Source organism: Methylobacterium sp. UNCCL125, assembly GCF_900116795.1.
Taxonomy (GTDB): domain Bacteria; phylum Pseudomonadota; class Alphaproteobacteria; order Rhizobiales; family Beijerinckiaceae; genus Methylobacterium; species Methylobacterium fujisawaense.
The window spans coordinates 1-57238 of the sequence record NZ_FPBW01000012.1; the positions used below are offsets into that span (position 1 = coordinate 1).

A 57238-nucleotide genomic window follows, 5' to 3' on the forward strand; every position below is an offset into this window, starting at 1 on the left:
CCAAGTCGGTGCAGTCCTGGATTGCGGCCGTTGGCGCAAGGACGGCCTACATCACCCCTGGTTCGCCGTGGGAGAACGGATATGTCGAGAGCTTCAACGCACAGATACGCAACGAGCTGCTGAATGGCGAGATTTTTTACACGCTCAAGGAGGCGCAGATCATGATCGAGGGCTGGCGACGGCACTACAATACGGTTCGGCCGCATGGCGCATTGGGCTACCGGCCGCCAGCGCCAGAGGTGTTCGTGCCAGCTATAGCCGCTAGGCCGGCTGCACCGGCCAAGCTCGCCGTGGTCCAGCGACCAACCCTGCACTAACTTTGACCTTGGACCACCTCGTGGGGGCCGATCACGACAGCGACGTTAGCCACACCAGTCATCACATCAGAGGGAACAGGGCCGGTAGCAGCAATAGTCGGCCAGATTTCTGCGCCAAGCGATGGTTCAAAGAATGCTGTCCGTAGCGCCTCGATCTCCCCAATTGCTACAGACGATAAGGCCCATTCTGAGAAGCGCCAAGCCTCAAGAACCTCTTCTATCGTCGTAGAAGGAAGTATTCTCAGCAACCGGGCAACGAGACGCGCGCCATCCTCACTATCTCTGAAATCAGGATGAAGCCTCAATAGTTTCAGAATGAAAACTGACGCTCTCGGTTGATTGGCCCAAGCAAGTTGCACAAGATACTCGCTGAGATCGGCCCACACTGAGCTCCGCTCGGGACGCACCAGATGCGCCTCTAAAAGCTCCAACCATTGATCGTATGCCGGCTCGACCCGCCTCAAAAGCGCAAGCGTACAAACACGTAGTATTGTGGAATTTTCTCCGCCCGAAACAAATCGCAACCGGCCACCTCCAAATAGAACTGTAGTCGGCAAGGGCTTATTAGACGAATCTTCATTCGCCGTATCTACCAACGTCGGCCCATGAGCCGCCTCATTCGGCGGCTCCAGCCAGGAAACAAGCATCGAGATCCAGTGATCTTCGAGACCCCGCACGCGATCAGCAATCTGATATAGCGTCCATACCGCGTCCCTGCGAAAACTATCGCCGTCAAAGCCGCGCTGTATGCTCGCGGAAAGCAGCTCAAGCAGCTCAGTAGGATCTACGGATTTCGTTTCAGACAGCGCTCGGAGTGCGGCACCTACTGGTACTTGGTGAGTTTCCGGAGAAAATTCTTGGAGCAATCGCTTCGCTCGTGTGGGCTGACGTTTGGCAAGTTCACCAAACGCCATCGAAGCTTCTCGACTACCCCCGATCAAAAACTTTGATGGGTCGGACTGCCACCGCTCTTTGCCGTCGGGAAGCTTCGCGAAAAGCTTAAGAAGCTGTCGGTCAGTGGCGCGTTCCATCATCTCAGTCGACATAGGCGATCGGACCCAGCCGCCACTTGAATGTGAGCGTTCGCGTTGATCCTCGGGGATTGCGCGCAGTTCCTCCTGAACCGTACGACGGGCACCGGACGAAAATCGAGAAATGTCGAGGCCGGCCAATAATCTAACGCGCAATTGGCGGTTTATGCGGCGCAACGCACGACGCTGCTGAACATCGGAGCCCTCAACCGGTGAATGCTCGTTCCACGCCATAATCAACGCTACAAGTCTATCGCCCCGCTCAGCATCGCAATGAGCTGAGATAGACCTTACCAATTCCATAGCTTCCGACTGACCGCCTCTTAACCGATCGCCAAGTTTGAGTCGCGACGTATCAGCTTCCAAAAATTCAATTGCGAGCCTCCAAGTAGTACTGGCGCTCGCGGTCATGGCTGATGCAAACAGCCGGTCGAGCAATTTATGTTGTGAGCCGACACATGAGAGGTGGAGAGTAAACTCATTTTTATCTACCTTGGCTAGCTCTTCGAGCCCCGCCCGAAGTCCTTCCACTAACGCCAAATCATATCTAGTTTCCTGTCGATTCGACGTCTGCAATTCGTGAAAATCCTCTTCGTCTAAATCGTCAGCGGCTTCCGGAGCCAAAGACGAAAAGCGCGGCAACAAAGAGGCAATATAAGGCCCCGGCGCTTGTCTTACGATGTCGGGGAAATCGTGCATTCCGTGCAGCTGGCCCAGTAACTTGGCCAACTGATACGAGAAAGATCCATCTTGCTTGATTTGCAATCTAGTCATAGCTGCAGCTAGGCCGCCTTCCTCTGGCAAGGCTCCGGCTGCCCTTGTTGATTGGGCGAGCCTAATTGACTCGGGAACTAGCGCGACCACCCTATCGAATATCAATCCAATGAGCTTGGCCGCGACGTCATGCCGGCCGGCCTTAACCTGTTGACGGATCGTCCAGACAGGAAGGGCATCTACACGAACCACTCGATTTACCCCCGCGCAAAACAAGTCAAATGCGCGATCATCCCAGTTCCCAAGATTTTCTAAGACATGAGGAATATATATTTCTTTACTTTGGTGCCCTCGCCAATGGCGATCCAGCAATGTCAAGACTTCCGCGGCGTGATTTGCGGCGGCCGCTGACAGCCACTGCCACACACTACGTGTTCGTGTGTCATCGTTGCTTGTCATTCTATCAGCAATGGAACTTCGTGCATGCTCAAACCATGCAGAATTTCCTGCAGTTAAGCGTAGTGCACGATCGGCGAGCGCGGCGTCGGTGCCAGCTATCACAGTCAAAACAATATGCCGCTCGCCGGCGATGGATGCATCGCCTCCAGCTGCCAAATCGAGTATCAGGTGTCTTAAATGTCGACGTAAATCAGATCTTGCCCAAAGCGCTCTGATGGAAGCGTCATACTCTGCTGGCGCAGCATCGCGAGCATAGCGTAAGATCGCTAGTGCCTGTGGTCGAGCCAGCAGATTTCTGCCTGCCTCTGTAACACGCGATATTAAGTCGCCGTGGGATAAGGCGAGGCGAGCATCGAGCGTTTCCGCCCAAGTTTGGTGTGCGAATCCTATAAGACCGGCCTCCTCACGGCGACGTAGTATGCCCTCAGCGCACAATCGATTAACTGCAGGCGAACTGCCGATGGGCAGGCTATCTGCAGCCGTCCATAGCGTGCCAGAGAATCGCAGTGATGTGACCAGATGATCAATCAGACGATCCAAATGAAGCGCCTGGTTCACTGCTACTAGTCTCTCAAACCGAAGCACTTGCGTACTTCGCCACGTCGTCATCGCGCTCCATGCAAACCCGTCGCGACGAGCCGCAACTATATCCCGAAGGGCCTGAGGAATCCGAATCACATCACTAAGCGCTGCAGGTATTTCTAACGGATTTATTCCGATCTCTGCTAGTAATGAATGAACCCTTTCCAGTTCAGGTAGCGCTAACTCGATTTTGACAGTAGAATTCTCAGGAAAATTAGCTCGAAATCCGCCATCAGCCGCAAATTCGAAGGGCCGCACCGATGCAACGACTCGAATTTCGGGCCATGTTCGAAGCCGGCGGGCCAAATTACCTAGCGCACGCAATCGACCGCCACTGCCATCGATCAGCGACGCGACAGCGTCGAGCTGATCAATCAAGACGTAGACAGGGCCATTGGTTGCCTGAGCGGCGATTTCTTTTACGATGTCGGTTCCTAGATCAAGCTCCGGCCCAAGGTCAGCAACTGTACTTACGGTTGCAGGCAAAGTATCCGCCTTAATACCCAATACTACTCCACCGCGATCTCGGAGACGATTACCAAGGGCAGCAAGAAGCGCAGATTTACCTGATCCAGGGGAGCCGAAAAGCAATATACTCTTTCCGGTGGGTGCCGTAGCCGGGGCTAAGAGCTGTTCTTCCAGATCATCAAGTTCGGGCCGGGTTATCACTTTACCGTTGATGTCGCCCGGCCACGATAGAAGTTCGCCAGATGCATCAGCAAGTTCGTCTGGGGTGCGGCTGGGCTCAGCAAATTGATTCGGCTTAGATTGTAAACTTCCTCCCTCCAATACCCTCGATATTGTTGCGTCAAAACGCGCGCCTTGCTCGGTGATAGCATTTACAATTACATTGCGGTCAGCATTCCCTTTCTCATCCGCAACGCGCTCGCTTGTCGACTGTGAAGCTCGGACGGATAGGACGAGAAATGTCACGGCATCATCAAACGGCCGCTCTGCTCGCTGTCGTGCATCCGAAGCAAGCACCGAATAACGCTGGATGGCTATTTTTTTGTCGTTCTGATCAAGTTCTAGATCTTGCCACTGTCGTATCGCGGCTCGACTGAAGGCATCCCGAGTGGCAGCGTCGCGTGCCCAACGTTGGAAGCGTTCCTCGCGAAATGCGGATGGAACGTCGGTTGCCCAAGCTTTAGCACCAGTGATAGTTCGGCCGACGACCCCGTCACCGCCTGCGAGCAGATCCAGTGCTTCCGTGAACTCGGGCATCCTTGACGGAAGTCCTTGTTCAGCTCCGCGGCGCGAAAGCACTCGTTTGACTATCGGGATCATCATCCGTCCTACGGATGATAGCCCAGACCTGAGCCATGCAGGAATGAAAGGATCCATGCGCCTGCCGCCTCAGAAATTGGACGTGTATCTGACTGCCACCGGCTAGCTTGCCTCGACCTTCAGCGCGCGCTCGAGTAGCCGGCGCACCGCCTCGGGACGGGAAGGTTTCGGGTCGGGCTGCTCAGCGATCGAGTTGTCGAGCGCAGCGAGCATGTTGGGCTGAAGGCGCACCACCACAGGTGTCCCGGGCGCGTCAGGGCGCCGCCGCCGTTCCTTCTTCGTGGTATCACGAGTTGACGCGCTCATAGCACTGGTGATACCACGAGTGCGGCCCGGAGGGAAGGTGGAAGCTCCCGCACCGGGCCTAACCTGTAACGTCCTCTGGAGACGTCCCATGGCTACCTGCCCGCATACACCACCGGCACGCGCCGGTGAATACGCTCGCTTGCCGATTCGCCTGCTTGACCTGGTTGGCGAGCTCGTCAGCGCCGCCCTCATCATCGCCGGGGGCGTGTTCGCCTACGGCTACATCCCTCTCGCGTGACGGAGGGGGCCGTGAGGAAGTCCAATACTGCGCAGGCCATCGAGCCGACCGCCGATCTCCGTCAGCGCGCTGCTCGAGCCCGGGACGCCGCTGGGCGCTTCATCCGGCGTCCGGATCCACCGCCGCCCGCGACCGACGAGGTAGACGCCGAGCTCCTGCAGCTCGGTGCTCAGCTGGGCGACGCGCTCGCCCGAGCCAGAGCCCTTCATGAGGCATCGCAGCAGCTGGGTGAGGCCCGGATCTCTGCGACGCCGAAGCGTCCGACATGCCTCTACTTCCGTGAGGACGATCGACGACTCTACCTCCGCCAGTATCTGACCGAGCCGGCTGCGCTCGACGGCATGGAGGTGTCCGCAGATGATGTCGCCTGGATGCGGCGGAAGCCATACGTCCGTGAAGTGAGGCGAGCGCCTCGACCGGACGATGGGCTGCCGGCGGACGCTCACACGATCGTCGAACACCATCCTTGGCCGGAGGCGCAGGCTCGCGCCGACGAGATCATCACCGCGTGGGACGCGTGGAAGGCCGAATGCGCGCGGGTCCGCGCCGCGTTCGAAAGTGACGAGGATGACAGGGAGGATCGCGCGGAAGCGGCAGAAGTCGAGGTCCAGGCGCTCGCTGATCGCATCGCTGAGATGCCAGCGTTCAGCGCCGAAGGCCTGCGTATAAAGCTACGCGCTGCCGGCCACTACGAGGACGAGCACGATAGCGACTATCCCGGCGGCCGGCTGCTGAACTCCCTGTTGCGCGATGCCGAGCGGGAGACGCCTACACCCGCCACCGCGTCGCATCCCGACGCTGTCCTAACCGCTCTCGGCGCCGAGTTCATGGCTGCCTGGGCAGCCGAAGATGCTGTCGACGACAACGAGGCCGAGTATCTCGCCTGCACTGGCCTCGCGGAGCGGATCGCACGGCTGCCGGCCAGCACGGTCGCCGGCCTCGGGATCAAGGCTCTCGTGCTGGCGCGGCTCGACAGCGAGGACTCCGGCCCGCGCCGGCCCGTCGCGGCACAGGGCCCGCTGGCGAGTCACTGGAACGTGCTCAGGCAGATCCAGCAGGGTGCAGCTCGGCTAGCTGTCGGCGAGACTCAGCCGGTTCGAGCGTGCGCTCCCGTTCGGCCAAACCTTTCATTGCTTCCTATGTCTCAGCTCGCCCGCCTCTATTCCGTGTTGGTCCGAGCCTGGGAGCTTCTGGCCTCCGCGGAAAATTCGCCGTGCTTCCTGGCTGCGGATGGCAGCGGCCGAACAGATGCGGGGGACCTGATCAACCGGGAGACCGATCGCCTTCAGCGCTTCAGTTCGGCCGTTGCAGCCGAGATCTCACGCCGGCAGCCCGACGATCGCGGCGATCAAGCCGAGCGGGCGAACACGCTCCTCACGCACATGGTGCTGACCGGCGGTGTCGAGGAGCATCCCGAAGTCTTCTCCGAAATCTGCGCCGCGTGGGGTTCCGCTCGATGAACAACGTCATCCCGTTCCGACGCCGTCAGCGGCCGATGATCCCTGACACCCGTGCCCGTATCGAGGGGGCGCTGGCTCTGGCCTTGGACGCGGTCGACCACCTCGTGGCCGCCCTCGACGAGATGGACGAGGATCCGGACCTTGAGGACGGCGGCGACGCAGAGCCGAGCCTCGGAGCACCTGAAGGGCACGTCTCCCAGATCGTGTGGCTGCGCGGAGGCGATCGAGACCTGCAGGGTGCCTAGGCGAAATTGCCGAATGCCCTGTGGATATCGGCCGCTCGCACATCGTTGCGAGCGGTTTGCCCTCGCTTGACACCAAAGATGCCCAGGGTGATGTTCTTACTATCACGTGAGGACAAAACTATGAGCGACGTTCTCGAGAAGGACCGCGTGGCAGATGCCGGGACCGCAAACCGGTATGGCTCAGCCATCGCGTGCGCCGCGGCTCGACTGGACCGCAAGACCTTCAACAATTGGCTCAGCCGCAAGCCGGCAGTGATCCTGCTGTCCGATGAGGAGCGTCGCGAGGCGGGGGAGCGCAAGCGGTTCAGCTTCGACGAGCGGCGCATTGTGCAGATCGCTTTGACCGCTGAATTGGTGGCGCTGGGCGTGCAGCCGCGCCGCGCCGCGATGTGTGCGGTCTGCTTCACGGATGCCGCCGAGGGCCAAGAAGCTCATCCGGCGTTCCCGCAGCGCCTTCCCGGCGAGCTCTTTGAGGGTGCCTACACCTTCCTGGTGGTGCCGCCCGGTGACGCGCCCGCGAAGGTGCTGCCGGTCACCGCCGACACGTCGGTGATTGAGCTGATGCACCCCGAGTACGGTGCGCCGTTCCACACCGCGATCGTGATCCGCATCAACGACGTAGTGGCGCGGGTGAAGGCCGCTATCGCCTCCGGCAGCAGCGAGGACTGACCTTGGCCCGGCGCGAGCATCAGGACCATGATCCGCTGCCGGTTTCTAGCGCCACCGGAATGCGGCGCTCGCGCCACTGCGCGCTCCCGCCGACGCTGTCTCCTCGCTTGATCAATCGAGAGGCGGCAGCTGCCTACGTGTGCATCTCGCCCACCAAGTTCGACGAGATGGTTCGAGACGGCCGGATGCCTCGCGCGCGGCGTATCGATGCCCGCAAGGTGTGGTGCGTCCGTGAGCTGGACGGCGCCGCAGACAACCTCCCCATCGACGGCCAGGATGCCGCCCAGGATTCAACCTGGGAGGATATCGATGCCCCGTAAGCTGCCGCCTTACGTCGAGTGCTGGCGCGACCGGCATGGCAAGGTCCGGGTCTACTTCCGGAAGGACAAGGGGCCGCGCCTACCCCTGGCCGGCCCCGTGGGCTCGGAAGCGTTCCTTACGGCCTACCAAGAGGCGTTGGCCGGGCGCATGCCGAAGGCGCCTCAGAAGCGCGCCGCAGTCGAGCCCGGCACGATCGAGGCGCTGGTCCAGTCCTACTACAAAAGCGGCGAGTACGCCGCCCTGCGCGCCACGACCAAGGTTGGTTATCGGCGCCGGATGGAGGCAATCCGGGTCCAGCACGGGCACCGCTCGGTCGCAGGCCTGAACCACGGCCGCATCGTGAAGGCGTTCCTGGACCCGCTGGCCGGCAAGCCCGGCGCGGCGCTCGACACGCTCAAGAAGCTCCGGATCTTGATCCGGCGCGCGATCGTCTTGGGCTGGCTCACCGCCGATCCGTCCGTCGCGATCCGGCGACCAAAGATCGGCGAGGTGCGCTCCTGGACCGACGATGAGATCGCCCAGTTCGAGGCGCACTGGCCCGTCGGCAGCAAGAGGCGGCTGGCCTTCGCCCTGCACCTCTATACCGGCCAGCGTCGTTCGGACGTGCACCGGATGACCTGGGCGGATGTGAAGGGCGATCGCATCCGGGTCGTCCAGCAGAAGACCGGGGCCAAGATCGACGTGCCGCTGCACGCGGATCTCCGCGCCATCCTGGCCGAGACGCCGCGGCAGCACGCGACGATCCTCAACACCGAGTACGGGCGCCCATTCACGGTGGACGGCTTCTCCGGGTTCATGCGCGACGCCATCACGGCCGCCGGCCTGCCGCTCGACGCGCAGCCGCATGGCCTTCGCAAGGCCGCCGGGCGACGCCTCGCCGAGGCCGGCTGCACCGCCCACGAGATCATGGCCGTGCTCGGCCACAACACCCTCGCCGAGGCTGAACGGTACACGCGCGAAGCGAACCGGTCGGGCCTTTCAACAGGCGCGATCACGAAGTTGGAGGGCTGGAACAGGAACAAGAACGCCCAAACCACCCCGTAGGGGTTTGGGGGAAATCACCGAAACAGGAGTTGTTCGAATGACTTACAGCACCGGCTGGCGCTCCCAAGGGGAATCGAACCCCTGTTTTCGCCGTGAGAGGGCGACGTCCTAGACCGCTAGACGATGGGAGCTTTCCGGCGGCGCGGGGGTGCTATAGCCACGACCTGGCGGCGGAGCAAGAGCCTTCGTCAGGAAATCCGCCTCGGCGGGTCAGATCGGGTGCGGACAAGGATCGTGGTGGACAACGGTGACGTCGAAAAGGCCGGGATCGTGGCCGAGGGAGGCGTGCGGCTCGATCGAGCGCTGGTCACGCTGTTCCCGGATCTGTCCCGGGCCCGATTGAAGGATCTGATCCGCGCAGGCCATGTGAAGCGGGACGGTCTCCCGGCGCGCGATCCGGCCGCCAAAGTTGCCGCCGGCGCGTCCATCATCCTAACCGTGCCGCCTCCGGCACCGGCCGAGCCGGTGGCCGAAGCCGCAGACCTGCCGATCGTCTACGAGGATGACGATCTGATCGTCATCGACAAGCCGGCCGGCCTGGTGGTCCACCCGGCGCCGGGCCACGAGAGCGGGACGCTGGTCAACGCCCTCATCGCCCATTGCGGGGCCAGCCTGTCCGGGATCGGCGGGGTGCGCCGCCCCGGCATCGTCCATCGCCTCGACAAGGACACGAGCGGCCTGATCGTCGTCGCCAAGAACGACGCGGCGCATCAGGGCCTCACCGCGCAATTCGCCGATCACGGCCGGACCGGGCCGCTGGAACGCGCCTACGCCGCATTGGTCTGGGGCCTGCCCCAGCCGCGGGCGGGCACGATCCGGGCCAGTCTCGCCCGGTCCCGGTTCCATCGGGAAAAGATCGCCGTCGTCTCCGACGACAGCGGCCGCCATGCGGTCACGCATTATGCCGTCGCCGAGACCTATCGCGAGGCCACCCTCGTGCGGTGTCGCCTGGAAACGGGTCGCACGCATCAGATCCGCGTGCATCTCGCCCATCGCGGACATCCCCTGCTCGGGGACACGGTCTACGGAGGTGCCTTCCGCACCAAGGCGGCCCGCCTGAGTCTGGAGGCGCGTGCCGCTCTAACGGCCCTGGGACGGCAGGCGCTCCACGCGGAACTGCTCGGCTTCAGTCACCCGCGCACGGGTGAAACGCTGCGCTTCGAGAGTGCGCTGCCGACCGACATGACTGCCCTGATCCAGGCACTCCGGGCCGACGCAGGCGACCCGGCGCGCCTGTAACCGCCCCTTGCGGCGTGCGAAAGAACACCCCGTACCGCGTCACATCGTGACATGGTACGATCAAAATCGCCGGTGGCGCGTTGTTGGCGACGTGGGTGTCATCGACCGTGACCGGCTCCCCGGCGACCTGCATGAGATGGGTGGCCGGCAGGGTCGGCTCAAGAGCGGCCCGAGTAGACGGCACTGTTGTCCGTCGCGTCCGCCCGGCAGGGGGACACAGGTTCAGGAGAAAGCCATGGCCGGTACGCTTCCCGTGCTCGCCAACGAAGGTGGCCTTTCGCGCTACCTCGACGAGATTCGCAAGTTTCCGATGCTGGAGCCGTCGGAGGAATTCACCCTCGCCAAGGCCTGGCGCGACGCCGGTGACCGCGAAGCGGCGCATCGCCTGGTGACGTCGCACCTGCGCCTCGTCGCCAAGATCGCCATGGGCTATCGCGGCTACGGCCTGCCGATCGGCGAGGTCGTGTCGGAAGGCAATGTCGGCCTGATGCAGGCGGTCAAGCGCTTCGATCCCGACAAGGGGTTCCGTCTCGCCACCTATGCCATGTGGTGGATCAAGGCAGCGATCCAGGAATACATCCTGCGGTCGTGGTCTCTGGTGAAGATGGGCACGACGGCCAACCAGAAGAAGCTGTTCTTCAACCTCCGCAAGGCGAAGGGACGGATCTCTGCCCTCGATGAGGGCGATCTGAAACCCGACCAGGTGTCGCAGATCGCCACGCGCCTCGGCGTGCCCGAGCAGGACGTGATCGACATGAACCGGCGTCTGTCCGGTGACACGTCGCTCAACGCGCCCCTGCGCGAGGAGGGCGAAGGCGAGTGGCAGGACTGGCTCGTGGACAACAGCCCGAGCCAGGAGACCGTGCTCGCACGCGAACAGGAGGGCCAGAACCGCCTTTCCGCGCTGAAGGATGCCCTCGGTGTCCTCAACGCCCGCGAGCGGCGCATCTTCGAGGCGCGACGTCTCGCCGAGGATCCGATCACGCTGGAAGATCTTTCGGGCGAGTTCGGCGTCTCCCGCGAACGCGTTCGTCAGATCGAGGTGCGGGCCTTCGAAAAGGTGCAGGAAGCGGTCAAGCGCAACATTGCCAGTCGCGAGCTGCCGCGGACCGGCATTGAAGCCCGCTGACAAGACGTCCCCGGCTTAACTGAGCGCCGGGGACCTCAAGGCTCATCACTGCCAGGCGTCGAAGGCGCTCTGCATGACCTGGGCGCCGGCGGTCCCTTTCTCGAAGGTCAGCACCGCCCGGCGACCGGAGGTGTAGCGCAGCGCGATGTCGAACCAGTTCCTATGAAGGAGCAGGTCGGTGTTGCGCTCCACGTCGTTCTGCAGCGACGACAGGCCGATCAGGAACAGGTTGTCGCGGACACGGACCGGCAGGCCCGAGACTGGCGAACCGCGGGCGCTCTGCTCATCCTTCGCTTGCAGCAATCCGACATCCTGAACCGTCCGCGCGGTGCCGCTGCTGCCGGTCTGGCTAAACGCAAGGCTCACCGTGTGGGAGGCCGGCAACGTCGTGTCGAGGTTGCGCTGGATGGTCATCACCAGCGTCAGCCCGGCCTCCGGAACGGTCACGGTCGCGACGACCGCGTTCTGAACCGGCTGCCCCTGCTCCCCGTTCACCGTCTCCAGGCGCCACGTCACCCGCCCCTGCGTGACGGTCGGCTGACTGCTTTCTGCGCCGGCCCCTTCCTCGACGAGTTCAGCCCTCTGGGCGACCGAGACGCCCGCCTCGGCGGGTGGCGCGTTGGTCCGAGACGGGGCAGCACCGTCCGCGCGCGCAGGCGCCTTCGACACCGGCGCCGCATCGCCACCAACCCGATCGCCGAACTTGGACTCGGCCTCGGACTGCTGAGAATCCGCAATCTCCGCACCGCTGGATGGCAGATTCTGTGGGCGGTCGCGCAGCAGGAAGGCCGCGACGGCGATCAAGCCGATCACGACCGCAAGGACGCTTCCGACAAAGACGTTGCGCAGCACGCGGGAGCGCCCTGCTCGGAGCGGCACCACCTCGATGCGCGGGCGCTGGCGGCCCGATCCGACGTCTGCGGCGACCTCGCCGGCGTCTTGCTCCTCGACCGAGGGGCGAGCCGAAGTCGCCGCCTCAGGAGGTAGCCCTTCGGGCGCAGCAGCGGCGGAGGCACCCGGGCGCCTCGAGGTGATCGGGATCGGTGCCTCGCGCGGTCCGGACTCGGATGCGGAATCGCTATCCCGACCCGGAACTGCGAACGGCGCCTTGGCGGCAGGAAGCACCGGATCGGGCTTCGACGCGACGCTCGGCTCAGGGGGAGACGGTTCGGGGATCTCCGGCTCCGGCTGCACCGCCGGCGCGACCGCGATGGGCTCGGAGACGACCGGTGCAGGCGCCTGCACCGGAGAGGCCTGAACCGCATCGTTGGCCGGCGCAGGCAGACCGCCATGGTCGACCTCGAGCCGTTCGATCGCGGCGTCGAGGGCGCGCCGCTCGAGATCGATGTCCGCCTCGGAGAGCGGCGGGTCGAGGGAGCGCAACTGGCTGATGAGCGCGTTGCGCGCGCGGTCGTAGACCGCCTTGCGCAGAGCGGGCGTTCGATCCGGTAGCGCATCGAGCGCGCGCGCCAGAAGCGGATAGTAATCGGCCATAATACCCTGGTCCGCCCCTTCGGCCGCCGTCCGGCAACGCCGGTCGAAGGCCGGGGACCGATGGCCGCTCCCGCCGGACAGGTCCGGTCGCGGCCGTCGGCCGGTTTGTCGTATTCCGCCGCACGGATCGGTGCCCGCACGCCGGTTGCGCCGCATACGGCGGATCATTCGCGAGAATGAAGGCCCGACCGCCAGCCCGTTCTAGATCAAGCCTGCGCGGACTGGATACAGGCAGCGCAGCCGGAATCACGCGTCGTCAACGGGATAGCGCGCGACGCGTCAGTCCTCGAACGGGTTGTGCATGAGGATCGTGTCGTCCCGCTCGGGGGAGGTGGACAGCAGGGCGACCGGCGCCCCGATCAACTCCTCGATCCGGCGGACATACTTGATCGCCTGCGCCGGCAGGTCCGCCCAGGATCGTGCGCCTGCGGTCGTCTCCGACCAGCCCGGGATCACCTCATAGACCGGTTCGACCCGCGCCTGAGCGGCTTGGCTCGCCGGCAGATGGTCGATCGGCTGCCCGTCCAGCATGTAGCCCGTGCAGACGCGGATCTCCTCGAAGCCGTCGAGGATGTCGAGCTTGGTCAGCGCGATCCCGTGAATGCCGGAGGTCCGGACCGTCTGGCGCACCAGCACGGCGTCGAACCAGCCGCAGCGGCGCTTGCGCCCGGTGTTGACGCCGAACTCGCGGCCGCGGCTGCCGATGGTCTCGCCGATCTCGTCGAACAGCTCGGTTGGGAACGGCCCCTCGCCGACCCGGGTCGTGTAGGCCTTGGCGATGCCCAGCACGTAGCCGATCGCACCCGGGCCGAGGCCCGAGCCCGTCGCCGCCTGCGCGGCCACGATGTTGGAGGACGTGACGAACGGATAGGTGCCGTGATCGACGTCGAGTAGCGCGCCCTGCGCGCCCTCGAACAGGATGCGCTTGCCGGCCCGCCGCTCCTCGTCGAGCAGCGCCCAGACGGTGTCGGCGAAAGGCAGGATCTTCGGCGCAATGGCCTTCAGCTCCGACAGCAGCGCCTCGGCATTGACCTCGTCGATCCCGAGGCCGCGCCGCAGGGCGTTGTGATGGGTCAGCACGCGCTCGATCTTGGCCGGCAAGGCGTCGGGATCGGCAAGATCGACGACCCGGATCGCCCGGCGCCCGACCTTGTCCTCGTAGGCCGGCCCGATACCGCGCTTGGTGGTGCCGATCTTCAAGCCGGCATTGGCGGTCTCGCGGAAATGATCCAGCTCCCGGTGGAGCGGCAGGATCAGCGTGGCGTTGTCGGCGATCCGCAGGGACGCGGGGGAGACCTCCACACCCTGGGCCTTGATCCGGTCGATCTCGTCCACGAGATGCCAGGGATCGACCACGACGCCGTTGCCGATGACCGAGAGCTTGCCGCCGCGGACCACGCCCGACGGCAGCAGCGCCAGCTTGTAGGTGACGCCGTCGATGACGAGCGTATGGCCGGCATTATGCCCGCCCTGAAACCGGACGACGATGTCGGCCTGCTCGGAGAGCCAGTCGACGATCTTGCCCTTGCCTTCGTCGCCCCACTGGGCGCCCACAACGACGACGTTGGCCATGCCTGCCTGCTTACCCGCGACGGAAACCGGGACGGCGCCGCCCACGGGTGCAGGCGGCGCACGTCGTGTGCCGTTTCCGCGATCCAGCCAGCGAAATCAAGCAAGACACCGCACGGGCGACCCGTTCTGCGGTCCGGCGATAGGCCCGGCGCGGCTACTTGGCCTCGGTTCCGGGCGTCCGGCCCGGGAGTTCGTGCGGCTTGATGACCGGCATGGTCCCGGACTGATCGGGCTTCACCACGGTCCCGGTCGTCCCGGAATCCGGTGGCTTGATGACCCCGTCGTTCTTCTGGAGCTTGTCGCTGAGCGACTGATCCTGCGGCGGCGCATCCGCATTCGGGCGCACGCGCTCGGGCGGCGTCGGAGACGGGCTGGGGGTCTGAGCAAAGGCGGGCACCGCCGCCAGGGTCGCCGCGAAGGCGGCGATCAGGATCTTCTTCGGCATGAGAGCCTCCCCGGTTCGGGATACGAATTCGGGGAGGAACAGTCGGAGACGGAATCCGTTCCTGCGGGCCTGGAAGGCCGGAGGGTCCACCTGTGGACGGTATCCGGGCAACCGATGGGCTTCAGCCCCGACGCGCGGCCTCGATGTACAGGTCCCGCAGGCGCCGGGTCAGCGGCCCCGGACGCCCCTCGCCGATGGCGCGGCCGTCGATCTCGATGACCGGCATCACGAAGGCCGAGGCGCTGGTGTAGAAGGCCTCCTGTGCCGCGTAGGCCTCCTCGACCGGAATCAGCCGCTCCTCGATCCGCAGATCCGCCTCCTGGGCGAGGCGCAGGACCGACGCCCGGGTGATGCCCGGCAGGAGCGCCGTGGAGAGCGGCCGGGTGACGAGCACGCGGTCGCGGCTGACGATGAACGCGGTCGAGGACGAGCCTTCGGTCACCGCGCCATCCTCGACCATCCACGCCTCGGCGACGCCGGCCTCGGCCGCCTGCTGCTTGGCGAGCACCTGCGCCAGCAGGGCCACCGATTTGATGTCCCGCCGCTTCCAGCGCAGATCCTCGACGGTGATCACCCGGGCGCCGCTCTCGACAAGCGGGTTGGCGAGCACGGTCTTGGCCTGCGTGAACATCATCACGGTGGGCTCGGTGCCGGCCTTCGGGAAGGCGAAGTCGCGCTCGGCCACGCCCCGGGTCACCTGCATGTAGACCAGCCCCTCGGTGACGCCGTTGCGGGCGACGAGTTCGGTCTGCAGGCGCTCCCAGCTTGCCGCATCGTGCGGATTGCGAATGCCGATCTCACCGAGGGAACGGTCGAGGCGGGCGAGATGCGCGGCGTTGTCGACGAGCTTGCCGTCGATGATCGCCGAGACCTCGTAGATGCCGTCCGCGAACAGGAAGCCGCGATCCATGATCGGCACGCGCGCCTCCTCGTAGGGGAGGAACTGGCCGTTGAGGTAGACGATGCGGGGAGCGGTCACGGAGAGCTGTCCTGTGTTCGTCGCGGGCCCAAGCAGGAATCGTGCGGGATGCTCAGCGGTCGCCGAACACCCGCCCGAAAATCGTGTCCACGTGCTTGAAGTGGTAGTCGAGATCGAAGCACGCCTCGATCTGTTCGGGCGCGAGCGCTGCGGCGACCTCCGGGTCCGCCTTGAGCAGGGCCAGGAAATCGCCCTCGCCGCGCCAGACCGGCATCGCGTTGCGCTGGACCAGCCGGTAGGAATCCTCGCGGGACACGCCGGCCTGGGTGAGCGCGAGAAGCACGCGCTGCGAGTGAATCAGGCCGCCGAGCCGGTCGAGGTTCTTCTGCATGTTGGCCGGGTAGACCAGCAGCTTCTCCATGACCCCGGTCATGCGGGCCAGAGCGAAGTCGAGGGTCACGGTGGCGTCGGGGCCGATCATCCGCTCGACGGAGGAGTGCGAGATGTCGCGCTCATGCCAGAGGGCGACGTTCTCCAGCGCCGGGGTGACGTAGCCGCGCACCATCCGGGCGAGGCCTGTGATGTTCTCGGTGAGGACCGGGTTGCGCTTGTGCGGCATGGCCGAGGAGCCCTTCTGCCCCTCGGAGAAGAACTCTTCCGCCTCCAGAACCTCGGTGCGCTGCAGGTGCCGGATCTCGATCGCCAGGCGCTCCAGGGACGAGGCGACGACGCCGAGGGTGGCAAAGAACATCGCGTGCCGGTCGCGCGGGATCACCTGGGTGGAGACCGGCTCGGCGGTCAGGCCCATCTTCTCGGCAACGTACTGCTCCACCCGCGGGTCGATATTGGCGAAGGTGCCGACCGCCCCGGAGATGGCGCAGGTGGCAACCTCCTCGCGGGCCGCGACGAGGCGGCGGCGGTTGCGCTCGAACTCGGCATAGGCCTGGGCCAGCTTCAGCCCGAAGGTGACCGGCTCGGCATGGATGCCGTGCGATCGGCCGATGGTGGGGGTCAGCTTGTGCTCGAAGGCCCGGGTCTTGAGGGCGGCGAGGAGCGAATCGACGTCGGCGATCAGGATGTCGGCGGCGCGCACCAACTGGACGTTGAGGCAGGTGTCGAGCACGTCCGACGAGGTCATGCCCTGGTGGACGAAGCGCGCCTCCGGACCGACGATCTCGGCGAGATGGGTGAGGAAGGCGATGACATCGTGCTTCGTCACCGCCTCGATCGCGTCGATGCGGGCGACGTCGAAGACCGCGTCCTTACCCTTGGCCCAGATCGTCTCGGCCGCCTCCTTCGGGACGACGCCGATCTCGGCGAGCGCCGTGGTGGCGTGGGCCTCGATCTCGAACCAGATCCGGAAGCGGCTCTCGGGCGACCAGATCGCCGTCATCGCGGGGCGGCTGTAGCGGGGGATCATGGGGGCCTCGGCACGGTCCGTATTGCGTGCGAGGCCGGTAGCATGCGCCGGCCCGGCCGCTCAATGCGCATCGGCCATGACGGGACGGCAACGGATGTGGACCGTCGGCAACAGCGGGATCAGTCGATCCGCACCCAGCCCTGGCCCATCAGGCGCTCCTGCGGGCGGAAACGGGACTTGTAGTCCATCTTCCGCGACCCCTCGACCCAATAGCCGAGATAGAGATACGGCAGGCCGAGCCGTTGGGCCCGGCGGATATGGTCGAGGATCATGAAGGTCCCGGGGGAGCGCGCGGCTTCGGCGGGATCGTAGAACGAGTACACCATCGACAGCCCGTCGGAGAGGACGTCCGTCAGGCAGAAGGCGAGCGGCGGCCCGGAGCCGCGGCCGGTGACCGCCGTGTCCGGCCCGTGCCGCCGGTACGACACCAGATGCGTGTCGACGTGGCTGTCCTCGACCATCATGGCGTAGTCGAGCACGGTCATGTCGACCATGCCGCCGTCGCCGTGGCGGGCGTCGAGGTAGCGGCGGAACAGGGCATACTGCTCCGAGGCGGGCCGGTTCGGCTCCGGCGTGCCGATCCAGTCGGCGCTCCGCGCCAGGATGCGTCTCTGGCTGGCGCTCGGCACGAATTCATCGACCACGACACGCACCGAGATGCAGGCGCGGCAGGTCTCGCAGGCGGGACGGTAGGCGATCGTCTGCGAGCGACGGAAGCCGCCCTGGGTCAGGATCTCGTTGAGGTCGCGGGCGCGCCGCCCGACCAAGTGGGTGAAGACCTTCCGCTCCTCCTGTCCCGGCAGGTACGGGCACGGCGAGGGGGCCGTGAGGTAGAATTGCGGTGTGTCGCGCGGATGGCTGGTCACGCTTCTCACAGGCCCTGCGCCGGGTTCGTCCTCTCGGCGCCGGCATGTCAATGTACAGGCGACCGGCCGAGGCTCAATGGCCCGACCGGTCGCACCGTCAGATTTTCATCGCCGGGTTCGACGCTCAGCGGGCGTGGACGACGGCGAGGCCGAGCAGCAGGTCGTGACCGAGACGCCGGTCCGACCGCATCAGGCCGAACGCGATGTCGACGCACCAGAGCAGGAAGGTCGAGATCGCCACGTAAAACAACAGCGCGTGGACCGCGGCCGTGATCACGTCGACCCGCGCGCCGCTCTCGGGTGCGATGGTGCGCAGGCCCATCAACCGCTGGCCGATCGTGCTCTGCTTCGACCCGCCCACCGTGATCGCGCTATAGATGATGCCGCTCGCCGGCAGCACCGCGAACAGGGTCCAGCCGAGGCCGAACGTGACCACGCCGATCACGGTGATCAGCAAAGTCAGCAGGGCCGTGAAGCCGAAGATGAACAGGATATCGAGGAGATAGGCGACCGTCCGGCCGCCGAGACTCGCCCGCACGAACGGAACCGGCAGCGACGCCGCATAGCCGGGTGTCGTGTCGAAGCGCTGCGCGTATCCGGGTTGGGGGTTCTGCATGATGTCGCGTCCTGCCAGCGAGGCTGCGGGCGAGAAGGTGGGTGCGCGCCGCTCAGGCCGCAAGAGGATGCGTTTGCCCGGCCTCGGCTTCGCGCGGCCGGAGGACTGCCTTACCGTCCGGCCGGGTCGCCGGCCGCGGCGTCCGGCGTGTCGAGATAGAATCGCCTCAGCATATAGAGCGCGGGCCCCGACAGGGTCGTCCCCTCGGTGGCGAGGGCCACGAGGGTCGTCCCGGCATCGAACCGGCAGGTCAGCCAGTGCGACCGGGTCCCGTCGGAATAATCGACCCGGACCGAATTCGCCGCCGGTCCCGGCGCCGCCCGCAGAAGCCGGATCCCAGGTTGCGGCGCCACGGCCGGCAACGCCCGCCGGCAGGTGGCGACGCGATCCCGGCGCAGGGTGTCCTGACAGGCGGCGAGCCCGCCGAGAAAGCCGGCGACGACCGCGGCCCCGAGGAGCCAGCGGTGCCCGCGTGTCACGGATGGCTGCGCAGGCGCTCCGCGACCCGCGGCGCATGGTAGGTGAGGACGCCGTCGGCTCCGGCCCGCTTGAAGGCGAGGAGCGCCTCGACCATCGCGCGGTCGCCGTCGAGCCAGCCGTTCCGGGCGGCCGCCTCGATCATCGCGTACTCGCCGGACACCTGGTAGGCGAAGGTCGGGACCTGGAACTCGTCGCGGACCCGGCGGATGATGTCGAGATAGGGCAGGCCCGGCTTGACCATCACCGAATCGGCGCCCTCGTCGAGGTCGAGGCGGACCTCGCGCAGGGCCTCGGACGAGTTGCCCGGATCCATCTGGTAGGTGCGCTTGTCGCCCACGAGGGCGGCCTTGGTGCCGATCGCGTCGCGGAACGGCCCGTAGAACGCACTGGCATACTTGGCCGCGTAGGCCATGATCTGCACGTCGAGGAACCCCGCCTTGTCGAGGCCGGCGCGGATCGCGCCCACGCGCCCGTCCATCATGTCGGAGGGGGCGATGATGTCGGTGCCGGCCTCGGCCTGGATCAGGCTCTGCTCGACGAGGACCGCGACGGTCTCGTCGTTGAGGACCGCGCCGTCCTTCATCAGGCCGTCATGGCCGTGGCTGGTGTAGGGATCGAGCGCCACGTCGGTCATGATCCCGACCTCGGGCACGGCCCGCTTCACGGCCCGCACCGCCCGGCAGACGAGATTGTTGGCGTTGAGCGCCTCCGAGCCGGTCGGGTCGCGCAGCGCCACATCCGTGTAGGGGAAGAACGAGATGGCCGGAATGCCGAGGCGCGCCGCGCGCTCCGCGTCGCGGACGACCTCGTCCACCGAGAGCCGCTCGACGCCGGGCATGGAGGCGATCGGCTCGCGCCGGCCCTCGCCCTCGATCACGAACATCGGCCAGATCAGATCGTCGACCGTCAGGGTATGCTCGCGGACCAGCCGGCGCGACCATTCCGATTTTCGGTTGCGGCGCGGGCGCTGGGTGATCTTGAGACCCTCCACGCGGGCGCCCTCGCGGGCGGCCTCCACGGCGAGAGGGCGCGGCTCTGGCAGGGTGTCTGACATGCGGCTTCGCTACCGTTCGCGCGGACCACGCCGCGGATCGCGCGGCGCCCCTGCGCCGGAGGCGTTCGACTACCACACCGGACCTGTGCGGTGAAACCCGACCGTTGACGCAGGAGGGCGGAACGGCTTCAACCCGGCGCGTTGCGTTCCCGAAGACCAGGATCCTGTTCCCTGTCCATGAGCCGGCCCATCATCTCCGCGAGTCACCGATAGTGCCCGGCTATTTTCCGATCCGGCGCAGGACGCCCCGGCCCGGGGGGATCCCCAGCGACCGGATCGAGCGCGTCCAGGGGCCGGCACCCGGCACGTGGGATACGGTGCTGATCTGGTTCATGCGGCTCACGGCCCTCGTCTGGCTGCTCAAGAGCGTCTTCGCCTGGGCGACCATCCTCGACGTCGTGCCGGGGGTCCGCCCCTTCGAGGCCGAGCCCTTCGGCCGCCAATCCGCCATCGTCTACTTCGCGGTGATCGATGCCGCCGCGGCGATCGGCCTGTGGCTGACGAGCGCCTGGGGCGGCGTCATCTGGCTGCTCGCCGTCACGTCGGCGATGACGCTGGCGGTTCTGACACCGCAACTCTTGCCGTTATCGGTGCCGCTGCTCGTATTCGGGGGCTGCGTCGTGACGTTGTACTTCCTGCTGTCCTGGCTGGCGGCGCAGGAAGCACGGTGAACGAACCGTTCTTATCTTCATTCAGTTTGTCTTTACCGCGAAGAGTAAATCGCGAATTCATCCTGTCGCTTAAATCGCCTTTCATTCCCGAGCCCTAGCTTAGCCATCATCAACGGCGCCGCATCGAACGGGTGCCGGATCATCGGATGGCGAGGCAGAGATGAAGACCCAGAACGCCCGAGTCGCGCAGATCGAAGCTCCCGAGGAAGGCTTGGGCGCGAAGGGCTCCTACCTGGAGGCGCTCCACCTCGTGGAACGGCTGCACCGCCGCCTGCTCGACGTGATCAAGGACGAGTTCGAGCGCCGCGGCCGCGAGGACGTCAACAGCGTCCAGGCGCTGCTGCTGTACAACATCGGCGACAAGGAACTGACCGCGAGCGAGCTGCGGACCAAGGGGTACTATCTCGGCTCCAACGTCTCCTACAACGTGAAGAAGCTGGTCGAGGCGGGCTACCTCCACCATGCCCGCTCGAAGACGGACCGGCGCTCCGTGCGGATCAGCCTGACCGACAAGGGCCGTCAGGTCCACGAGATCATCCAGGGGCTGTACGACAAGCATGCCCGGACGATCACGCCGATCGGTGGGATCTCCGAGGACGATTTCGCCCGCCTGAATCAGGCGCTCGGCCGCCTGGAGCGCTTCTGGACCGACCAGATCCGCTACCGCCTCTGAGGCTCAGAGGTTGAGGAGCCCGGCAACCCCGGCGATCACCGCATAGGCGAAGCCGGCATTGATGGCGACGCCGAACACGCCGATGACGAGGCCGCCCAGCACGACGAGACCGTCGCGCTCGACGAGGCCGAGCCCGACCAGGCAGACGGCGAGACCGAGCGGGATCTGCCCGACGATGGGCGCGGCCACGATCAGCGCCAGCGCCAGGGCCAGCAGGACGATCCCCATGCCGCGCATGCCGAGCGCGGTCTCGAATACGCTGACGCGGGGGCGCGACCAGCGCTCCAGGCGGCGCAGGATCGGCACCGCGCGGGTCACAGCGCGCCGGACATCCGTCAAGGCGATGGAGCGGCCCAGCAGCATCCGCGGCAGCCACGGTGCCGACATGCCGGCGGCGATCTGGATCGCCACGAGCAGCAGGAGCAGGCCGCAGATCAGTGGGATCGGCGGCGGCATCGGCAGGCAGTTCGGCAGCCCCAGCAGGACCACGAGCAGCGCGAAGGCGCGATCCCGTAGGACCGCGACGATGTCGCCCACGGTGAGGCGCTCGCCCTCCTGGCTCGCCAGCACGGTGAGGACGTCCGACGTTCGTGCACCGGAGGTCAAGGATCTGCCAACCTTCGCTAACCCGCGGGGGCTCTAGCCGAGAACATCTGGCACGCCAAGCACGGCGGATTCGCGACAGCGCGATGGCGGCCGGCAGGTGGCCGCGCACCGCGCCGCGCCCGGCAGCCCGGCCAAGCATTCCCAAAGTCACAGCGCACGCCGGCGGACATGCGGCACGCTTTTGCCGGGCTTCCGGATCATGGCGCCAACAAATCCGGGGATGCCATCGCGCCAATCGATGCAACACGGTTAATTTTATCCTAATCTGATCCTTCCAGGCCGGAGGATCGACCGTGCAAAGCTATCGCACAGCCCCGAAGATCCACACGCGAAGGCCAACGGCTCTGATTGTTCTGGCAGGCATCGTGAGTTTTTCTTCAACGGCACACGCCAGCGAGATCGACACGCTGCTGTTCGGCAGCCTCGACGCGGGCGGCGACACGTTCCTGACCCTCGGCGCGAAGGTCGGCCTTACTTCTCTCGCGCAGGAGGGTTTCGTCGCGCTGGCGACCGTCGGCGGCGGACGGCGCACGGAAAGCGGCGCGGACGGTCCCCGCGCACGGTACACCGTCGCCGCCGCCGCACTCGCCGGGCATCAATGGTTTTTCGACTGGGGCGTGGTCGCGGCCTATGCCGGCCTCGAGACCACGAGCGAGATGCTGATCGCAGGGCCGACGCGCGACGCCCTGCCGACCCGCTTCGGCCTGCGCCTGCACGGCGAGGTCTGGGCACGTCCGACCGCTGCGACGCTGCTTCAGGCGACCGCCGTCGCGGGATCGGCCCGGGACAGCCTCTGGGCGCGCCTCGCCTGGGGCTATCGCCTCTGGGAGACCTATCTCGGCCCAGAGGCGGCGCTCTACACCGACGCGACCGGCTACGCGAAGTGGAGCCTCGGCCTGCACGGGACCGACTTCGCCCTCGGCCGGTACAGCCTCCGCGCGTCGGTGGGCCTTCAGACCGAGTCGCGCCGGGCCCGGGCTTGTCCCTACGTGACGCTGTCGGTCTGGTCGCCCCTCTGATCGGCGCTCGGCCGGGCCTCGAGGGCATCGAGGAAGGCGGCCGCGTCGCGGCGGATCTCGGCGCGGCGCTCGTCGCCGAATCCGCGCAGGGTCCGGTACGGCATCGCCAAGCGCTGATTGCCGGCCAGCCGCTCCTCGTTCTCGATCAGGAAGTTCCAGTAGAGATAGTTGAACGGACAGGCCTCGGGCCCGGACTTGACCTTCACGTCGTAGGCGCAGGACGCGCAGTAATCGGACATCCGGTCGATATAGGCGCCCGAGGCCGCATAGGGCTTGGAGCCCATCACGCCGCCATCGGCCCACAGAACCATGCCGTGAACGTTGGGCAACTCGACCCATTCGTAGGCGTCGGCGAAGACGATCAGGTACCATTCCTCCACCTGCGCCGGGTCGAGGCCGGCGATGAGGGCGAAGTTGCCGGTCACCATCAGGCGCTGGATGTGGTGGGCGTAGGCGTGGGCGCGCGTCTCGGCGACCACCTGCGCGACGCAGTTCAGCGCTGTTTCCCCCGACCAGTAGAACCACGGCAGGTCGCGGCGCGCGCCGAGGGCATTGGTGTCCCGGTAGGCGGGCATCCGCGCCCAGTAGAGGCCGCGCACGTATTCCCGCCAGCCGAGGATCTGCCGGATGAAGCCCTCGACGCAGTGGAGCGGCGCCGCACCGTCGCGGTAGGCGCGCTCGGCCGCCCAGCAGACCTCCTCGGCGGTGAGCAGGCCGGCGTTGAGGGCGGGCGACAGGAGGGCGTGGTACAGGAACGGCGCGCCGGTCTTCATTGCGTCCTGATAGTCGCCGAAGGTCGGAAGGGCCTCGGCCAGGAAGTGCCGGAGCGCCGCGAGGGCGTCGGCCCGGGTCACCGGCCAGGAGAAGCCGGAGAGATCGCCGAAATGGTCGCCGAATTCCGCCTCGACGAGGGCGATGGCCTCGCGCGTCACGGAATCGGGCTGGAAGCCGATCCGGTCCGGCGGACGATGCCCCTTGGGCAGGCACTTGCGGTTCTCGGGATCGTAATTCCAGCGGCCGCCGGCGGGCTCGCCGCCATCCATCAGAAGGCCGGTCCGACGCCGCATGCCCCGGTAGAAGGTCTCCATCCGCAGGTGATGCCGGCCGTCTGCCCATTTCGCGAAATCCTCACGCGGACACAGGAAGCGGTTGTCGGCGCGGATCTCGAGCGGCATCGGCAGGCTCTCGCGCCAATCCTGCATCATTTCCCAGACGCGCCACTCGCCCGGTTCGGTGACGACGATCCGCTCCGGCCGATGCCGCGCGACGGCGCGCTCCAGTTCGCCGGTGAAACTACCGGTATTGCCCGCCTCGGTGAGGCGCACGTAGTCGACGGTGATCCCCTCCGCCTCCAACTCGGCCGCGAAGTGGCGCATGGCCGCGAACAGGAAGGCGATCTTCTGCTTGTGATGGCGGACATAGGTCGCCTCGTCCCGGACCTCGACCATCAGCACCACGTCGCATTCGGGGTCGAGGTCGACGAGGCTCGAGACCCGGCGCGTCAGCTGATCGCCGAGGACGAAGCGCAGCGTGCCGCGCGGTGCGGCGGCGCCGCGGCGTTTTCCAGCCATCGTCTCAGCCCTTGGTCCGGAGGGCGGAGCGGCCGCCATCCACGCCGATGACTTGGCCGGTGATCCAGGCCGCCTCCTCGGAGACCAGGAAGGCGGCCAGGGCGCCGACATCCTCCGGACGCCCGAGCCGTTGGAGGGCATGCATGGCCGCAATCCCCTGCGCGAGGGTCTCGTTGCCGGTGATCCCCGCAGCGAGCGGCGTGCGCGTCAGCGAGGGCGCCACGACGTTGATGCGGATCTGGGGCGCGAGTTCGGCCGCCAGGGACAGCGCCATGCCCTCGACGGCGCCTTTCGCCATGGCGACGGAGGCATGCGCGGCAAAACCCTGCGCCACCGCCACCGTCGAGAACAGGACGATCCCGGCCCCCGCCGCGCCGGCACCGGCCTTCAGCGCGCCCGCGGCGGCCTGCACCGCCGAGAAGGCGCCGAGCGCATTGATGGCGAAGTCGCCCTCGACATCGGCCCGCGTCAACCGATTCAGCGGCCGCAGATTTATGGTGCCGACCGCGTAGACCAGCCCCGCGAGGTCCGGGCCCGCCGCCTCGGTCACGGCGGACGCGAAGTCCGGATCGGTGACGTCGCCCGCGGTGATGCGCGTCTCCCCCAGATCCTCGGCGACCTTAGACAGGCGATCCGCGTCCCGGGCCGCGAGATGCAGGGCGTAGCCTCGGGCGCGGAGGGCACGCGCCGTGGCAAGACCGATGCCTCCGGTTCCGCCGTAGATGATCACCCGACGCACGCCGAACCCCTTGCTACCCGCATTGGCACGATCAAGGTAAGGCGAGGGACGCTCCCGGGCAGACGGCGGATCCGCGCCCTCCACGTGCACAAGGTCGCAGGCGGCAAGGATGAAGTTCGCGTTCGCCGGCATCGACTTCCTCGGCGGAGTCTTCGAGGGACTGCTGGATGCCGGCTGGACGCCGGTGAAGCTGTTCACCCGCCCCTGTGACGGGATCTACGACCACAACGAAGTCATCGTCGCCCGCGCCCGGGCGCTGCGGCTGCCGATCCAGCTGTCGCGGATCCGCGAACGGGATATCGAGGCGCTTCAGGCCGAGCACGGCCGGGATTGGGCGCTCGTGGTCGCGGGATATCCCTGGCTCATCAAGGGCTGGAAGGGCCGCGCCGCCTACGGCCTCAACATCCACCCCTCCCCGCTTCCGACGGGCCGCGGCCCCTACCCGCTGTTCCGCGCCGTCCTCGACCGCTACGAGAGCTGGGGCGTCACCGCCCATGTCCTTGCCGACGGCTTCGACACCGGCGACATCCTCGCGCAGGATATCTTCGGCTTAAGTTCGCACGAGAGCCACGAGACCCTGCTGGCCAAGTGCCAGATGGCGGCCCGCCGTCTCGCCGCGGGCCCGCTCGGCCGCGAATTGCCCGCACGATGGCGGAGATCCGAGCCGCAGGGCGACGGCTCCTACTGGCCCCGTGCCACCGATTTCGACCGGACGCTCGATTTCCGGCAGGACGTCGCGACGGTCCTGCGCCGGGTGCGGGCCTTCGGCACGGTTGAGACGATTGCGCGCCTGGGAGATGCCCGGGTGTTCGTGGCGGAGGCCCAGGGCTGGCCGGAACGCCACGCGCACACGCCCGGGACGGTGGTGCACCGCCACCGCCGCCACGTCGTGGTCGCGGCCCTCGACGGCTACGTTCAGCTGACCCGCTGGTCGCCGGTGCCCCTCGCAGAAGCCGGGCAGGTCGGCCGCTGACCGACGCCGACCGGGAACCGAAGCGCGAACCCTGATGTTTCCGGCGGCCCAGGACATTACGGAGTCCGACATGTCGACACGCGCCAGCCTCGCCGCAGCCCTCGGGTTTGCCGCGCTGTTCACCGGCTCCGCCTTCGCGCAGGCGGTGATCGTGACCCCCGACGAGTTCGGCCCCGACGACGACGTGGTGGTGCGCGACTACATCGTGCGCCGACCCGTGGGGCCCGGGCCGATCGTCGGATCGATCCCGCTGCGTCCCGGCAGCATCGTGCCGCCCGACGTGCGTCTGGCCCCCTTCACGGAGGCCCCGAATCCGCGCCTGCGGCGCTTCGGCTACTTCGTGGCGCCGGGCGACAAGATCGTGGTCGTCGACCCCGAGACCCGTGCGGTGGTGCGAATCCTCGATCGCTGACGCCCCGCGGCGCGCGGCTCACCAGTCGCTGAGCGCCGCGCGCTTCCAGCGATCGGGCGCGACGCAGCGGTACTCGTAGGCCTCGTCCCAGGCGTGGTCCCCCGGGATGCAGGGTGCGCGGCTGCTCGCGGGCGGCCGCGGCTGTGTCTCGCGGAAAGAGGCGGCCTCGATCTGCCCGGTGTCGCTGACGCGCAGGACCGGTCCGGCTCCCGTGCCGTAGACCAGATCGCGCCCGTCGAAGCCGAGGCTGCGGGAGAAGCCGCCGTCGCGGTTGCCGTCGAGCCCGATCGCCTGTCCGGCCGCGAGCAGCATCGGCACGCCGGTAAACCGCGCCGCGGCAGCGTCGATCCCGATGCCGTAGGTCCCCTCCCCCTGGAACGAGATCGCCCGGTCGGTGATGGATCCGGTGAGATTGCCCATGAGGATGCCGTAGCCGGTATGGGCCCCCGGCACGCCGCCGGTGGAGATCTGCAGACCGACCCGCTGGCGGTTCCGATCCGTCGTCGGCGATTGCGCCGAGACGTCGATCTCGGCGCCGATGCACGAGGCCACGGGGTCGGCCTCGTCGGTCATGTCGACGCAATTGAAGTTGCCGGCCCAGGACGGCCCCACCGGCCCCAACCCGTTCGGTTCCTTGAAGATCGTGCCATTGACGGCGACGTTCTGTGCCCCGGTGCTGGCGAGGGCGCGATTGTGCAGTTCGCCCGTGATCGTCCATTCGTAGCCGGCATTGTGCGGGCCGGTGGAGCCGAGCGCCCAGATCGCCTTGTAGGTGTGGGTGGCCTCACCCGACCCTTCGGGCACGTGCCGGTCGACCCGAAGGGTCGAGACCGGATCGAAGGCCTGCGGCCGGTTCCAGAGGAAGACGTGGCCGCCGTCCAGCCCCGGCACGCCGGTTCCCTGGACGCTCCGGGAAAGGGTCGGCAGCCAAGGCTGATCGGGGACAGGCGCGGCTGACGGCGGCCGTCCGGGTGCCTCGGCGGCGCCGGAAAGCGGCAGACCGGCCGCGATGCTGGCCAGCAGGACCAAGCCAGGGCGGATGCGCATGATCGTCTCCGATATCCGTACGGCACGGCCGCGCCCGGAACCGGACGGGCGGCCGCCCCTCGGTGCGAGATAGGCTCTGCCAAGCGTCGCGGCGACATCAGCCCCGATCGACCGGGCGGGTTGCGGATTCGGTGCCTGGATCCCGATGTGATCTGATGCAGGCCGGATTTCGCCACCGGTTCGGACCCATGAAAGCCCTTCGTTTCCTGCGAATTTGGCTCCTGATATCGATCCCGCTGGGCCTCTTGGTCGGCAGGTTCATCAAGGTCGGCAAGGGACCGCCATCGCCCGGAAAGGGCCCGCGGTGATTATGCGAACTCCCGCCGATAGACGCGCCACGTCTTGTCCTTCTGCCGGACGATCGGGGACCATCAATCATCTATTAGTAAATACCGCGCATTTTTACTGATATCGCGCCCATCAACGGATCCAGGCAGGAACCTCGGCCGTGTCCCGCACCGCACGCCCTTACAGCGCCCTGGCGGAGCGACGGGCGACCGAGCGGAAGCCCACCGCCCTGCTGGCCTTTGCTCAGCAACGGGACGGCGCGCGTTATCCGTGTCAGGTCAGAAACATCTCCGATCGCGGCGCGATGTTGGAGTTCCTCGGCCAGCAGGCGGCGCTGCTCGAGAACGCGTTCGATCTGGTGTTGACGAGTTCAGAAACGCGGCACGCGGTTCGCCTGATCTGGCGGACGGAGCAGACGGTCGGCGTGGCGTTCGGTCCGGATTCCGATTGAGGCACGCGCCGTCCCGGCTCAGGTCGCCAAGGTCGCCATGAGCATCAGTCCGAATGCCGGGAGCGTCAGCGCCAGGATGGCCAGGGCGTCGAGCGGTGCCGGCCGGCTCGCGGCGAGCCAGCGATGCTCGGCGAACTTCTCGGCTGCGAAACCGAAGAGAACCAAGCCGCAACCGATGAACGTGACAAGCGCGGACATGACCCGGCCCCTTTGCGGAACGCCGCACGGAAGCGTGCGCCTGCCCGGCAGTACCCGCCGCGGAGGCGTAAAGTTTCACCGCAGGTCCGCCGATCGCGAAAATGACCACCCGGGCGCCTACGGGTCCCTGCACTCCGGACACGACCGCAGGGCGGCACCGCGCCGGCATCTCCACCGTAGACCCGTGCCGAGCGCGTGCCCTCAGGGTCAGGGGGTTGCAATCCCGCGCAGATCCGTCGAGGCGGAAGCAAGCGGCATCGTTGAGGATTGTCGCAGGGAGCGGGGGGACTTCGACCTGTGAAGGCGAGCGGCAGCGGCGTGGCCGTGGGACATGAGGGCTGGTTGTACTGGGTCGGGCGCGCCGGCGAGGTGGAGGCCTTCTACGGCGACACCGCGACCTCGCGACGGATCCTCAGACGCTGGACCCGGCTGATCGGGCACCGGGCACGCCGCCTGGACGCCCTCGGAATCCGCCACGTGCATACCGTCGTCCCCGACAAGCTGGCGATCTATCCCGACCTGCTCGGCCGCCCCTTTCCGGGGCTCGACGACCCGCCGGGCGTCCGCCTCGCCCGATCGGTCGCCGCCGACAGCGGAGCTCCGATGGCGGATCTGCAGACGCCTCTCGTTGCCGCCCGGGGCGGCGAGCCGGTCTACCTGCGGACGGACACGCATTGGACTTATCGCGGCTATCTCATCGCCTATCGCGCCCTCTGCGAAGCCCTGAACGCACCGGTGGCGGACCATGTCTTTGCCGGCACCAGCACCCGCGAGACCTTCACCTTCGATCTCGGCGAGAAGCTCGTCCCTCCGGTCGACGAAGCGTATGTGGCTTACGATTTCCCGCGCCGTGCCGAACGGATCGACGCGAACGCGCTGGTCGAGGTTCGCGAGTCCGGACGCGCCGTGCGACCGCGCGGTCTGTTCGTCGGGTCGCGGGTCGTGCTGCAGAACAAAACGGCCCCTGATCAGCGGCGCGTGATCCTGTTCGGCGATTCCTACATCTACAGCCCGGGGGCGCGTCTCACCGCCATGCTGGCCGAGACCTTCCACGAGGTGCACGCGATCTGGTCGGCGAATATCGACTGGCGCTATGTCGAGGCGGTTCGGCCGGATGTCGTGATCTTCGAGATCGCGGAGCGTTTCCTGCGTCAGGTCCCCAACGACAGGATCCAGATCGATCGCTTCGCAGAGGCCCGAGCGCGCCGTGCCGTCCGCCCGACCCTCCGCGAACAGATTCGGCGCTGGCTGCGGTGAGACGATCACGCGGACGCCGTCGTCGGTTTCGGCCGCCCCTGACGATGGCGCCAAGCCCCGAAACCTTACATCATCGACTCGGCGAAAAAGGCCGGTCCATCGATGCGGCGGTGAAAAACGGCGAGAGCCCCGTCGCGGGGGCAACGGGGCTCTGCGTCAAAATCCGTGGCTGGGCTCAGTAGCCGGATCCGTAGTAACCCGGACCCCGGCTCAGGGCGCCCGCCGCAACGGCTCCGGCGGCCGCACCGGCGATGCCGAGACCGACCGCAGCCCCGGTCGAGATCCCGCGATGACGACGATAGCCGTAATCCCGGCGCGGGCCGTATCCACGATGATATCCGTGGCCGTATCCGTAGCCGTGATGCCGCCCGTAGCCATAGCCCTGCGCGTCCGCGCTGGTGGCACCGAGAGCTCCGATGGAGAGGCTCAGGGCGGAGATGAGTGCGAGCTTTCGCATCGATGAATCCTTCACGGTTACGTTGGGGGCCCAACCCAATACGCCGCAAAGAGGTTCCACCGCAGGTTCTGCGAGCGCCAGCGCAATCGGCAACGCACCGTCAATCTGAAAGGGAATGCCCGTCAACGACCGCGGGCGGTTCGCCGTTGCCGGTCAGCCGCGTCCGATGGGGATCACCAAGGGTGTGGTGAGCGCGCTGGGACTCGAACCCAGGACCTACAGATTAAAAGTCCGTTGCTCTACCAGCTGAGCTACGCGCTCGCGTCCCGGGCCGATCGCGGTGGCCCGTCGGGGACGGCGCGTCCGCAATAGGTGAGCGGGCCCGGGGGGTCAACATAAGGGACGTGGACAATCCTCAATCCGCCCTCAATCCGCGTCGCCGCGGCTCTGCTCCACGATGCCCCGGGCCTCAGCGAAGGCCGCGTCGGCATCGAGCTCCGTGGTGTCGAGCCGGATCGCGTCGTCGGCCATGCGCAGGGGTGCGGCGCTGCGGGATGCATCCCGGGCGTCGCGGGCCTCGATGTCGGCGAGGATCGTCGCGAAGGTCGCCGACTCGCCGCGGCCGACCAGTTCCCGATGGCGGCGGCGGGCGCGCTCCTCCGAGGACGCCGTGATGAACAGCTTCACCGAGGCCCCGGGGCAGACCACCGTGCCGATGTCGCGCCCGTCGAGCACCGCCCCCTGCGGATCGGCGGCAAAGCGGCGCTGCCAGGCGAGCAGGCCGGCCCGGACTTCCGGCACGGACGAGACGCGCGAGGCCGCCTCGCCCATGGCCCGGTCGCGCAGCCGCGGGTCGTCGAGCTTGCCGGCATCGAGGGCCTGGGCCGCCTGCGCCGCGGCCGCGGCATCCTCCAGCGACAGGCCTGCATCGAGCAGGGCCATAGCCACGGCCCTGTAGAGGAGCCCGGTGTCGAGATGCGGCAGGCCGTAATGATCGGCCAGACGCTTGGCGAGCGTGCCCTTGCCGGATGCGGCCGGTCCGTCGATCGCGATGACGAGCGGCATGCCGGTCACGCCTCGATCCGGCCGCCGAGGGCCTGCATGGTCGGAAGGAAGCTCGGGAAGCTCGTGGCGATCATCGCGCCGTCATCCACCGTGACCGGGTTCCGTGCGGCGAGCCCCATGACGAGGAACGCCATGGCGATGCGGTGGTCGAGATGCGTCGCGACCGTTCCGCCGCCCGGCGCGGCGGCGCCGTCGCCCTCCACCACGAGGTCGTCGCCCTCCACCGCGTGGCGGACGCCGTTGGCGGCCAGCCCCGCCGCCACGGCGGCGAGGCGGTCCGATTCCTTGACCCGCAGCTCGTGCAGGCCGTTCATCCGGGTCCGGCCCTCGGCGAAGCTCGCCGCCACCGCCAGCACCGGGTACTCGTCGATCATCGCGGGCGCCCGCTCGGCCGGGACGTCGACGCCGGTCAGGCGGCTCGCGCGCACGCGCAGGTCGGCCACGGTCTCGCCGCCCTCCTCCCGCTCCGCCACGCGCTCGATCTGCGCGCCCATCTCCAGGAGCGTCGTAATCAGCCCGATGCGCAGCGGGTTCATCATCACGCCTTCGATGACCACGTCGGAGCCGGGGACGATCAGCGCCGCCACCAGGGGGAAGGCCGCCGAAGACGGATCGGCCGGCACCACGACATCGGTGCCGCGCAGGGTCGGCTGGCCGGTCAGCGCGACCTTGCGGCCGTGGCCGCCGGGACCATGCGGCTCGACGACGACCGTGGCGCCGAACAGGCGCAGCATCCGCTCGGTGTGGTCGCGGGTCGCGGCCGCCTCGATCACGGTGGTGACGCCGGGCGCGTTGAGGCCGGCAAGCAGCACCGCCGACTTGATCTGCGCCGAGGCCGCCGGGGTCTCGTAGGTGATCGGGATCGCCTCCTTGGGGCCCCGCAGGGTCAGGGGCACGCGGCCGCCCTCGGCTTCGGCCAGGACCTGGGTGCCCATCCGGGTGAGCGGGTCGAGGATGCGGCGCATCGGCCGCGAACGCAGGGAGGCGTCGCCGTCGAAGGTCGCGGTCACCGGCTGCCCACCGACCACGCCCATCATGAGGCGGGAGCCGGTGCCGGCATTGCCGAAATCGAGGACGTCGGCGGGATCGCCGAGGCCCCCGATGCCGACGCCCCGGACCCGCCAGCGTCCGGCCCCGAGGCGCTCGACGCCCGCGCCGAGCGCCTTCGCGGCGGCGGCGGTCCGCAGGACGTCATCGCCCTCCAGCAGCCCTTCGACCCGCGTCTCGCCCTGGCTGAGCAAGCCGAGGATCATCGCCCGATGCGAGATCGACTTGTCGCCGGGCGGCCGAAGGCGTCCGCGCAGCGGGGTGCCCGGCGCGGCGGTGAGGGGCTGTGGAGTCGAATCGTGCGACACGGGACGTCCGTTCGGGCTCTGACGAGTGGGCCTGGATCCGGCGCGTCGCGCGGCTCAGCCGCGGCGCTGCAATCGGACGGTGAAATCGCCGGGCGGTTAACACGGGTACCGGCCGGCGTCATCAATCCGATGTCTTCGTCGATCCTCCGGGCGATCCTCCTGCCGATCCTCCCGCCGATCCTCCGTAGGACGCGGCCCGGAACGCCCTGCTCGGGCTCGATTGACAGGGGCCGCCACCGCGACTAACGGGGCCCCTCCCCCGAGACAGAACTGACGACGAGGTGTCCGCCCGTGGCCCGACCGGAACTTGGCTTGAAGCGCCAGTGCATGAGCTGCGGCGCGAAGTTCTACGACCTCGCCCGAGATCCCGCCGTCTGCCCGAAATGCGGCGCGGTCTATCAGGCGGTGGCCACCTCGAGCCGTGCAGCGCCTCCGGCGCTGTCGCGGAGCGCGGCCAGCAACGACGATGAGGACGAGACGGACGAGAAGGGTCCGGAGCTGGTTTCCCTCGACGAGGTTGAAGCCGCCGAGGACGATGCGGATCCGACGCCCGAGGACGATTCGGTCGAGGACGGGGATACCGCCGACGACGACACCTTCCTGGAGGAAGAGGACGCCGGCGACGACGATGTCTCCGACCTGATCGACGGCGATATCGAGAACGACGAAGAGGGCTGAGGCGGTCGTCGCCTCCCCGATGAAAAACCCCCGGCGGCAGCGAAAAAGGGGGTTGAGTCCGCGGTGCGAGCCGCCTATAGAACCGGCCTCGCCGGACGCGACTTAGACCGGCGAGACCCCGCGGGACCCAACCCGCGGCGGATGCTAAAAGTGGGGCCTTAGCTCAGCTGGGAGAGCGCTTCCATGGCATGGAAGAGGTCATCGGTTCGATCCCGTTAGGCTCCACCATCCCACTCTCGCGTGACGCGGCCCTCCACGGGACGCGAAATGCAGTGAAAATTATGGGGCCTTAGCTCAGCTGGGAGAGCGCTTCCATGGCATGGAAGAGGTCATCGGTTCGATCCCGTTAGGCTCCACCATTCATCTCGCGCGCGACGCGGCCCATCGCGGCCTGCGTACCCGAGAACGAGACTTTCCAGATTTCGCCGTCGCGAGCGGACCCCGCTGCCACTGATGCACCGTGGGCGGCCGCGTCCGGTCAGCGGGTCAGGTGCCCGAGCGGCAGCGCGGTCGCGTACTTGACCTGCCCCAGGGCGAAGCTCGATCGGATGTTGGCCACCCCGGGGATCCGCGTGAGGTGGTCCAGGACGAGCTTCTGGTACTGGCCGAGATCCTCGACCACGACCCGCAGCATGTAGTCGGCCTCGCCGCTCATCAGATAGCACTCCATCACCTCGGGGCGGTTGCGCACCGCCTCGTCGAAGGCCTGGAGCGCGGCCTGGGTCTGTTTCTCGAGCGACACGTGGACGAACACGTTGACCGCGAGCCCGAGGCTCAGCGGGTCGACCACCGCCACGCAGCCGCGGATCACCCCCGCCTCCTTCAGGTCGTTGACGCGGCGCCAGCACGGCGACGTCGACAGGCCCACCCGCTCGGCGAGATCCGCGATGCTGATCTCGCTGTCCTGCTGCAGACATTCGAGAATGCGCAGGCTCGCGGCGTCGAGGGGGGCCGGTCGTGCGGGCATCGGTTCGGTCTCCAATCTGGCCGCTGCGAAGCGCAGCTTCCGACGACGACGGGCGAGGCGCTCAGACCTCGCGACAGAGGTACATTTTGCCGCCTATCGCCAAAATCGCGGAATATCAATCCGGATACGGCGCGATGGAAGCAAATCTTCGGCATGTCCCGCCGTCCCGATCCCCGTATGATCGGGGGAATAAGGGAGGCCGCGTCGATGAACGCCATACCGCCGAAAGCCACGATCGCGCGGTCCGCCGAGGTCGATCACGACCCGGCCGAGACCCAGGACTGGCTCGCCGCGCTGGAATCCGTCTTCCGCACCGAGGGCGCGGCCCGGGCGCGGTTCATCCTCGACCGCCTGGAGCGGCGCTCGAAGGAGATCGGCATCCTCGACGAGGCCCTGCCCTACTCGCCCTACCGGAACACGGTTCCGCTGGAGAAGCAGCGGCGCTACCCCGGCGATCTCGACATCGAGGAGCGCCTGACCTCGATCATGCGCTGGAACGCGCTCGCCATGGTAGTGCGCGCCAACATGGCCTACGGCGAGCTCGGCGGCCACGTGGCCAGCTACGCCTCGGCGGCGGAGCTGTTCGAGGTCGGCTTCAACCACTTCTTCAAGGGCGGGACGGACGGCGACCTCGTCTATTTCCAGCCGCACTCGGCCCCCGGCGTCTACGCCCGGGCCTTCCTCGAGGGGCGGCTCTCTGAGGAGCAGCTGAAGCACTACCGCCAGGAGATCGCCGGCGACGGTCTGTGCTCCTATCCGCATCCCTGGCTGATGCCGGATTTCTGGCAGGTTCCCACCGGCTCGATGGGCATCGGGCCGATCCACGCGGTCTATCAGGCGCGGTTCATGCGCTACCTCGCCGACCGGGGCCTGGCCGACACGTCCGGCCGCCACGTCTGGGGCGTGTTTGGCGACGGTGAGATGGACGAGCCGGAGTCGATCGGCGGCCTCGCACTGGCGGCGCGCGAGAACCTCGACAACCTGACCTTCGTCATCAACTGCAACCTGCAGCGGCTCGACGGACCGGTGCGCGGCAACGGCCAGATCATCCAGGAGCTGGAGAGCCTGTTCCGGGGCGCGGGCTGGAACGTCATCAAGGTGCTGTGGGGTTCGGAGTGGGACGGGATCTTCGCCCGGGACACCAACCACGCCCTGCTGCGGCGCTTCGCCGACACGGTGGACGGCAAGTACCAGACGCTGGGCGCCAAGGACGGCGCCTACAACCTCGCCCACTTCTTCGGCGAGGATCCGGAGGTCCGCGAGCTCGTCGCCCACATGTCGGACGCCGATGTCGACCGGCTGAAGCGCGGCGGCCACGACTTTCGCAAGCTCTACGCGGCCTTCGCCGCCGCCAAGGCCACCAAGGGCCGGCCGACGGTGATCCTGGCCAAGACCAAGAAGGGCTACGGCATGGGCGGCGCGGGCGAGTCGCGCATGACCGCCCACCAGGCCAAGAAGCTCGACGTGGACGCGCTGCGCGCCTTCCGCGACCGGTTCGCCCTGCCGCTGTCGGATGCCCAGGTGGAGGGTCTGGCCTTCTACAAGCCGGCCGAGGACGGCGCCGAGATGCGCTACCTGCGCGAGCGCCGCGAGACGCTCGGCGGCGTGTTGCCGGCCCGCCGCCGCACGGCGCCGACCGTCTCGGTGCCGGCCCTCTCGACCTACGCGGGCTTCGCGCTCGAAGCGGGCGGCAAGGAGATGTCGACCACCACGGCGGTGGTGCGCCTGTTCGGCAACCTCCTGAAGCACAAGGATCTCGGGCCGCGCATCGTCCCGATCGTCGCCGACGAGGCCCGGACCTTCGGCATGGCCAACCTGTTCCGGCAAGTCGGGATCTACGCGCCGCAGGGCCAGCTCTACGAGCCGGAGGATGCCGGCTCGATGCTCTACTACCGCGAGGCCCGGGACGGTCAGCTCCTGGAGGAAGGCATCACCGAGGCCGGGGCGATCTCGTCCTGGACGGCGGCGGCCACGGCCTACAGCGTCCACGGCCTGTCGATGCTGCCGTTCTACATCTACTACTCGATGTTCGGCTTCCAGCGGGTCGGCGACCTGATCTGGGCGGCGGCCGACCAACGGGCCCGCGGCTTCCTGATCGGCGCCACGGCGGGCCGGACCACGCTGGGCGGCGAGGGCCTTCAGCACCAGGACGGGTCGAGCCACATGCAGGCGGCCGCGATCCCGAACTGTCGGGCCTACGATCCGGCCTTCGCGTACGAGATGGCGGTGATCGTCGACCGGGGCGCCCGGGCGATGATGGAGGAGGGCGAGGACGCCTTCTACTACCTCACCGCGATGAACGAGAACTACGCCCAGCCCTCCATGCCGCAGGGGGCGGAGGCCGGGATCCTGAAGGGCATGTACCGGCTGTCGGGGCCGGAGGCCGGGCAAGGGACGGGCGCCGCCGCCGTGCGGCTTCTCGGCTCCGGGGCGATCCTGCCGGAGGTGATCGCGGCGGCGGAGCTGCTTGCGCAGGATTTCGGCGTCGCCGCCGAGGTGTTCAGCGTGACGAGCTTCAGCGAGCTGGCCCGCGACGCCCGCGAGGCCGAGCGGCAGGCGATGCTCAACCCGGAAGCCGAGGCGCCGGTCAGCCACGTGGCGGCGCTGCTGCCGGGCATGGCGCCCATCGTCGCGGCGAGCGACTACGTCCGGGCCTACCCGCAGCTGATCGCCTCCTATGTCGGCGCGCGCTTCGTCGCCCTCGGGACAGACGGGTTCGGGAGGAGCGACACCCGTAACGCGCTCCGCCGGTTCTTCGAGGTCGACCGGCAGCACGTGGTCATCGCGGCGCTGCACGCCCTGGCGGAAGCCGGGACGGTGCCGCGCGCCACGGTGGCGGACGCGATCCGCCGCTACGGCATCGCGGCGGACGCGCCCGCGCCCTGGACGATCTGAGGCCAGCCGGCGAACCCACCCGCGACCTCTTCCTTAAGTGCGCGCGCAGCGCGCCTCGAAGGAGCTCTCCAGCCGGCAGTGCGATCCCTGGAGCCCTCCTTCGAGGCCTCCGCTGCGCTCCGGCGCCTCAGGATGAGGGCGTGGCTGGGAGATCCGGCGCGTCGACGACATCGCGCCTCTCTTCCCCTGCCCGCACGCGGACAGGCCGTAACAGCCTTCCAGCAACCGGAATTCCACCCGCATGAGCGCCGCGCTGCAGATCGCCCTTCCGGATATCGGCGACTATCGGGACGTGCCGGTCATCGAGCTTCTGGTGAAGCCCGGCGACCGCCTCGCGGTGGACGACCTGATCCTCAGCATCGAGTCCGACAAGGCCACCATGGAGGTTCCCTCCCCGGTCGCCGGCATCGTCCGCGAGTTGCTGGTCTCCGTGGGGTCGAAGGTGTCGGAAGGAACCCCGATCCTGACGGTGGAGCCCGCGGAGGGCAGCGGGGCCGCACCGGTGCCGGACGCCCCACCCGCTGCCGCGGCCGCGTCGTCCCCCGAGCGGAGCGCGGGTCCCCTTTCCCGTTCGGGAGAGGGACAGAGTGAGGCATCAGGGTTGTCCGGAGACGGCGCCCCCCTCACCCCAACTCTCTCCCGGACGGGAGAGGGAGCCGGTCGCGCCTCGCCGGAGCCGATACAGGCCGATCCGATCCAGGCGACCCGCGGCGCGGTGCATGCCAGCCCGTCCGTCCGCCAGCTCGCCCGCGAGCTCGGCGTGGAGCTGGACCGCGTCGCCGCCACCGGGCCCAAAGGGCGGATCCTGCGCGAGGACGTACACGCCTTCGTCAAGGCGGCGCTCGGCGCGTCGGTCCCGGCGCCCGCCGCCGCGTCCGGCATCGGCGCCGGCCTGCCGCCCTGGCCGGACGTGGACTTCGCCAAATACGGCCCGGTCCGGCGCGAACCGCTGTCGCGCATCCAGAGTCTCTCGGGGGCCAATCTCAGCCGCAACTGGCTCACGATCCCGCACGTGACCAATTTCGACCGGGCCGACGTCACCGAGATCGAGTCGTTCCGGGTCGGCCTGAACACGGAGACCCGCACGCCGCCCGCGAAGGTCACCATGGTGGCCTTCCTGATCAAGGCGGCGGCCTCGGCGCTGCGCGCCTACCCGCGCTTCAATTCCTCCCTGGCGGGCGGCGAGCTGGTCCTGAAGGACTACGTCCATGTCGGCTTCGCGGTGGACACGCCGAAGGGCCTGATGGTGCCGGTGGTGCGCGACTGCGACCGCAAGGGCCTGATCGAGATCGCCACCGAGATGGCCGCGATGGCCGAGAGGGCCCGGGCAGGAACCCTCCCGGGCTCGGACATGCAGGGCGGCTGCTTCTCGGTCTCGTCGCTCGGCGGCATCGGCGGCGACGGCTTCACGCCGATCATCAACGCCCCCGAGGTCGCGATCCTGGGCGCGGCGCGCTCGCGCACCGAGGCGGTGTGGGACGGCAAAGCCTTCCAGCCGCGCCTGATCCTCCCCTTGAGCCTCTCCTGGGACCACCGCGTCGTGGACGGCGTCGCCGCCGCCCGCTTCCTCGGCCATGTGGCGTCGGTCCTCTCGGACCTCCGCCGCGCCCTCCTGTGACCGCCACCGCCATGCCCGAGACCCTCGACATCCGCGTCCCCGATCTCGGGGATTACGCCGACGTGCCCGTCATCGAGATCCCGGTGGCGCCCGGCCAGCCGGTCGCCAGGGACCAGACCCTGCTGGTGGTCGAATCCGACAAGGCGACCCTGGACATCCCCTCCCCGGCGGCGGGCCGCCTCGTGGAGATGCTGGTCGGCCTCGGCGACTCGGTCTCGGCCGGCACCCTCGTCGCCCGCCTCGCGGTGGAGGCACCCGAGGTGCGCACCGAGCCGGCACCTGCGCCGGCCACCGCCGCGCCGCCACCGAAGCCGCAGGCGGAGGCGGGCTGCGACCTCTTGGTGATCGGCGGCGGACCGGGCGGCTACTCGGCCGCCTTCCGGGCCGCCGATCTCGGGCAGCGGGTGATCCTGGTGGAGCGTGACGCGACCCTCGGCGGCGTCTGCCTCAAAGTGGGCTGCATTCCCTCGAAGGCGCTGCTCCACGTGGCTGCGGTGACCGAGGAGGCCGTCCGGCTGGCCGCGCACGGGATCAGCTTCGGCGCACCGACGGTCGACCTGGAAAAGCTCCGGAGCTTCAAGGCCGGCACCGTCCGGCGCCTCACCGACGGGCTCGCCCAGATGGCGCGCCAGCGCAAGGTCGAGGTGATCCGCGGGACCGCACGCTTCACGGGCCCGAGCGCGGTCTCGGTGGCGCTGCATGGTGGCGACACGCGCGACGTCACCTTCGCCAGCGCCATCGTGGCCGCGGGCTCGTCGCCGGTGGCCCTGGCGATGCTGCCGGACGATCCCCGCATCGTGGATTCCACGGGGGCGCTGGAGCTGCCCTTTGTGCCGCGCCGGTTGCTGGTGATTGGCGGTGGCATCATCGGCCTGGAGATGGCGACCGTCTACAGCGCACTGGGCGCCCGGGTCGACGTGGTCGAACGCCTGCCGAACCTGCTGGAGGGCGTCGACCGAGATCTCGTGGCGGTCTGGACGAAGCGGAACGCGCACCGCTTCGACCGGATCCGCACGGGTACGGAGGTGATGGCGGCAGAGGCGACACCGGAGGGCATCGCCGTATCGATCGCTGGCGAGGCCGAGCCACAGACCTACGACCTCGTGCTCCAGGCCGCGGGGCGTCGTCCGAACGGCGCGAACCTGGGCCTCGACGCCGCCGGCGTGGTGCTGGATGGCGGCTTCGTGCCCGTGGACGCGCAGATGCGGACCAACGTGCCGCATATTCTCGCCATCGGTGATCTCGTCGGGCAGCCAATGCTCGCCCACAAGGCCGTCCACCAGGGGCACGTGGCCGCCGAGGTGGCCGCCGGCCACAAGGCCGGCTTCGATGCCGCCGTGATCCCCTCGGTGGCCTACACCGATCCCGAGATCGCCTGGGTGGGCCTGACGGAAACGGCGGCCAAGGCCTCGGGGCGGGCCGTGGAGGTCGCCCGCTTCCCCTGGGCGGCCTCGGGCCGGGCCATCGCCAACGGCGCCGATTACGGTCTGACGAAGCTGCTGTTCGATGCGCAGACCAAGCGCGTTGTCGGCGGCGCCATCGTCGGCCCGAGCGCGGGCGACATGATCGGCGAGGTCGCGCTGGGAATCGAGATGGGCGCCGATGCCACCGACATCGCCCGGACCATCCATCCCCATCCGACCCTCGGCGAGACGATCGGCCTCGCGGCCGAAGCCGGCCTCGGGCTCTGCACCGACCTGCCGCCGGTCGGGCGCCGGTAGGATCATCTTCGCCAGGGGACGGGTCCGCCAGTCGGCGGGCAGCTCGACGGATGGACGCGTCTTGTATAGATCTTGGCCCGCGTCGCCGACTCGGCCAGGAAACAGCCCGGTCAGCACGTTCTGCCGGGCCTCGACGCCGCGGCGATCGGCGAAGACCTAGTATTTCGACTGGGAGGACATGGCTCGAGATGCTGTGGCACACCGGAAAGTCTTTCCGCCATGCCCTTTGTATTTCGCCATACTTGGCACGGGATCGATCGACGCGGGACGGCCGTCGAACCCGGCAGCCCGCATTCCGCCGGTGGGCGCTGCGCGTGGCTCTGGCGGCGCTTGTCCCGATGACCGGGTCGCCAAGCTCTGCGCGCGATGGGGCGTCCGTGTCCGGTCCTGCCGCCGCGCCGGCGCCGGCTGAAAGCCCGCAGGCGCTCATCGCCTCGCTGCGGAGCCGCATTCTCGCGGCTCACAGCGCGACCTTCGCCCTCGAAAGCTGGTGTGCCGACCACAAGCTTGCGGGGGATCCTCACCTCGTCGCCGAGCGGATACCGGTGGCGGACAAGCCTCTGACGGCGGTGCAGCGGGCGCGGCTGGCGATCGGGCCGGACGAGCCCGTGCGCTATCGCCGGGTCCGCCTCGCCTGCGGCGACCGCGTCCTGTCGGAAGCGGACAATTGGTATGTGCCCGCACGCCTCACGCCGGAGATGAACGCGACGCTGGACAGCACGCGGACGCCCTTCGGCCGGGTCGTGCGTCCCCTCGCCCCGGTTCGCGACACCGTCGCGGTTCGCGCGCCGGACCAGCGCACGGATCCGGGCCCCGACGATCCGCTCTTCGAGATCGATGCCGTGCTCTCGACTGCCGCCGGCGAGCCGTTCTGCGAGGTGGTCGAGACTTATCTGGGCAGTGCGCTGCCCCGAGCATCGCGCTAAGTACCCATCCGCATTCTGGACAGGAGAGGACCAGGGATGGGTTCGAGGCTTCGTCGCTCGATTCTGACACTGCTCGCGATGGGCACGGCGTGCGATCCGGTTCTGGCGGCCGACCCGGCTGGCTTCTGGCTCACGGAGACCGGCAGTTCCCGCGTCCGCATCACGCCCTGCGGGAGCGGCTTCTGTGGGACGATCGCCAGCGCACCGGGGAAGGGACTCGACGCGAAGAATCCGGATCCGGCCTTGCGCGGTCGCAGCGTCGTGGGCGTTCAGATCCTCGACGCGCGTCATCCCCAAGGCGGCGGCTACTCGGGTTCCCTCTACAATCCGAACGACGGCAAGACCTATTCCGGTTCGCTGAAGCTCACGGGCCCGGATACGCTCGAAGTCTCCGGTTGCGTGATGAGCGTATTCTGCAAGCAGCAGACCTGGACGCGCGTCAAATGATAGACGCCCCCGCAGGCCGGCGCCGGCGCTGCAACGATTCAGGATCGGGTCTGCGCCGTTGAGGTCGCGTGGGTCAGAAACAGAAACGGGGGCTCATGACCCAGCCCCTCCTCGCCCGCCTCATTGGCCTGTCCGCCCTCGCGCCGGACCCAGTCCAGGCACAGTCGCGCCCGCGCCTCGGGCGTTGTGAGCCAGCAGAGCGACACTACCGGTCACGCCGCGACCGGGACCCACTGCCCCACCGGTCGGCCGGGCGACAGGATGGCGACCGATCTGGCCGCAGCGGGCAACGCCAATCCCCCGTCGCGGGCGACACCGCAGGGCGGCGGCGTCGGCGGAAACACGTAAGCCGCCGAGGGCGGGACCCCGACCATCCCGCCGCTCGCCTCCACGGCCGCACCGGAGACGGCGCGGTTCCTTGCGGGCGCGTCTCAGGCCGCTTCGGTGAGAGCCTGCGCGATGGCGTCAAGGGCGGCCTCGGCTCCGGCTCCGTTCGGCCCGCCGGCCTGCGCCATGTCGCGCCGGCCTCCGCCTCCCTTGCCGCCAAGCGCGCCCGCTCCAGCCCGCACGAGCCCGACGGCATCGTAGCGACCGGTCAGGTCGTCGGTGACGCCAACGACCAGACCCGCCTTGCCGTCCGGGGCGACGCCGACCACCGCCACGATGCCGGAGCCCAGACGCTTCTTCTCCTCATCGACGATCGGCTTGAGGTCGCGCATGTCGAGCCCTTCCACCACCGAGCGGCGGAAGGCCACGCCGCCGATCTCAGTTTGCTGAGCGCCGGAGCCCGGACCACCCTCGCCGCCCATGGCGAGCTTCCGGCGGGTCTCGGCCAGTTCACGCTCAAGGCGCCGCCGATCCTCCATCAGTGACGTCAGACGATCGGGCGCCTCGGAGACCGGGGCCTTGAGGATGCCGGCCAGCGCCGCCAGGGTCCGGGCCTCCTCGGCCCGATGATGACGCGCCGCGTCGGCCGTAAGAGCCTCGATCCGGCGCACGCCAGCCCCCACCGCGCTCTCGCCCACGATGGTGATCGCTCCGATGTCGCCGGTGCGCCCGGCGTGGGTGCCGCCGCATAGTTCGACCGAGAAGGTCTTCGGCCGGCCCGGCGCGGCCTCCTCGTCGATGGGCAGCCCCATCGAGACCACCCGCACCTCGTCGCCGTACTTCTCGCCGAACAGCGCCCTGGCGCCCGACGCGATGGCGTCGTCCACGGCCATCAGCTTGGTCACGACAGGCGCGTTCTGCAGCAGCACGGCGTTGGCGATGTCCTCCACCCGGGCGAGTTCATCCGCCTCGATGGGCTTCGGGTGGCTGATGTCGAAACGCAGACGATCAGGGCTCACGAGCGAGCCCTTCTGCGCGACGTGATCACCCAGCACCTGCCGCAGAGCCTCATGTAGCAGATGGGTGGCCGAGTGGTTGGCCCGGATCGCCTTGCGGCGGACATGGTCGACCTTGAGCTCTACCGGCTGGTCGAGGCCCAAGCTTCCCTCCTCCACGGTCACGTGGTGGACGAACAGGTCGCCGAGCTTCTTCTGGGTGTCGGTCACCCGCGCCCGCACGCCCGGCGCCAGGATCAGGCCGCTATCGCCGACCTGGCCGCCCGATTCCCCGTAGAACGGCGTCTGGTTGACGAGGACGAGGCCGGTCTGGCCGGCGTCGAGGCTCTGTACCTCGGCGCCGTCGCGCAGCAGCGCCGTGACGATGCCCTCGGCCGTCTCGGTCTCATAGCCCAGGAACTCGGTGGCACCGACGCGCTCGCGCAAGCCGAACCACACCGTCTCGGTGGCCGCCTCGCCCGAGCCCTTCCAGGCCTCGCGGGCCGCCTGCTTCTGACGCTGCATCGCCGCCGAGAAGGCGTCGGTATCGACGCCGATGCCCCGGGCTTTCAGGGCGTCCTGCGTCAGGTCGAGGGGGAAGCCGTAGGTATCGTAAAGGGTGAACGCGGTCTCGCCGGAGAGCTTGTCGCCCTGCTTGAGGTCGCGGCTCTCGGCGTCGAGGATCGACAGGCCCCGCTCGAGGGTGCGGCGGAAGCGGGTCTCCTCCAGCTTCAGGGTCTCGGCGATCAGGCTCTCGGCCCGCATCAACTCCGGATAGGCCTGGCCCATCTCGCGCACCAGCGTCGGGACGAGGCGGAACATGGTGGGCTCGCGGGCGCCCAGGATCTCGGCGTGGCGCATGGCGCGGCGCATGATCCGGCGCAGCACGTAGCCGCGCCCTTCGTTACCGGGCAGCACGCCGTCGGCCACCAGGAAGGAGGCCGCCCGCAGGTGGTCGGCGATCACCCGGTAGGATGCGAGCGTCGCCGGCTCCGGCGCCCGCGACACGGCGTGGGCCACGGCGTCGATGAGGGCGCGGAACAGGTCGGTGTCGTAGTTCGAGTGGACGCCCTGGAGGATCGCCGCCATGCGCTCCAGGCCCATGCCGGTGTCGATCGACGGCCGCGGCAGCGGGTTGCGGACGCCCGGCTCCAGCTGCTCGTACTGCATGAACACGAGGTTCCAGAACTCCAGGAACCGGTCGCCGTCCTCGTCCGGAGAGCCGGGCGGCCCGCCCTGCAGCGCCGGACCCTGGTCGATGAAGATCTCCGAGCAAGGACCGCAGGGGCCGGTATCGCCCATCTGCCAGAAATTGTCGGAGGTCCCGATCCGGATGATCTTCTCGTCCGGGAAGCCGGCGATCTTCTTCCACAGGCCGGCGGCCTCGTCGTCGTCGGCGTAGACGGTGACGAGGAGCCTGTCGGATTTGAGGCCGAATTCCTTCGTGATCAGGGTCCAGGCCAGCTCGATCGCCCGGTCCTTGAAATAGTCGCCAAACGAGAAGTTGCCGAGCATCTCGAAGAAGGTGTGGTGACGTGCCGTGTACCCGACATTGTCGAGGTCGTTGTGCTTGCCGCCGGCCCGCACGCATTTCTGCGCCGTCGTCGCCCGGTCGTAGGCGCGCTTCTCCATCCCCGTGAAGACGTTCTTGAACTGCACCATGCCGGCGTTCGTGAACATGAGCGTCGGATCGTTCTTCGGCACGAGGCTCGAGGAGGGCACGACCTCGTGTCCCGCCTTGGCGAAGTAGTCGAGGAAGGTCGACCGGATCTCGTTGACGCCGCTCATCGGGGCTGACTCTGGCAGGACGGACGGGAAAGGGCGGCCGCGCGTCATCCGCCCGGCGCCCGCATGGCGCCCTCTTAAGGAGGGATGCCGCGCGAGTCACGGGCGGCCTGCCCTGAAATCTCCCCGGGACGCCGCAACTCGGCCACAAGCACGGCCGTGTTGTCGCCACATCTGTCAAGCGATGGTGAGTCCGTAGCGCCACAACGGCGTGTGGAGAGTCGGGATAACGATGCAGGGCCGCACGGTCGGATCGCCGAGGACCATCACCGGCAAGCAGAGCCATTTCGGCTCGAACCGCGCCGACGTGATCGCCGCACAGCCCATGCTGGGCCGTGCCCATGGCAGCCGCCCAGCGCTGTTCCGCTCGCTGCTCACCGTGTCGATGATCGCCGGCGGCCTCAGCGCCGCGCTGATCGGATCGGGCGTGGATCTCGCCAAGGTCGGCCTGTCGCCGGCCGTGTCCACGGCGGAAGCCGCTACCGAACTCCCGATGCCGCGCCCGCGCATCCACACAGTCGCCCTCAATACCGAGCTCGACCAGACGCCGCTCCGCGCCGCCTCCAGTTTCGCCCCCGTGCACGATCTCGACACCGATCTCGGCTCCAACACGGTCGACCGCGTGTCGTACGACTTCCTTCTCTCCGAGAGCGCCGCGGGCGACCCCAACGACATTCTCGAATTCGGCCCGATGAAGATCCGGCGCCACTTGGTGCAGACGATCGTGCGGGCGGCCCAGGCCGTTCAGACCGATCCGGTGCTGCTGATGGCAGTTGCCGACAAGGAGTCGAGCTTCGTCACGGCCGTTCAGGCCAAGACTTCCTCGGCGACGGGCCTCTTCCAGTTCATTGAGCGGACCTGGCTCGGTGTGGTCCGCGACTTCGGGCCCAAATACGGGCTGGAGAAGGAGGCCGCGTCGATCACGTCCGACGCCAACGACCGGCCGGTGATCGCCGATCAGGCGGAACGCGCCCGTGTGCTGGAGCTGCGCCGCGACCCGTACCTGTCGGCCCTGATGGCCGGCGAGATGCTGAAGCGCGACGCCGCCCGCATCGCCCTGCGCATCGGCCGCGAGCTGACCCTCGGCGAGGTCTACCTCGCCCACTTCCTCGGGCCGGACGATGCCGGGGAGTTCCTCGCCAACGTCGTGAATAAGCCGGCCGCCGCCGCGGCAGCCCTGCTCCCGGGCCCGGCCCGGGCCAACCGCTCGATCTTCTTCGCCGCCGGGCGCTTCGTCGGGCGCGGACGTCACCGCAAGCCGATGAGCCTGTCGGTGGCACAGGTCCATGAGAAGTTCGAGGCGATGATGAGCACCCGCGGCACGCGCTATCAGAACGTCCGCGAAGTGTCCGGGATCATGGCTTACGCCGACGCCGAACTGGGCCTCGCCACGCCGTAACGGGCGGCGGGTGCAATGCGGGATTCCCAACGTCGCGCGCAACCAGGGGCGGATTGCCGACTTTCCTCCTCAAGCGCCGCCTCCTTGAGCGGCACGACGTTCGACTTCGGGGGAAGTCCTTGAAAAAGCACGGAACGAGCGCGCCCCTGCCGCTCAATGATACGCTGTCGCCAGGTATTCCTCTCGACCAGATCGGTCAGACACTGGCGTCGTTCTACGATGATCTGGTGTCCGAGGGCATGCCGGAGCACCTCGCCGCCCTGGTGCGCCGCGTCCGGCAGACCGAGGACGACAGGGTCGCCGCAGCCGGGCCGGTCGCCGTGGCGGCCGAGACCGATCCGCGGCGCGTCGCCCTCGTCGTCGAGGACGACCCCGCGATTCGGGCCTTGGCCGAGACCCTGCTCGAAGAGACGGAACTCGACGTGGTCGGCTGCGACAGCGCCGAGGCTGCGCTGTCGGTGCTGCAGGCACGCGGCGGCGACGTCGCCCTGGTCTTCGCCGATGTCCGGCTGGCCGGCCATATGGACGGCCTCCAGCTCGCCCGCGCGGTGGCGACCTTGTGGCCGCGGGCCCGGCTGGTGATCACCTCCGGGCACGGCCTGCCGCGGCCGGAGATGCCGCCCGAGGCCGTGTTCATCGCCAAGCCCTGGCGCCCCCTGGACGTGCTGGTCGAAGCCGAGCGCGCCACTTCCGATCCGGCCCCTCCGGTCGTTTGAGAGCCGGCGGCCTCCCCCGAGTCCGTTCATCGTCGCTCTCGAACCATCCGGCAGAGCCCGGACGCGTCACCCGCGCCTGACGGCAGGGCCGGAAGTCCGGACGGATCGTGAGCCCGGATCTGCGCGGGCCGTCGGACCCGTATCGTCGCTGCACGATGCGGACCGGGAAGGCCCGGCCCTTGCATGACCGCCGGTCGTGTCGGCACGAGCCGGGAGACTGTGACGTTGCCGATCCTGTCTGTCCGCCACCGCACGACTTACCGGTATCGACGGCCGGTCGCCTTCGGTGAGCACCGGATCATGTTCCGGCCGCGCGACAGCTACGATCAGCGGTTGATCGCGGCGACCCTCGACATCACGCCCGAACCGGCCTCCCAGCGCTGGCTGTTCGACGTGTTCGGAAATTGTGTGGCCGTCACGACCTTCGACATCCGCGCCGAAGTCCTGACCTTCGATTGCGGCATCACCCTCGACCACACGCCGGAACACGCGCCGGTGTTCCCGCTCGCACCGCACGCGACGCACTATCCGTTCGGCTACGGTGCCGAGGACATGCCGGATCTCGCCCGCTCGATCGAGCGGCAATGGCCCGACCCACGCCACGAGGTCGATACCTGGGCGCGAAGCTTCCTGCCGCCTCAGGGACGCATCCCCACGCAGGAACTGCTGGCCGCCATGACGCGCAGCGTACGCGCGAACTTCACCTATCTGGCCCGTGCCGAGAAGGGCGTGCAGGATCCGCTGACGACACTGCGCACGAAGCTCGGATCCTGCCGGGACTTCGCCGTGCTGATGATGGAGGGCGTGCGCGCGCTGGGCATGGCCGCCCGGTTCGTCTCCGGATATCTCTACAACCCCCGGAACGACCGCGCCCGCCACGTCGGCGGCGGCTCCACCCATGCGTGGCTGCAGGTCTACCTGCCGGGCGCGGGCTGGGTCGAGTTCGACCCGACCAACGGCATCGTCGGCAACCGCGACCTGATCCGCGTGGCGGTGGCCCGCGACCCTGCTCAGGCCGTTCCGCTGCACGGCTCCTTCTTTGGCCTCAGCAGCGACGATCTCGGCATGCGCGTCGATGTCAACGTGGTGGAATTGCCCACCGACGGGACGACGGCCCACAGCCTGCAAGGGCTGCCGCCGCCCCTCGCGCGTTGAGCACGGGTGAGCATCCGGATCCGGGACAGGCATGCGCGGCGAGTGCGCGCGGAAGGCGACAGAGCAAGGTGGCCGCGATGAAGATCAGAACGGGTTTCGAGATTGCATTCACGTTGTCGCAGCCAACACCGATGATTTTGATGCTCAGCGTCCATCCTTCACGGATGCCGGACGTGACGACCCCGCATGGAATCGGCTTCGATCCGCCGCTCCAGGCTCGCGAATACCGCGACGCCTTCGACAACATCTGCCACCGGATCGTCGCGCCGCCCGGACAGCTGACGATCTCGACGGACCTCACCGTTCACGATACGGGGCTGCCCGATCCGGTCGTGCCGGAGGCCCGCCAGATCCCGGTCCAAGATCTGCCCGACGATGTCCTGATCTTCCTGCTGGGCTCGCGCTATTGCGACACCGACAGGCTCTCGCAGACGGCGTGGTCGCTGTTCGGCACCACGCCGGAGGGCTGGGCGCGCGTCCAGGCCATCGTCGACTACACGCACGAGCGGATCCGCTTCGACTACCAACGCGCCGATGCCACGAGGAGTGCGCATGACGCCTTCATGCAGCGCGAGGGCGTGTGCCGGGACTTCGCGCATCTGGCGATCGCCCTGTGCCGGTGCATGAACATCCCGGCGCGCTATGCCACCGGCTATCTGGGCGACATCGGCGTGCCGAAGGATCCGGCGCCGATGGACTTCTCCGCGTGGTTCGAGGTCTACCTCCACGGGCCCGACGGGCCGCGCTGGTACACGTTCGACGCCCGCCACAACCGGCCCCGGATCGGCCGCATCGTCATGGCCCGCGGCCGCGACGCCACCGACTGCGCGATCTCGACCAATTTCGGCTACGCCCACCTCGCACGGTTCGACATCCACACCGACGAGGTGACCTGAGCAAGCCGCGGGCCCTGGCCCGAGCCGCGGCGCACCGCACGGTCGAGCGGCCCTGCGTATTCCGCCCAACAGCAAATTCATGGCGGATGTGTGGAACTGCCTGCCTATGCTCACGCTTGTAAAGGCAAAGGTTATCGCACAGGCAGGCCACTCATGAAGACCTCGGTCACCGCACTCGGCGCGCTCCTCGGCGTGGCTGTTCTTGCCGCAACGCCAGCCCTCGCCGCTTCGTCGTACGATCCCTTCGGTACGGACGGCTCCGACGAGTACTACTCGGATCAGGGACAGTACGGTTACCAGGGCACTTACGCCCCGGGCTATGGTCAGGGCGTGCAGGCGGCGCCGCAGGCGCAGGTCCAGCCGATCCCCCGTGAGGTCGTGGCGTTCAACGCGCCCTACGCGCCCGGCACCATCGTGGTCTCCACCGCCGAGCGCCGCCTGTACTTCGTTCTGGGCGATGGTCAGGCGATCCGCTACGGCGTCGGCGTCGGTCGCCCGGGCTTCAGCTGGAGCGGCACCAACAAGATCACCGCCAAGCGCGAGTGGCCGTCGTGGACGCCCCCGAAGGCCATGATCGCCCGCCGTCCCGACCTGCCGCGCTACATGGCCGGCGGCATCGAGAACCCGCTCGGCGCCCGTGCCATGTATATCGGCAGCACCGAGTATCGCATCCACGGCTCCAACGAGCCGGACACGATCGGTCAGGCGGTGTCGTCGGGCTGCATCCGGATGACCAATGACGACGTCACCGACCTCTACGAGCGTGTGAAGGTCGGCGCCAAGGTCGTCGTTCTGAACTGAGTTCGATCCGGCGGGACCATCCTCGCCGGACCCCGACCCCACGAGACCGGCCGCGCCACCCATTCGGGTGCGCGGCCCGTTTCGTTACGGGACGACGCGCCCGACAGCGGTCTGCGGCGGGCTGAACGAGGCGATCGGCATGTCACAGAAGCAGCGCACGCCGAGGGGCCGCGGGCCGGGCAGAGGACACGAGAACGGCTTCGGTCCGGTGATGCCCTGCTGGACCGCATCGCAGTTGTAACCGACGGGGGCGCGCTGCGCCCGGCGGGGGACAGGCCGGTATTCGCCGTCGTAACCCGGATCGTCGTAATATTGGGCCCGCGCCGCGCCGGCCGGCAACGCGGCCGCGAGCGCCAGCGCGGCGATCGCGAGCCGGAACGGACCACGCAGGCCGGATCGGCCCGAAACAGTAAGGCGCATCCCTGATTCCTTCGCTCGGCGCGGACTCAACGCGTCCGCCCGGCGGCTCTCGGCGGCAATACCGGCGAAAACGAGACGACCCGCCCCCGGAGCCCGGGAACGGGTCGCAGCCCCGTTGATCGGTGCAGGCCTCAGTGCGTCGCGCGCTCGGCGGCGTCCTGGGCGTCCTGGGCCGTCTGCTTGGCGGCGTCCTGGCCCTGCTCCATGGCCTTGCGGGCCTCGTCGGCCCCCTGTTGCATCGCCGACTTGGCACGCTCGGCGCCCTGCTGCATCGCGCTCTGCGCGAGGCCGCTGAACTCCTTGGCCTGCGCCTGGATGGCGGCGAACTGGCTGCGCACGAACTCAGCCTGGTGCTGCATGGCCTCCTGAACGTCCTTGGCGCGAACCAGCTTCTGGGCGAGATCGAAGGCCGCGTTCACGTTCTGCTCGGCATACTCGAAGCCGCGCGAGGAGACGTCCAGCGCGTTGGATCGGGCCATCTCGGCCGAACCCTGCACGGTATCGGCCGTGCGGCGGGCCGCGCCGATGAAGCTGTCGAAGGCCTTGCGGGCCTGCTCGACGCTCTTCTCGGCAAAGTCACGCATCTCGGCCGGGACTTCGTAATTCGGGGGGTTGCTCATTCTACGTCTCCTCTCTTGATTGCTCTGTGGATGGCGCTTTGTGCGGTGCACAATATCTGATTCGCCGCCTTATGCCACCCACGCCCATGGCGTTAAGGTTGCCATGACGTAAACGTGTGACGGTTGCGCCCAGAGTCCAGCGTCGCGGCGCAAGGGAGTTTACAATAGGGCTACGGTCACGGGCGTTTCTCGGGCAAAGCGAGCCCATGGAACGTGACGGATCGCGTTAGGGTTCGAGGTCGCGGGCTTTGGAGACGACAGTGACACCGATGGCCGGTGCAGCCCAGCCCGGGCTGGCGACTGCCTTCGCGGCCTGGGCGCGCGTGCCGGCGCTGGCCGCCACGCTCGGCGCTCGGGACACCGTGCATTTCGTGGTCGACCCGTCGGCGGGGCAGATCCTGTACGCGTCCGATGCGGCGGCGCCCTTGGCCGAGACCCTGACCGGCTCCGCGCTCGTCGGTTTGATCCGTCAGATTGTTGCCGCGACCGCAGGGGACGCCGCGCCCCGCCTCGCGCGCCTCCGTTTGGATGTCCGCCGCATCGCCCCACCGGCACTGTGCTGGCTGGCGCGCGGTACTCAGGCGGACGGTCGTCCCGCCATCCTCGTGGTACCGACCACGCCCGTGACGACCGCCCGCGCCCGGCCGGTCCGCCCCGTCGCGCCCCCGGCGAGCGCAAGCGCGCCGCCGGCACATCCGCAGGCGACGCCATCCGCGATGGGGCGGGACAACCGCTTCTTGTGGCGCATCGATGCCGCGGGTGTCCTGACCACCCTCACCGGGCCGGAGGCCCTCGCGGGCCTCGTGGGGCAGCGATGGCAGGACATGGCGGCGACAGGCCTCCTGTCCGAAGCCGACTCCGTGCTGGCGGCCCTGCGCGACCGACGAACCTTCCGCGGCGAATCGGCGGTGCTCGATGCCGGCACCGGGCCGTTCCGGGTCGATCTCTCCGGCGCCCCTCTGGGGCGGGGTGATGCTGCGTTCTCCGGCTTCGGCGGGTTCGGCCTGATCCGGAGCGCGCCGAACGCGATCAAGGTCGTCGCCGAGCCCGCGGCGCCGCCGCCGGAATCGTCGGTTTCGGCGTCCGCGTCGCCTCTCCCCGAGCCCGTCGAAGCCGAAAGCCCGGTCGCGCCTGCGCCGGATCTCATCGCGACACCGCTCTCGACTGATGAGCATGCCGCCTTCCGGGAAATCGCCCGGGCGCTGGGCGCACGCTATGCCGGCGACGAGGTCGATCCTGAATCAGGGGCGCCGAAGGCCGAGAGCGGCGCGGTGATGCCGTTCCCCGCGCCGCAGACCAATCCGGTGGAACTGCCCGTGGTCTTCGAGGAGGCCAGCACGGAAACCGACGGGGCCAGTGTCGAGCCCCCCGTCGACGTGGCCGCTCCTCCGCAGGCCGACCTTCTCGCGGGTCTGCCGCTGCCGACGCTGATCCACCACAACGGCACCATCGTCGCCGCCAACCGCGGCTTTCTGGATCTGACAGGCCATCCCGACCTGCCGAGCCTCGCCCGCACCGGGCTCTCCGGACTTCTCCCGGGTCTCCCGCCTTCGAACGCGCTTGGCAACGCGCTTGGCGACGCGGCACGCCGGACCACGGTGAAGTCGGTCGAGGGCCATACGCGTCCGGTGGAACTGCTGAGCGGCGCCTTCAGCTGGGCAGGCGCAACTGCGACGTGCCTGATCGCGCGCCCGGTCGATGAGGCCGATGTCGCGGATGCGCTCACCGCCGAGCGCCTCGCCCGCGCCGCCCAGACGGAACGGACGGCCCGTGCCGAGGCGGCCCTGGACGCACTGGAGATCGGGGTCGTCACCGTCGACGGGGCCGGCCGCATCGTCGCGTTGAACCACGCCGCGGCCGATCTGTTCGGATGCGATCCGCGCGAGGTCGTCGGCGGCAGTTTCGTCAGCCTGTTCGACCGTCAGAGCGTCCTGACGATCGCCGATGCCCTGCGCGGCGCGGCCCCGGAGCGGCGCTCCATTGTCCTGGCCGGCAAGCCGATGTCGCTCGCCGTCGCAGGGCCTCTTGGACGACGGGTGGTCACGCTCGACCATGCCGGTCGCGCGGCGCCCGGAGAGGCGGGCGCAGCCAGTCGCCCGGAAACCGTGCCGGGCGGCGGAGAGGCCTTGAGCCGGCTCGACGGCGCCGTGCGCGGCCCCGTCACCGGGATGATCGATTTGGCAAACGCGATGCTGAAGGAGCCCTTCGGGCCCCTCGGCGACACGCGCTACAGGGACTGCCTGGCGGAGATCAAAGCGTCGGGCGAGACGATCCTGGAACGGGTCGGCAAGCTTCTGGATCTTGCCGCAGTCGAGGCCGGTTCGCTGCGCCTCGAACCCCGCGCCCTCGACCTCAACGACGTCGTGGCGGGTTGCGTCGCCCGCCTTCAGGGCGAGGCAGCGCGAGGCCGGGTCGTGATGCGGACAAGCTTCTCCACCGATCTCGGCGATTTGGAAGCCGACGAGCGCTCGGTCAGCCGCGCGGCCAGTCTCGTGATCGAGAACGCGATCCGACGCTCCGCCGCCGGAAGCCAGATCATCGTTTCCACCGGCTCGGCGGAACGGGCGGCCGTTGCCCTGCGGGTGCGCGGTACCGGCGCCGGGCCTGCTCCGCGGGTGGAAGACCCGAAGGAATCCGTCGAGGACGGGCTGGCACTGCCGCGCGCCCTTGTGGAGGCCAACGGCGGCCGCCTCCAGCTCTCCGCACGCCCGGAAGACGGCACGCTCGTGGAAATCATCATGCCGACGCGACGGGTGGCGAACGGATAGGTCCCTGGCCGATTGCGCGCCGACGCGTCCCCGAAAGCGCGCCCCTGTACCGGCCATCGTCCGGGGGCGGAAACAGAGGACGGCGGGTGATCGTTCGCCGGGCTCCCCGCGCTTGACAGCGCAGCATCGAAGCCTCAATCAGCTCTTACATTGTGCCCAATTTATTTACGGGACTTGATCTGAGCGCGCGCGAAACCGCGATCATATCGTCATCGTAAATTGTAGGCTACATTACTTTGGAAGTCCTGGCTGCGCGGCCGCCACCGCGATACGATCGGGCACCAATCAGGGATGGAACGCCATGCAAGGCAAGGTCATCGAGGTGAAGGACGCGTGGCGTGGGGGCGCTCACGTCGACGATTCCAAGTATCAAGAGATGTATGCGGCGTCCGTCGCCGATCCGAATGCGTTCTGGGCCGAGCACGGCAAGCGCATCGACTGGATGACGCCGTTCTCCACCGTGAAGAACACCAGCTTCGAGCCCGGCAAGGTCTCGATCAAGTGGTTCGAAGACGGCAAGACCAACGTCGCCCATAACTGCATCGACCGTCATCTGGAGACCCGCGGCGACCAGACCGCGATCATCTGGGAAGGCGACAATCCCGACGAGTCGAAGCACATCACTTACCGGGAGCTGCACGCGCAGGTCTGCCGGATGGCCAACGTCCTGCGCAATCGCGGCGTCGGCAAGGGCGATCGGGTCACGCTCTACATGCCGATGATCCCGGAGGCCGCCTACGCGATGCTCGCCTGCGCGCGGCTCGGGGCGATCCACGCCATCGTGTTCGGCGGCTTCTCCCCCGACTCGCTGGCGTCGCGCATCCAGGGGTGCGGCTCCAAGCTGGTGATCACCGCCGACGAAGGCCTGCGCGGCGGCCGCAAGGTGCCGCTGAAGGCCAATGTCGACGAAGCGATCAAGCGGCTCGACGCGGATCTCGTCGACCACGTGATCGTCGTGCGCCGCACAGGCGGCAGCGTCGCCATGGAGGCGGGCCGGGACGTCTATTACGACGAGGCCGCCGAGCAGGTGACCGACGAGTGCCCCGCCGTGGCGGTGGAGGCCGAGCATCCGCTCTTCATCCTGTATACCTCCGGCTCGACCGGTCAGCCGAAGGGCGTGGTGCACACCACGGGCGGCTACCTCGTCTACGCGTCGATGACGCATGAGTACGTCTTCGATTACCGCGAGGGCGACGTGTACTGGTGCACCGCCGATGTCGGCTGGGTCACCGGCCACAGCTACATCGTGTACGGGCCGCTCGCCAACGGCGCGACGACGCTGATGTTCGAGGGCATCCCGACCTATCCGTCGACGTCCCGCTTCTGGGAAGTGATCGACAAGCACAAGGTCAACATCTTCTACACGGCGCCCACCGCCATCCGCTCGCTGATGGGCGGCGGCGAGGGGCCGGTGAAGAAGACCTCGCGGGCTTCGCTGCGCGTGCTCGGCTCCGTCGGCGAGCCGATCAACCCGGAAGCCTGGGAATGGTACTACAACGTCGTCGGCGACAAGCGCTGTTCGATCGTCGACACGTGGTGGCAGACCGAGACCGGCGGCATCCTGATCACCCCGCTGCCGGGCGCCACCGCACTCAAGCCCGGCTCGGCGACCCGGCCGTTCTTCGGCGTGACGCCTGAGATGGTCGATGCCGAGGGCAAGGTTCTGGAAGGGGCCTGCGAGGGCAATCTCTGCATCGCCGATTCCTGGCCGGGACAGATGCGTACGGTCTACGGCGACCACGAGCGGTTCGAGCAGACCTACTTCTCGACCTATCCAGGCAAGTACTTCACCGGCGACGGCGCCCGGCGCGATGCGGATGGCTATTACTGGATCACCGGACGCGTTGACGACGTCATCAACGTCTCGGGCCATCGCATGGGCACCGCAGAGGTCGAATCCTCGCTGGTCGCCCACCCGAAGGTCGCCGAGGCGGCGGTCGTGGGCTACCCGCACAACGTGAAGGGCCAGGGCATCTACGCCTACGTGACCCTCAACGACGGCGAGGAGGGCGACGACGCCCTGCGCAAGGAGCTGGTGACCTGGGTCCGCAAGGATATCGGGCCGATCGCCTCTCCGGACCTGATCCAGTTCGCGCCGGGCCTGCCCAAGACCCGCTCGGGCAAGATCATGCGCCGAATCCTGCGCAAGATTGCCGAGGACGATTTCAGCTCGCTCGGAGACACCTCGACCCTGGCCGAGCCGGCCGTGGTCGACGACCTGATCGAGAACCGGCAGAACCGGGCCTGATCGCATCCGCGCCGCGGCCATAGCGGCGCGGGTTCGGACCGGGACGGGTGCCGGGGCGGCGCCCGTCTCCAACAAGAACCACGAACTTCAACGCGATGAACCGGGGGGCCAGAGTGCCCTCGCGGGAGGAAAAGCCATGAGCGGCACGACACTCGGCCTTCGAGGGCGCACGGCGCCCCCGGGAACACGCGCACTCGGAACGGAGGTCGATCCGCAGGTCGAGCGGATTGTCCGGACACCCGAATTCCAGCAACTCGTCCATGAGCGCACCCGCTTCGCCTGGACGCTGACCATCCTGATGCTGGTGGTCTATTTCGGCTTCATCGGGCTCATCGCCTTCGACAAGTCGCTGCTCGCCGTGAAGGTTGGCGGCACCGCCTCCCTCGGACTGTTCGCGGGCGTCTTCGTGATCCTGTTCGCTTTCGCGCTGACCGGCGTCTACGTGGCCCGGGCCAACACGCGTTTCGACGCGCTGAGCGCCGCCCTCAAGCGGAGCGTCGCCCGATGAACCGGCTCCTCCTCGGCCTGACGCTCGGCACGATCGCCGCCAGCGCGGCCTATGCCGCCGGCCCGGATCTCGGGGCCGTGCAGCAATCGGTCACGAACTGGCCGGCCATCCTGATGTTCCTGTTCTTCGTGCTGCTGACGCTCGGCATCACCTACAAGGCCGCGAAGGGCACGAAGTCCGCCGCCGATTTCTACGCGGCGGGCGGCGGCATCTCGGCGGGGACCAACTCCCTGGCGATTGCCGGCGATTACATGTCGGCCGCCTCGTTCCTCGGCATCTCCGGCCTCGTCTACACCTCGGGCTTCGACGGGCTGATCTATTCCACGGGCTTCCTGGTCGGCTGGCCGATCGTGCTGTTCCTGATCGCGGAGCGCCTGCGCAACCTCGGCAAGTTCACCTTCGCGGACGTGGCGAGCTTCCGCCTCGACCAGACGTCGATCCGCATCATCTCGGCGGTGGGCACCCTCGTGGTGGTGGCGTTCTACCTGATCGCCCAGATGGTCGGCGCCGGGAAGCTGATCCAGCTCCTGTTCGGCCTGCCCTATCTCTACGCGGTGATCATCGTCGGCGTCCTGATGATCGTCTACGTCGCCTTCGGCGGCATGAAGGCGACCACCTGGGTGCAGGTGATCAAGGCCTGCCTGCTCCTCGGCGGCGCGACCTTCATGGCGGGCGCAGTGCTGTTAAAATACGGCTTCAACCCCGAGATGCTGTTCGCG

General features: G+C 68.0%; 54 protein-coding genes and 4 tRNA genes (1 of these 58 cut by a window edge). 33 read left to right on the plus strand and 25 right to left on the minus strand.

The window, feature by feature from the left end:
* Positions 1 to 317, plus strand: a 317-nt coding sequence (locus tag BM396_RS13565; protein ID WP_139239489.1) for an integrase core domain-containing protein, incomplete at its 5' end; no start/stop codon positions are given.
* On the opposite strand, the gene BM396_RS32180 is transcribed toward BM396_RS13565, so the two are convergent.
* Both BM396_RS32180 and BM396_RS33665 read right to left on the minus strand, forming a co-directional pair.
* Positions 314 to 4036, minus strand: coding sequence for an AAA family ATPase (locus BM396_RS32180; RefSeq protein ID WP_139239490.1), 3723 nt, complete (start codon positions 4034 to 4036; stop codon positions 314 to 316). The two genes, BM396_RS13565 and BM396_RS32180, sit on opposite strands and share 4 nt — an antisense overlap.
* Positions 4037 to 4492: 456 nt before the next feature.
* On the minus strand, positions 4493 to 4624 hold the full coding sequence (locus tag BM396_RS33665; protein WP_280142398.1) for a hypothetical protein: 132 nt from the start codon (positions 4622 to 4624) through the stop codon (positions 4493 to 4495).
* Positions 4625 to 4784: 160 nt separating this feature from the next.
* Between BM396_RS33665 and BM396_RS32785 the strand changes: the two genes are divergently transcribed.
* The 6 genes from BM396_RS32785 to BM396_RS13590 all read left to right on the plus strand — a co-directional run bounded on the left by BM396_RS32785 (position 4785) and on the right by BM396_RS13590 (position 8673).
* On the plus strand, positions 4785 to 4934 hold the full coding sequence (locus BM396_RS32785) for a hypothetical protein (protein ID WP_170867477.1): 150 nt from the start codon (positions 4785 to 4787) through the stop codon (positions 4932 to 4934).
* An 11-nt stretch (positions 4935 to 4945) separates the two neighbouring features.
* Positions 4946 to 6394 (plus strand): hypothetical protein, encoded by a 1449-nt coding sequence (locus tag BM396_RS13570; protein ID WP_043381600.1) that lies wholly within the window; start codon positions 4946 to 4948, stop codon positions 6392 to 6394.
* Positions 6391 to 6639 carry a hypothetical protein gene (locus tag BM396_RS13575; protein WP_043381792.1) on the plus strand — a complete coding sequence of 83 codons (249 nt, stop codon included), beginning with the start codon at positions 6391 to 6393 and terminating at the stop codon, positions 6637 to 6639. Before BM396_RS13570 ends, BM396_RS13575 begins: the two co-directional genes overlap by 4 nt.
* A 120-nt stretch (positions 6640 to 6759) precedes the next feature.
* Complete coding sequence (locus BM396_RS13580) at positions 6760 to 7308, plus strand: hypothetical protein (RefSeq protein WP_043381602.1); 549 nt, start codon at positions 6760 to 6762, stop codon at positions 7306 to 7308.
* Positions 7309 to 7310: 2 nt separating this feature from the next.
* Entirely contained in the window at positions 7311 to 7628 is a 318-nt protein-coding gene (locus BM396_RS13585) for a helix-turn-helix transcriptional regulator (protein WP_348273019.1), read from the plus strand.
* A complete protein-coding gene (locus tag BM396_RS13590; protein WP_043381606.1) occupies positions 7618 to 8673 on the plus strand; it encodes a tyrosine-type recombinase/integrase in 1056 nt (351 codons plus the stop codon). Before BM396_RS13585 ends, BM396_RS13590 begins: the two co-directional genes overlap by 11 nt.
* Positions 8674 to 8728: 55 nt before the next feature.
* Here BM396_RS13590 and BM396_RS13595 read toward each other — a convergent pair.
* Positions 8729 to 8804 (minus strand) — tRNA-Glu (locus BM396_RS13595).
* A gap of 103 nt (positions 8805 to 8907) precedes the next feature.
* Between BM396_RS13595 and BM396_RS13600 the strand changes: the two genes are divergently transcribed.
* Together BM396_RS13600 and rpoH are read left to right on the plus strand one after the other, a co-directional pair.
* Positions 8908 to 9912 (plus strand): RluA family pseudouridine synthase, encoded by a 1005-nt coding sequence (locus BM396_RS13600; RefSeq protein ID WP_051976028.1) that lies wholly within the window; start codon positions 8908 to 8910, stop codon positions 9910 to 9912.
* Between the two features lie 235 nt (positions 9913 to 10147).
* Positions 10148 to 11041 (plus strand): RNA polymerase sigma factor RpoH, encoded by an 894-nt coding sequence (rpoH, locus tag BM396_RS13605; protein ID WP_043350239.1) that lies wholly within the window; start codon positions 10148 to 10150, stop codon positions 11039 to 11041.
* 45 nt (positions 11042 to 11086) lie between these two features.
* Here the strand turns inward: rpoH and BM396_RS13610 are convergent, their stop codons facing one another.
* From BM396_RS13610 to hemB, 9 genes are all read right to left on the minus strand, one after another.
* Positions 11087 to 12535 (minus strand): hypothetical protein, encoded by a 1449-nt coding sequence (locus BM396_RS13610; protein ID WP_043381609.1) that lies wholly within the window; start codon positions 12533 to 12535, stop codon positions 11087 to 11089.
* A gap of 279 nt (positions 12536 to 12814) precedes the next feature.
* The gene (locus BM396_RS13615; RefSeq protein WP_043350287.1) at positions 12815 to 14107 is read right to left on the minus strand and encodes an adenylosuccinate synthase; all 1293 of its coding nucleotides are present in this window, start codon (positions 14105 to 14107) and stop codon (positions 12815 to 12817) included.
* Positions 14108 to 14261: 154 nt separating this feature from the next.
* Complete coding sequence (locus tag BM396_RS13620; RefSeq protein ID WP_043381798.1) at positions 14262 to 14552, minus strand: hypothetical protein; 291 nt, start codon at positions 14550 to 14552, stop codon at positions 14262 to 14264.
* 121 nt (positions 14553 to 14673) lie between these two features.
* Positions 14674 to 15531 carry a D-amino-acid transaminase gene (locus tag BM396_RS13625; RefSeq protein WP_043381611.1) on the minus strand — a complete coding sequence of 286 codons (858 nt, stop codon included), beginning with the start codon at positions 15529 to 15531 and terminating at the stop codon, positions 14674 to 14676.
* 52 nt (positions 15532 to 15583) lie between these two features.
* Positions 15584 to 16891 carry an adenylosuccinate lyase gene (purB, locus tag BM396_RS13630; RefSeq protein ID WP_043381613.1) on the minus strand — a complete coding sequence of 436 codons (1308 nt, stop codon included), beginning with the start codon at positions 16889 to 16891 and terminating at the stop codon, positions 15584 to 15586.
* A gap of 119 nt (positions 16892 to 17010) precedes the next feature.
* A complete protein-coding gene (locus BM396_RS13635; RefSeq protein ID WP_043350247.1) occupies positions 17011 to 17757 on the minus strand; it encodes an arginyltransferase in 747 nt (248 codons plus the stop codon).
* Between the two features lie 124 nt (positions 17758 to 17881).
* Entirely contained in the window at positions 17882 to 18373 is a 492-nt protein-coding gene (locus tag BM396_RS13640; protein WP_043381616.1) for an RDD family protein, read from the minus strand.
* Between the two features lie 110 nt (positions 18374 to 18483).
* Positions 18484 to 18852 (minus strand): hypothetical protein, encoded by a 369-nt coding sequence (locus tag BM396_RS13645; protein WP_043381617.1) that lies wholly within the window; start codon positions 18850 to 18852, stop codon positions 18484 to 18486.
* Entirely contained in the window at positions 18849 to 19907 is a 1059-nt protein-coding gene (gene hemB, locus BM396_RS13650) for a porphobilinogen synthase (protein ID WP_043350254.1), read from the minus strand. The genes BM396_RS13645 and hemB overlap by 4 nt, the downstream gene beginning before the upstream one ends.
* A gap of 260 nt (positions 19908 to 20167) precedes the next feature.
* On the opposite strand from hemB, the gene BM396_RS13655 reads away from it, so the two are divergent.
* Both BM396_RS13655 and BM396_RS13660 read left to right on the plus strand, forming a co-directional pair.
* A complete protein-coding gene (locus tag BM396_RS13655; protein ID WP_244538876.1) occupies positions 20168 to 20578 on the plus strand; it encodes a DUF6163 family protein in 411 nt (136 codons plus the stop codon).
* Between the two features lie 160 nt (positions 20579 to 20738).
* On the plus strand, positions 20739 to 21251 hold the full coding sequence (locus BM396_RS13660; RefSeq protein WP_043350258.1) for a transcriptional regulator LdtR: 513 nt from the start codon (positions 20739 to 20741) through the stop codon (positions 21249 to 21251).
* Between the two features lie 3 nt (positions 21252 to 21254).
* Here BM396_RS13660 and BM396_RS13665 read toward each other — a convergent pair whose 3' ends face one another.
* A complete protein-coding gene (locus tag BM396_RS13665) occupies positions 21255 to 21857 on the minus strand; it encodes an exopolysaccharide biosynthesis protein (protein ID WP_210274666.1) in 603 nt (200 codons plus the stop codon).
* Between the two features lie 365 nt (positions 21858 to 22222).
* On the opposite strand from BM396_RS13665, the gene bcsS reads away from it, so the two are divergent.
* Entirely contained in the window at positions 22223 to 22876 is a 654-nt protein-coding gene (gene bcsS / locus BM396_RS13670; protein ID WP_244538870.1) for a cellulose biosynthesis protein BcsS, read from the plus strand.
* Here the strand turns inward: bcsS and BM396_RS13675 are convergent.
* On the minus strand, positions 22843 to 24447 hold the full coding sequence (locus BM396_RS13675; RefSeq protein WP_051976029.1) for a cryptochrome/photolyase family protein: 1605 nt from the start codon (positions 24445 to 24447) through the stop codon (positions 22843 to 22845). The two genes, bcsS and BM396_RS13675, sit on opposite strands and share 34 nt — an antisense overlap.
* A 4-nt stretch (positions 24448 to 24451) precedes the next feature.
* Positions 24452 to 25186 carry an SDR family NAD(P)-dependent oxidoreductase gene (locus BM396_RS13680; RefSeq protein WP_043381627.1) on the minus strand — a complete coding sequence of 245 codons (735 nt, stop codon included), beginning with the start codon at positions 25184 to 25186 and terminating at the stop codon, positions 24452 to 24454.
* Between the two features lie 109 nt (positions 25187 to 25295).
* On the opposite strand from BM396_RS13680, the gene BM396_RS13685 reads away from it, so the two are divergent.
* A complete protein-coding gene (locus BM396_RS13685; RefSeq protein ID WP_043381630.1) occupies positions 25296 to 26159 on the plus strand; it encodes a formyltransferase family protein in 864 nt (287 codons plus the stop codon).
* A gap of 70 nt (positions 26160 to 26229) precedes the next feature.
* A complete protein-coding gene (locus BM396_RS13690; RefSeq protein WP_043350294.1) occupies positions 26230 to 26571 on the plus strand; it encodes a hypothetical protein in 342 nt (113 codons plus the stop codon).
* 18 nt (positions 26572 to 26589) lie between these two features.
* On the opposite strand, the gene BM396_RS13695 is transcribed toward BM396_RS13690, so the two are convergent.
* On the minus strand, positions 26590 to 27618 hold the full coding sequence (locus BM396_RS13695; RefSeq protein WP_043381632.1) for a hypothetical protein: 1029 nt from the start codon (positions 27616 to 27618) through the stop codon (positions 26590 to 26592).
* Positions 27619 to 28066: 448 nt separating this feature from the next.
* On the opposite strand from BM396_RS13695, the gene BM396_RS13700 reads away from it, so the two are divergent.
* Entirely contained in the window at positions 28067 to 28357 is a 291-nt protein-coding gene (locus BM396_RS13700) for a PilZ domain-containing protein (RefSeq protein ID WP_043381634.1), read from the plus strand.
* An 18-nt stretch (positions 28358 to 28375) separates the two neighbouring features.
* Here BM396_RS13700 and BM396_RS13705 read toward each other — a convergent pair whose 3' ends face one another.
* The gene (locus tag BM396_RS13705) at positions 28376 to 28555 is read right to left on the minus strand and encodes a hypothetical protein (RefSeq protein WP_043350277.1); all 180 of its coding nucleotides are present in this window, start codon (positions 28553 to 28555) and stop codon (positions 28376 to 28378) included.
* Between the two features lie 318 nt (positions 28556 to 28873).
* Here BM396_RS13705 and BM396_RS13710 point away from each other — a divergent pair, with 318 nt between their 5' ends.
* The gene (locus BM396_RS13710; RefSeq protein ID WP_244538871.1) at positions 28874 to 29812 is read left to right on the plus strand and encodes an alginate O-acetyltransferase AlgX-related protein; all 939 of its coding nucleotides are present in this window, start codon (positions 28874 to 28876) and stop codon (positions 29810 to 29812) included.
* A gap of 175 nt (positions 29813 to 29987) precedes the next feature.
* Here the strand turns inward: BM396_RS13710 and BM396_RS13715 are convergent, their stop codons facing one another.
* The 4 genes from BM396_RS13715 to aroA form a co-directional block, all read right to left on the minus strand.
* The gene (locus BM396_RS13715) at positions 29988 to 30269 is read right to left on the minus strand and encodes a hypothetical protein (protein WP_043350305.1); all 282 of its coding nucleotides are present in this window, start codon (positions 30267 to 30269) and stop codon (positions 29988 to 29990) included.
* A 185-nt stretch (positions 30270 to 30454) separates the two neighbouring features.
* A tRNA-Lys gene (locus tag BM396_RS13720) sits at positions 30455 to 30530 on the minus strand.
* 105 nt (positions 30531 to 30635) lie between these two features.
* Entirely contained in the window at positions 30636 to 31274 is a 639-nt protein-coding gene (gene cmk, locus BM396_RS13725; RefSeq protein WP_051044950.1) for a (d)CMP kinase, read from the minus strand.
* 5 nt (positions 31275 to 31279) lie between these two features.
* Positions 31280 to 32629, minus strand: coding sequence for a 3-phosphoshikimate 1-carboxyvinyltransferase (gene aroA, locus BM396_RS13730; protein ID WP_043381639.1), 1350 nt, complete (start codon positions 32627 to 32629; stop codon positions 31280 to 31282).
* 291 nt (positions 32630 to 32920) lie between these two features.
* Between aroA and BM396_RS13735 the strand changes: the two genes are divergently transcribed.
* The 3 genes from BM396_RS13735 (at position 32921) to BM396_RS13745 (ending at position 33666) form a co-directional block, all read left to right on the plus strand.
* On the plus strand, positions 32921 to 33307 hold the full coding sequence (locus BM396_RS13735) for a TIGR02300 family protein (protein WP_075381438.1): 387 nt from the start codon (positions 32921 to 32923) through the stop codon (positions 33305 to 33307).
* A 152-nt stretch (positions 33308 to 33459) separates the two neighbouring features.
* Positions 33460 to 33535: transfer RNA gene (locus tag BM396_RS13740), tRNA-Ala, on the plus strand.
* Positions 33536 to 33590: 55 nt separating this feature from the next.
* A tRNA-Ala gene (locus BM396_RS13745) sits at positions 33591 to 33666 on the plus strand.
* A gap of 119 nt (positions 33667 to 33785) precedes the next feature.
* Here BM396_RS13745 and BM396_RS13750 read toward each other — a convergent pair.
* Positions 33786 to 34274, minus strand: coding sequence for an Lrp/AsnC family transcriptional regulator (locus BM396_RS13750; RefSeq protein ID WP_043354596.1), 489 nt, complete (start codon positions 34272 to 34274; stop codon positions 33786 to 33788).
* A gap of 207 nt (positions 34275 to 34481) precedes the next feature.
* On the opposite strand from BM396_RS13750, the gene mdeB reads away from it, so the two are divergent.
* The 5 genes from mdeB (at position 34482) to BM396_RS13775 (ending at position 41881) form a co-directional block, all read left to right on the plus strand.
* Positions 34482 to 37169: an alpha-ketoglutarate dehydrogenase gene (gene mdeB / locus BM396_RS13755; protein ID WP_043381642.1), complete on the plus strand. Its 2688-nt coding sequence runs from the start codon at positions 34482 to 34484 to the stop codon at positions 37167 to 37169.
* 241 nt (positions 37170 to 37410) lie between these two features.
* Positions 37411 to 38787 (plus strand): 2-oxo acid dehydrogenase subunit E2, encoded by a 1377-nt coding sequence (locus tag BM396_RS13760; RefSeq protein ID WP_043381644.1) that lies wholly within the window; start codon positions 37411 to 37413, stop codon positions 38785 to 38787.
* Between the two features lie 11 nt (positions 38788 to 38798).
* Positions 38799 to 40508, plus strand: a complete 1710-nt coding sequence (gene lpdA / locus BM396_RS13765; protein ID WP_043381802.1) for a dihydrolipoyl dehydrogenase — start codon at positions 38799 to 38801, stop codon at positions 40506 to 40508.
* A 377-nt stretch (positions 40509 to 40885) separates the two neighbouring features.
* Positions 40886 to 41434: a hypothetical protein gene (locus BM396_RS13770; RefSeq protein WP_236952801.1), complete on the plus strand. Its 549-nt coding sequence runs from the start codon at positions 40886 to 40888 to the stop codon at positions 41432 to 41434.
* Between the two features lie 36 nt (positions 41435 to 41470).
* Positions 41471 to 41881: a DUF2147 domain-containing protein gene (locus tag BM396_RS13775; protein WP_043381646.1), complete on the plus strand. Its 411-nt coding sequence runs from the start codon at positions 41471 to 41473 to the stop codon at positions 41879 to 41881.
* Between the two features lie 431 nt (positions 41882 to 42312).
* On the opposite strand, the gene alaS is transcribed toward BM396_RS13775, so the two are convergent.
* A complete protein-coding gene (gene alaS / locus BM396_RS13785) occupies positions 42313 to 44991 on the minus strand; it encodes an alanine--tRNA ligase (protein ID WP_043381649.1) in 2679 nt (892 codons plus the stop codon).
* 229 nt (positions 44992 to 45220) lie between these two features.
* Between alaS and BM396_RS13790 the strand changes: the two genes are divergently transcribed.
* The 5 genes from BM396_RS13790 (at position 45221) to BM396_RS13810 (ending at position 49955) form a co-directional block, all read left to right on the plus strand.
* Positions 45221 to 46387 carry a transglycosylase SLT domain-containing protein gene (locus tag BM396_RS13790; protein WP_043381650.1) on the plus strand — a complete coding sequence of 389 codons (1167 nt, stop codon included), beginning with the start codon at positions 45221 to 45223 and terminating at the stop codon, positions 46385 to 46387.
* 119 nt (positions 46388 to 46506) lie between these two features.
* Positions 46507 to 47103, plus strand: coding sequence for a response regulator (locus tag BM396_RS13795; RefSeq protein WP_078947027.1), 597 nt, complete (start codon positions 46507 to 46509; stop codon positions 47101 to 47103).
* Between the two features lie 225 nt (positions 47104 to 47328).
* Positions 47329 to 48258 carry a transglutaminase family protein gene (locus BM396_RS13800; RefSeq protein ID WP_043381806.1) on the plus strand — a complete coding sequence of 310 codons (930 nt, stop codon included), beginning with the start codon at positions 47329 to 47331 and terminating at the stop codon, positions 48256 to 48258.
* A 77-nt stretch (positions 48259 to 48335) separates the two neighbouring features.
* Complete coding sequence (locus BM396_RS13805; protein ID WP_043381653.1) at positions 48336 to 49154, plus strand: transglutaminase-like domain-containing protein; 819 nt, start codon at positions 48336 to 48338, stop codon at positions 49152 to 49154.
* Between the two features lie 153 nt (positions 49155 to 49307).
* Complete coding sequence (locus BM396_RS13810) at positions 49308 to 49955, plus strand: L,D-transpeptidase (protein ID WP_043353755.1); 648 nt, start codon at positions 49308 to 49310, stop codon at positions 49953 to 49955.
* 84 nt (positions 49956 to 50039) lie between these two features.
* Here the strand turns inward: BM396_RS13810 and BM396_RS13815 are convergent, their stop codons facing one another.
* Together BM396_RS13815 and BM396_RS13820 are read right to left on the minus strand one after the other, a co-directional pair.
* Entirely contained in the window at positions 50040 to 50375 is a 336-nt protein-coding gene (locus BM396_RS13815) for a hypothetical protein (RefSeq protein ID WP_051044905.1), read from the minus strand.
* Between the two features lie 131 nt (positions 50376 to 50506).
* The gene (locus BM396_RS13820; RefSeq protein WP_043353754.1) at positions 50507 to 50995 is read right to left on the minus strand and encodes a phasin; all 489 of its coding nucleotides are present in this window, start codon (positions 50993 to 50995) and stop codon (positions 50507 to 50509) included.
* Between the two features lie 269 nt (positions 50996 to 51264).
* Here BM396_RS13820 and BM396_RS13825 point away from each other — a divergent pair, with 269 nt between their 5' ends.
* From BM396_RS13825 to BM396_RS13840, 4 genes are all read left to right on the plus strand, one after another.
* Entirely contained in the window at positions 51265 to 53763 is a 2499-nt protein-coding gene (locus tag BM396_RS13825; protein ID WP_244538872.1) for a sensor histidine kinase, read from the plus strand.
* A gap of 301 nt (positions 53764 to 54064) precedes the next feature.
* Positions 54065 to 56011 carry an acetate--CoA ligase gene (gene acs / locus BM396_RS13830; protein ID WP_043381658.1) on the plus strand — a complete coding sequence of 649 codons (1947 nt, stop codon included), beginning with the start codon at positions 54065 to 54067 and terminating at the stop codon, positions 56009 to 56011.
* A 136-nt stretch (positions 56012 to 56147) separates the two neighbouring features.
* Positions 56148 to 56519 carry a DUF485 domain-containing protein gene (locus BM396_RS13835; RefSeq protein ID WP_043353744.1) on the plus strand — a complete coding sequence of 124 codons (372 nt, stop codon included), beginning with the start codon at positions 56148 to 56150 and terminating at the stop codon, positions 56517 to 56519.
* Positions 56516 to 57238: the 5' end (the start) of a cation acetate symporter gene (locus BM396_RS13840; protein ID WP_043353743.1), read on the plus strand. It continues 960 nt past the right edge of the window; the window shows 723 of its 1683 coding nt (coding positions 1-723); the start codon lies at positions 56516 to 56518; the stop codon falls past the right edge of the window. Before BM396_RS13835 ends, BM396_RS13840 begins: the two co-directional genes overlap by 4 nt.

Bases quoted from the DNA above. Each gene is read 5' to 3' on its own strand.
- BM396_RS32785 (WP_170867477.1), top strand. From the start codon at position 4,785: ATGGCTACCTGCCCGCATACACCACCGGCACGCGCCGGTGAATACGCT.
- BM396_RS13575 (WP_043381792.1), top strand. From the start codon at position 6,391: ATGAACAACGTCATCCCGTTCCGACGCCGTCAGCGGCCGATGATCCCT.
- BM396_RS13580 (WP_043381602.1), top strand. From the start codon at position 6,760: ATGAGCGACGTTCTCGAGAAGGACCGCGTGGCAGATGCCGGGACCGCA.
- BM396_RS13590 (WP_043381606.1), top strand. From the start codon at position 7,618: ATGCCCCGTAAGCTGCCGCCTTACGTCGAGTGCTGGCGCGACCGGCAT.
- rpoH (WP_043350239.1), top strand. From the start codon at position 10,148: ATGGCCGGTACGCTTCCCGTGCTCGCCAACGAAGGTGGCCTTTCGCGC.
- BM396_RS13610 (WP_043381609.1), bottom strand. From the start codon at position 12,535: ATGGCCGATTACTATCCGCTTCTGGCGCGCGCGCTCGATGCGCTACCG.
- BM396_RS13615 (WP_043350287.1), bottom strand. From the start codon at position 14,107: ATGGCCAACGTCGTCGTTGTGGGCGCCCAGTGGGGCGACGAAGGCAAG.
- BM396_RS13620 (WP_043381798.1), bottom strand. From the start codon at position 14,552: ATGCCGAAGAAGATCCTGATCGCCGCCTTCGCGGCGACCCTGGCGGCG.
- purB (WP_043381613.1), bottom strand. From the start codon at position 16,891: ATGATCCCCCGCTACAGCCGCCCCGCGATGACGGCGATCTGGTCGCCC.
- BM396_RS13640 (WP_043381616.1), bottom strand. From the start codon at position 18,373: ATGCAGAACCCCCAACCCGGATACGCGCAGCGCTTCGACACGACACCC.
- hemB (WP_043350254.1), bottom strand. From the start codon at position 19,907: ATGTCAGACACCCTGCCAGAGCCGCGCCCTCTCGCCGTGGAGGCCGCC.
- BM396_RS13660 (WP_043350258.1), top strand. From the start codon at position 20,739: ATGAAGACCCAGAACGCCCGAGTCGCGCAGATCGAAGCTCCCGAGGAA.
- BM396_RS13675 (WP_051976029.1), bottom strand. From the start codon at position 24,447: ATGGCTGGAAAACGCCGCGGCGCCGCCGCACCGCGCGGCACGCTGCGC.
- BM396_RS13685 (WP_043381630.1), top strand. From the start codon at position 25,296: ATGAAGTTCGCGTTCGCCGGCATCGACTTCCTCGGCGGAGTCTTCGAG.
- BM396_RS13690 (WP_043350294.1), top strand. From the start codon at position 26,230: ATGTCGACACGCGCCAGCCTCGCCGCAGCCCTCGGGTTTGCCGCGCTG.
- BM396_RS13695 (WP_043381632.1), bottom strand. From the start codon at position 27,618: ATGCGCATCCGCCCTGGCTTGGTCCTGCTGGCCAGCATCGCGGCCGGT.
- BM396_RS13705 (WP_043350277.1), bottom strand. From the start codon at position 28,555: ATGTCCGCGCTTGTCACGTTCATCGGTTGCGGCTTGGTTCTCTTCGGT.
- BM396_RS13715 (WP_043350305.1), bottom strand. From the start codon at position 30,269: ATGCGAAAGCTCGCACTCATCTCCGCCCTGAGCCTCTCCATCGGAGCT.
- cmk (WP_051044950.1), bottom strand. From the start codon at position 31,274: ATGCCGCTCGTCATCGCGATCGACGGACCGGCCGCATCCGGCAAGGGC.
- BM396_RS13750 (WP_043354596.1), bottom strand. From the start codon at position 34,274: ATGCCCGCACGACCGGCCCCCCTCGACGCCGCGAGCCTGCGCATTCTC.
- mdeB (WP_043381642.1), top strand. From the start codon at position 34,482: ATGAACGCCATACCGCCGAAAGCCACGATCGCGCGGTCCGCCGAGGTC.
- BM396_RS13760 (WP_043381644.1), top strand. From the start codon at position 37,411: ATGAGCGCCGCGCTGCAGATCGCCCTTCCGGATATCGGCGACTATCGG.
- lpdA (WP_043381802.1), top strand. From the start codon at position 38,799: ATGCCCGAGACCCTCGACATCCGCGTCCCCGATCTCGGGGATTACGCC.
- BM396_RS13775 (WP_043381646.1), top strand. From the start codon at position 41,471: ATGGGTTCGAGGCTTCGTCGCTCGATTCTGACACTGCTCGCGATGGGC.
- alaS (WP_043381649.1), bottom strand. From the start codon at position 44,991: ATGAGCGGCGTCAACGAGATCCGGTCGACCTTCCTCGACTACTTCGCC.
- BM396_RS13790 (WP_043381650.1), top strand. From the start codon at position 45,221: ATGCAGGGCCGCACGGTCGGATCGCCGAGGACCATCACCGGCAAGCAG.
- BM396_RS13805 (WP_043381653.1), top strand. From the start codon at position 48,336: ATGAAGATCAGAACGGGTTTCGAGATTGCATTCACGTTGTCGCAGCCA.
- BM396_RS13810 (WP_043353755.1), top strand. From the start codon at position 49,308: ATGAAGACCTCGGTCACCGCACTCGGCGCGCTCCTCGGCGTGGCTGTT.
- BM396_RS13815 (WP_051044905.1), bottom strand. From the start codon at position 50,375: ATGCGCCTTACTGTTTCGGGCCGATCCGGCCTGCGTGGTCCGTTCCGG.
- BM396_RS13820 (WP_043353754.1), bottom strand. From the start codon at position 50,995: ATGAGCAACCCCCCGAATTACGAAGTCCCGGCCGAGATGCGTGACTTT.
- BM396_RS13825 (WP_244538872.1), top strand. From the start codon at position 51,265: ATGGCCGGTGCAGCCCAGCCCGGGCTGGCGACTGCCTTCGCGGCCTGG.
- acs (WP_043381658.1), top strand. From the start codon at position 54,065: ATGCAAGGCAAGGTCATCGAGGTGAAGGACGCGTGGCGTGGGGGCGCT.
- BM396_RS13835 (WP_043353744.1), top strand. From the start codon at position 56,148: ATGAGCGGCACGACACTCGGCCTTCGAGGGCGCACGGCGCCCCCGGGA.